This is a genomic window from Flavobacterium frigidum (assembly GCF_048286735.1).
Lineage (GTDB): Bacteria > Bacteroidota > Bacteroidia > Flavobacteriales > Flavobacteriaceae > Flavobacterium.
On sequence record NZ_JBLVPU010000004.1, the window covers coordinates 115,343 to 173,013 of the forward strand.

Below are 57,671 nucleotides of genomic sequence, written 5' to 3' on the forward strand. Positions count from 1 at the left end.
AAAATTGGACATTTTACAGCAGCTGATATTAATGATGCTATTACTATTTTGGCTGAAATAGTGCGTAAAAATAAATTAACTCCAAAAGTTTTAGTCGTACATCGTTTTACACAAGGAATGGTAAAAAACTATAAAGAAATTAAAACTGTTCCAGAAGTGCAAATTGTAATGGATATGGATGGTTTTGGAAGTAAAGTATTAAAAAAAGATTCTTATATGAGCTATATTTATAGAGAGCCCGTGCAATTTGCAGGTTTTAAATTGTTCTATAAAAATGACAACAAAAAAGACTGGAAAATGTATAGCCCAGAAGAACTGGTAAAATTTACTCCAAAACCAATTTACATTCAGTACCAATAATTTAGTTATGAAAAATATTTTTTACTGCTTTTTTACTGCTTTAATTTTAATGGTTAGCTGCCAAAAAGAAACCCGTAAAAAAACACCTGATGTTCCGGTTGCAGTTGCACCTGAAAAAAAAGTGACGTTAAAAAAAGTAGCTAATGATGCCGAAACCATTCTTTCTAAAAAAGAAGTGCCTATTTTATGCTATCATAACATCCGGGACTTCAAACCAAGTGCAAGTGGAGATGTAAAAGTTTATACCGTAAAACCACCTGCTTTTGCTGAACAAATGAAAGCCTTAGCCGATGCTGGTTATCAAACCATACTGCCCGAACAATTGTATAATTATTTGGTATTTGATGGTCCATTGCCGGCAAAACCAATCTTAATTACCTTTGATGATACTAGAGAAGAGCAGTTTAGTATTGGCGCAGCCGAAATGAAAAAATATGGTTTTAAAGGCGTATTTTTTGTCATGACGGTCTCCATTAACCGTCCCGGATACATGAGCAAAGAGCAAATTAAGGGCCTATCCGACAGTGGAAATGTTGTAGCCGCACACACTTGGGATCACCATATGGTTACCAAATATACTGGTGACGACTGGAATCTACAATTGGTAAAACCCAAAGCAAAACTAGAAGAAATCATTGGTAAACCGATTTCAGATTTTGCTTATCCATTCGGATTGTGGAATACCGCTGCGATACCTGAAATAAAAAAGAGTGCCTATAAAATGGGGTATATCTTAGCTACCAAAAGAGATACAACAGATCCAATTTACACCATCAGACGCATTATCGTTTCTGGAACTTGGTCTACTGAGGGCATGATTAAATCTATCAATTCCTCTTTCAATAAATCAGAGTAATACTGTTTCACGTTCTCCTAGTACACACTATCGACTAAAAGGTTGCGCTGTTAAATTTAAAAAAAGCCACAGATTAAATTGATTTTCAAAGATTTAACTCTAGGAATCATTTTAATCTGTAGCTAAATAAAGGTGCAGTTAAGAATTTTTATGTACAGATTATAGCGTTTTCAATGGCTTACTTCTACTTCTTTTATTGAAATTTTTCGAAAATAAATACTGGTTTATCATAATTAATTGGCACCTCAGTAGTAAAAAAAACTAGTCCCAATACACTACTCTGCACTCCTGAACCTAATAGTAATTTTTCTTCTTTCATTAACAGAGCAATTGGCTTACTTAAACCTAGACCTCCGTACGATTTGTAGTAATAAGCGCCCAACAAAGTATCACCAACTATTTTACCTCGTACATATCCCGAGTCTTTCATGGTTTCATGTCCATAAAATATTTCATATTTTCCCATAAAATAATTATCTCCTGTTGTGAGTGATAAGTAGGCTGTATCTCGTCCATTAATTGCTCTAAAAGAATGTTGTTTTTCTTCCACTTTTCTCTTGTTACAACCAATCATAAAGGTAATTAGCAGTACCATAATTAAGAGATTCCTTAACTTCACGATATTTTTTTTGGGGATTTTTATATTGAGAATATCCATTGAATTTTTCATATTAAGATTTCTTATGTGATCGAGTCTATTTACCAATAACACTTGGTTTTTTGAAAAAGTATCTGTTGAAGTATTCGTAAAACGATTGTCCTAAACGCACAAACTATTTTAAAATATCTAACTCCTAGAAATAAATATCATTTTATACAGATTGTGTTTACTATTATAATCAACTTAAAAAAAAGCACTATTACATTCCAAAGAATACGATAGTGCTTTTTTTTACGAAAATAAAACTATTACCTAGGTGACAACCAACCTTCTGGATTGATTAAAGTTGAGTTTTGAGAAATCATAAATTTCAAAATCGTTTTTCCGGAGTCTCCATTGGTTCTTACTTTACCAATACTTTGTTTGATACTGACCTTATCGCCTTTACTTACAGATACTGAACTTAAATTTTGATATACCGTAAAATAATCTCCGTGCAGTATGGTAACCGCCTTATTTACAGGTGACACAATAATAACGCTAGTTACTTCTCCACCAAAAACAGCTCTTGCAATCGCTCCTTTGTCTGTGGTAATTTCGACACCACTATTATGAATTGTAATGGTGTTAAAGAGTGGATGGGTTTGATTTCCATACCCTAATGAAATAAATCCTTTTTCAACAGGATAAGGTAATCTGCCTCTATTGGCTTTAAAATTATCTGCAATAATTTTAGCCTCTGGTGTCAATTCAATTTTAGTAGATGAAACCGCCGCTTTTGAAACGGGTGCATTTGGATTAGCTTTCGCTTTTTCTAACGCCGCTTTTCTATTGGCCGCTGCAATCGCTTCCCGAATCAACTTGTTAATTTGCCTATCAATTGTTCGGTATTCTTGTTGTCTTTTTCTAATTTCTTGGGCAATCTTATTTTTATCTTTTTTAATTGTATTAACCAGTTTTAACTGTTCCCTTTTTTCCTTTTCTAATGACAAACGTTCCTTTTCGTTTTCGGCGATCAGTTTTTGTTTGGCTGTTTTTTGTACGTTTAACTTTTGATTAAAATCAGCAAGTTTATCTGATTTGACTTTTATTTCCTCGCCTTGCATTTTTCGATACCCAGTATATTGCTTCATGTATTGTGCCCTTTTATAGGCCTGCAAAAAGTTTTCAGAGGACAATAAAAACATAGCTCTACTTTCGGCGGAACGACTTTTATATGATTTTACGATCATTTCTGCGTAATCCTCCTTAAGTTCAGCCAACTCTTTCTTGAGTTTGTTAATCTGAACTTGGTTAATATACATGTCGTTTTTAAGCAATTTCGTTTGCTTCTCTGTGGTCGTGATTAATTTCTCTTTCAGCTTAATTTTTGTACTTTGAATAACAACTACATTAACAGCTGATTTTTCTTTTTTCTTTACCGATTGTAGTAACTTTTCATTTTCACGAATTTCTTTTTGAATTTGAGCTTTGCGTTCTTCTAATTTTTCTTGTTGTGATTCTTGACTCCATAAAAATGAAGTCATACAAATAAAAATTAGGGTAAGGAGAAATTTTGGCATGTTAAAAAAATATTTTGGCTAATTTACTTAATTAAAATTCTTTTGTACCCATTTGGCACACTATAAGGAAAAGAAAGTTCTTCATTGAACGAAACCGAGTTGTATTCCAAATTGATTTCGGTGTTTCCTTTTTTCTGAAACGTATTGATTAAAACACTTGTTGGCAATATCGCCTCATTGTAGACCTTATTATCCGGATAAGCCACTTTGATCATTCGGTCTTCGGTAGTTTGTGTAATTTCTTGTTTTTCGATTAAAAAAGTATTCGAATCCAAAAAGAATGATTTTTTGGTACTGTCATTTGAAATAGCATCCAATCGATAGGTTTTTTCCAATACTGACTCTGAATATTTTCCTTTTGTCAAATCATCAATAGCTTTGCCCAAAAGCATGTTTTGGATTTTATTATAATCCAAATCTGTTCCCAGCCATCGGCTTAAACTACTGAAATCCCCTTCAAAATAACTTCCATTTATTTTTTCATAATAATTGACAGACTTGGGCGTAATCAATGCTTTTGCCATCGTGATTCCGAGAAATCGAATGCTTATCAAAATTTGTTCGTCTTTCTTAATCCTAATTTCTGCTGTGACATTCTGAGTTTGCTTGTTATCAGAATAGCGCGCACTAGACTTAATATATAATGTAGAAAACTGATTTTTATTGTTGTAATAATTTTCTATTATTTTTTTTGCTGACATTTCATTTAATGCTGCAACAGGCTCGTTACTAGCAGCTACAGCAACTGCTTTGGATTTACACGAAAGTACAAAAACAGAAAGTACAAGTACTAATGCTATTTTTTTCATTACTTTTTTTCTTTTAATAATTGATTGGCTTTGGTAAAAAACAAGTCTTTTTTCTTGAAATCTCCCAATCCGTTGTAGGTCTCTCCTAATTGAATATTGAAATTAATTTCTAATTCCCTATTCTCTACTACATAATCCATGCCCATTTCTAGAAAGTCTTTGGCTTTTTTATATTGCTTTAACTGATTGTTCGCTAATCCGGCATAGTAATAAAACTGAGCTTGGGTTGGGAAACTTTCTACCAAAAGCATAGCGTTTGTAGCAACACTTTCAAATTGTTTCAACTCTGTTTGCGCTTGCAGCAAAAGTAAATTCGTTTCTATATCATCTTGCGACCCTGTTTTCAAAGCTAGATTATAATATTTAATTGCTTTTTCCCATTGTTTTTTGACCGTAAAAAACTTCCCTATTTCTTTTGCTACTGCTACCGATTTATCAGTTTCAAAATAGCTAACGGCTTTCTCTAAATCAGCTGCGTATTGCGGATTTTTCTCCGTAAAAAGTAAAAACTCGTTTAAAATTCGGTGCTTAATTTTCGAATCAATTTTGGCACTAGCCAAAACAATATTCATCGCGTTTATTGTTTTTGGACCATCATTAGCATCCAAATATTTTTTGAATAAAGTTACCTGCGCCCATTCTGAATTTGGGATAGCCTTTTCTAATTTTTGAACAATTTCAAATGCTTTTTTCTCTTCATCATTTTTAGAATACAAAAATATCAAGCTGATATAATTAGACTCTTCTTGCGGATTTTTTTCAATCAACTGTTCCAGATTGGTAATTTCAGCGTTCTGAAATTTCCCTACAGATAGAATCTGACTTTTGTATAATTCTCTGCGATCTGTTTTTCCGGCAGTTTCATTGAGTTCTTGAATTAAAGCCAACGCTTTGTCAAACTGGTTGGTTGCCATGTAAAGCGAAGTTAAATCCTCTTTGTACTTGGGGTCGAATTCAATCAATTTATTAATGACCGTAATTCCTTGAGTGAAATTTTTAGTATCGTAACTCACATCATACATTCCCACCCAAAACCATTTATTTTTGGGATCGATTTGAGTAGCTTTTTCAAAAGAAGAATAGGCACTTTTATATTCTTTTAACGCCAAGTAATTTTTTCCTAATTCGTAATATACAGAAGCGTCATCAGGCTTGAATTTATTGGCTTTTTCTAGCGCCTCTATTGCTTTGTCATAATTTTCAATTCCCTTTTGCATTAAGGATTCGAAAAAAAGTTCTTGAAACTGATCTGCATCCAGCTTAATGTCTTCTGGTTCTGTTTGTGACCATAGCAGAGCAGAATTGCATTGCAAAGCGAGCAGTAGTCCTATAAAAAGTCTTTTTTTCATTATTCCTTTTGTTCTCCTTTCGGATGAGGATTATTCTAAAACAGAGTAATCTCCAATACTGATACTGGTAAAGTTGCCATCAAAATTAGCGTGATTTCCGATCATGGCATTATCGAGATTTGCATTTTTTATGTGCGTATGCGTTTGTATCAAACTGTTTTGTATGGTACTATTTACAACGTGACAACTGTTTCCTAAAGAAACATTTGGACCAACAGTAGCATTGATTAAAATGACATCTTTACCAATATAACAAGGCGGAATAATGGTTGCATTTTCTAATTTTACGGTATCATCTACTAAATGTATGCCGTCCTGGTGCAAGAAACCTAGCATTCGAGAATTAGTCTCTACGGTTACATTTTTATTTCCACAATCCATCCATTCATCTACCTTTCCTGGGACAAATTTCATTCCTTTGGCCATCATTTGCTTAATACCGTCATTGATTTGGTATTCGCCTCCATGGATAATATTGTTGTCTAGTACTAACTGCAATTCGTTTTTTAGTACTGCCACATCTTTAAAATAATAAATCCCAATGACAGCCAAATCTGAAACAAATGTTTCCGGTTTTTCAACCAATTCTACTATTTCATTTGCTTCGTTTAGTTTTACCACACCAAAAGCTTCTGGCTGATCTACTTGTTTGACCCAAATCACACTGTCGGCATTTTTATCTAAATCGAAATCAGCCCGAATCAACGTATCTGCATACGCAATTACTGCAGGTCCGCTCAATGAATCTTTGGCACACATAATGGCGTGACCGGTTCCTAGCGCTTCGTTTTGGTAGTATATCGTGCCTCTTGCGCCTAGTTTGTGAGCGATAGCTATTAATTCCTCCTCTACTTTACTACCAAAAGTTTCATGAATGATGAATGCTACTTCCTCAATTTCTTGATTCAATACGCCTGCAATATCCTCAACTAGGCGGTGTACAATTGGTTTTCCAGCAATAGGAATTAATGGTTTAGGAATGGTTAATGTATGCGGGCGAAGGCGAGATCCGCGTCCAGCCATAGGAACAATTATTTTCATGCTTTTTATTTTTTTTAAACGCAAAGTTCACGAAGGATTTCGCAAAGCTCGCAAAGTTTTATTTTATTTTTTTAGACACAAATTAAACGGTTTATAGCGATTTGTATGCCTTTTTATTTGAAATGTTTATTTATCAATTTTCAAAACTGATCACTGTGACTGATCGCTGAACATTGAACACTGAATACTTATTTCACTCCCGTGCTTCCAAAACCACCTTCACCTCTGGAAGTTTCAGTTAATTCCTGAACTTCTATCCATTCAGCGCGTTCATGTTTAGCGATGATGAGTTGTGCTATGCGTTCTCCGTTTTCGATTACAAACGGTTCGTTGGATAAATTTACTAAAATTACTCCTATTTCACCACGATAATCGGCATCAATAGTTCCCGGAGAATTGAGCACTGTAATCCCATTTTTTGCAGCTAGTCCGCTTCGGGGTCTTACTTGCGCTTCATAACCAATAGGCAACTCTAAGAACAAGCCTGTTTTTACAATAGTTCTTTCTAACGATTTTAATGTTATTGGTTCAGAAATATTGGCACGTAAATCCATTCCTGCTGATGCTATGGTTTCATAGTTTGGCAAGGCATGTTGTGATTTGTTGATGATGTTTATTGTCATTTTTATTTATTATTTAAGAACAAGTATCAACTTGTCTATTTACACTATTTATGTTTTGGATTCTGGGTTCTAGCCGTGATGGAAGTGAAAAGCCTTTTTTATGAAATTGTATTTTTTCATGATTTGAAAGAGCGACCGCAGGAAGCTCCTTTTAAATCGTAGAAAAAAGCAATTTCAGGAAAAAGCTTGCAACGTACAGCGCGATTGGCTCCTTAAAATTATTTTACTTTGCTTTTCTTTTGATGATTTTAAGTACCATTTCTTTTTCGTTATAATAGATGAAATATAGAAATATTCCAGATAATAGAATTCGTATTGTATAACTTTCTCTTACATAAGGAATATAAAATGAGATTGCTGAAAACAATATTGTAACTCCTAAATAAGTCATTATTTTATTGATATCATATGGGATTGGATATTTCTTTTGTCCCATTTTATAGGAAATAATCATCATACTTCCGTAAGCAGCGATAGTTGCAATGGCTGAACCATAATAACTAATTTTCGGAATTAATAAGTAATTTAAAATTAATGTAACTGCAGCCCCAATTATAGAAATGTATGCTCCAATTTTAGTCTTATCAATCAATTTATACCACACCGATAAATTAGTATAAATTCCTAAGAAAAAGTTAGCAATAACAATTAACGGCACCACTTTTATAGCATCCCAATAACTTGGATTTGGCACCAATGGTTGTTTTAATAAATCGAGAAAAGCAATAACAAAAAAACAAATGAATGATCCAAAAATTACGAAATACTTAGTAATTGTTGCATACGTTTGTTGCGCATTTTCATTGCTTGCATGGCTAAAGAAAAAAGGTTCAATTCCTAAAGTATAAGCTGTTCTAAACAAAACCATAAACATCCCAATTTTATAACATGCCGCATAAGCACCAATATCTTCCTTAGAAACATCAAGCCATTCTAATAAAATTTTATCAAAATGTTCATTGATTGCAAAGGCAATTCCAGCAACAAGAATTGGAAATCCATAACGCATCATTTTTTTCCAAAGGATCAAATCAAAACTCCATTTTACTCTGAAATAATTTGGCGAAAGCACTAAAAAGGTTACTAAACTCGCCATTAAACTAGAAACAAAAATATAACCAACCTCAAAATTCACTAAATATATTGTACTAAAAAAACTTGATGGATTTGATTTCGCAAGTTTTGGCAATAAATAAAGGAAAAACACATTCAATCCAAGATTAATCAATACGTTTCCTATTTTTATTATAGCATAGCTCATAGGTCTTTTTTCAGCACGAAGCTTAGAAAAAGGCACAATTACCAAAGCATCTAATGTTAATATCCAAATTGTGTATGTTACATATTGAACGTCAATATTTGACCAATCTGAAAGTGTTTTTCTATTGATTAATGCAATTCCCAAAAATGCAATAGACGTCCAAAAAAGTGAAATTGTAGTCGTAGAAACAACACTCTTCTTATTATCCTCACTATTGTAAAATCTAAAAAAAGCAGTCTCCATTCCGTACGATAAAATTACGTTGAAGAATACCAGCCAAGCAAAAACTATGGAAACATCTGCAAATTCCTGTTTAGGTAATTTATCAACATAAAATGGGTTAAGTAAAAAGCTAATCATACGTGGTAAAACCGTCGCTAAACCATAGATTACTGTTTGCTTAAAAAGATTTTTGTATAAACTCAAAATGATTTTTTTATGGTGTAAAAATAAGGTTTCAGATACAGATTTTCACTAATTAACACGAATTTAATACCTCACAAAATTTCATAAATTATATTATTTAATTTAAAAAGTTACTTGGTTTTGAGTTTCATTTGGCTCTGGAATATCTTGTTCTGTGAGTGTTTTTAATGTTTTTCTAGAAAATTTTTTTATTTTGATAATTCGGTTAGCATGATTTTGAACACATTTTTCAAAAATATTTCTTACTACACGAGCGTTACCAAAGCTATCGTCTTTCTTCTCGTGAAGCAATTCAAAAGTATCATTTAATTTTTCTTTTGCATCATCAGTAATTACAAAATCCGATTTCTTTGCAATTGATTCGAAAATCTGTAATAGTTCGGAAGGTGAAAAATGATCAAATTCAAAAAAACGATTAAATCTTGAACGCAAACCTGGGTTAGATTCTACAAAAATCTTCATCGGTTCAGTGTAACCTGCAACGACCAAAGCCAAATCATCACGATGGTCCTCCATACGTTTGATTAAAGTATTTACTGCTTCTGCGCCATAATCATTTCCTAGAGAATTTTGAGTTAAGGCATAAGCTTCGTCAATAAACAAAACACCACCAAGACTTTCTTCTACAACTGTATCAACTTTCAGAGCAGTTTGACCTACAAATCCGGCAATCATTCCTTCTCTGTCGGTTTCGATTAATTGTCCCTTAGAAAGAAATCCTAAATGCTTAAAAATTCTACTTAACAATCGCGCAACCGACGTTTTTCCCGTTCCTGGCGGACCAAGGAATACCGTGTGTAATGTAATTTCAGTTTTTTTTAATCCTTCGGAAGTTCGTTTCTTTTGGATTTCTAACAGGTTTATTAATTCGGAAACGTCTTTTTTTACGTTTTCCAAACCTATTAATTCGTTCAATTCTGCAAGAACTTTTTCTAAAGAATCGTCTTGTAGAAGTTGATTTTTATCTGAATGGGATTTTAAAAATTCTTTTGCAACTGCATTCTTTTCAAATGATTTATCAAATGAAAACTGTATAAATTTATAAAAATGCAACAGTACATTTTCTAATTGTGCGTTTTTATTTTCGGATAAAACGCTGATAAAATCACTTGAATTTACATTAGAAATTGTGTTTTCAACTTTCAGTTTTTCTAGGAAGTTTTTAAAATTTGGCGAAGCGACTAATTTATCAAATTCATTTAAATTTTTGACATCGGCAAAATGATTGTTGCGTAAAACATCATAATAATACGCCAAAGTAAATTGCGATATCTTAGTTTCTTTTTCGCCCAATTTTCTATAAACTGAAATACAATCAGAAAGAAAAAAATGTTCTGCTTTGAATAGTAATCCGTTTGCAGCATTTGATTTTACGAGCTCATTTATCTTTTGAATAAACGAATCATCAGCATTTAAAACTTTACAAATAGCCAAGATTGACAGCGTTTCTTGCTCTAATTGTTGGAAAAAAGATGTGGTAAAGCCCATATTGCATTGATGTTAAAAAAACCTACAAAGTCAAAAAAGACCTCGCAGGTTTTAGAATTTTATCAGTTTTTCAAATTACGAATTCATCATCTGAAGCGTAATTTCTTTGTACAGTTTATCGTGATCATCGCATTTTCCCTTCCAGCAAATTCCCATTTCACGTAAGTCGTATTTGGCAACAATACTTCCATAGGTTTGCTTTTTTCCACCAACTGTTGGATAACCAATTACGTAAATTGATTGTGCTAATTCAATAGCCAATTCAATATCGTGTGTAGAAAAAATAACAGTGTTATGATCGTGGGTGGAACTTAAAAGTTCGAATGATTTTTTTACTTCTTCAATATTTCCAATATCTAAACCTGAAAAAGGCTCGTCTAAAACTATTAATTTGTCTGATGAGAAAAGCTGTTCAATAATGGCTGTACGTTGTCGTTGTCCGCCAGAAAGTTCGTTTGGATATTTGTCTTTACACGTTTCTAATCCCCATTCTTTGATGTATTTATTGATCTTAGTTTCTTGTTCTTGTAAAGATAAAGTAGTTTTTCTTAAAGCAAATTTCAAGGTTTGAAGCACCGTTTTGTTACGAAACAAAGTATATTTTTGATCTACAAAGCCAATATCGCCTTCTCTTACAGGCTTGGCGGCATTTAGTTCACTACTTTCAAAATCTTTAATTAAAATCTTACCCGAGTTTGGATGAACCAATCCAGTTAATGCTTTGAAAAATGTAGATTTTCCGCGTCCAGACCTTCCAACAACAGCAATAACTTGTCCGGTGTTGTCATGTTTTGGTCTAACTACGTTTTTCTCAATTAAACTAACATCTTTAATAATTGTTACGCCGTCATACGCTACGCTAAGATTTTCAACGTACAAAAGTGTTTCTCTAAATTCGAATTCCATAGCGTTATATTTTTGAATATCTGAATACTGATTTTCTTAAAAAATTGATGAACCAATCTAATCCTAATCCTATCAAAAGAATGATGATCTGCAAGGCAATAATTCGACCGTGATTCATGAATTTATCAGAATTTTTAATTAAAAATCCCAAACCTCCAGAAGCAACTACAATTGATTCTACCGTTACAAGCATCATCCAAGTTATGGCTAAGTTTTGACGAATTACATCAATTACATAATCAATTCTTCCTAAAACTATTACTTGCCAAAGTACTTCCCAACGACTGCACTTTAGGGTTTTGGCATGGTCAAATTCTTCTTGCGGAATGTCTTTTATTACAGCGATTAAAGATGTAGTTAAGAATGTTGTTAAGAAAATTACCAATATCCAAACTTGCATATTTCTTGCATCATGCACCATTAATGTAATGTAGAATGATAATCCAGTGAAAGGCAAAAATCTAAATTTAGTTACAAATTCTGCTACAGGTTTCATCAACGGAATTGGCCAAGAATAAGCAAATAACAAAGCAATTATTGTTGCTATAATAATAGACAGAAAACAAAGTTTTAGCGATTGAAAAATATGAACTACCAAACCTTCTTTGTACAATTCTGAAAAACCAGTTAGCACTTGGCTTGGCGTTGGAAACAAGTGTTTGGTTCCGGCAGAACCCATAAACCAAATTGCAAATAATAATACAACCCAAGAAACTAAGATGATAGTTCGTTGCATTTTGGTTGTATTTTCAAAAGGTATAAAATATTTTAACATCAAAAAAAGAGTTAAAAAAAGCTACTTAAAATTATAAGCAGCTTTTAGTTATTGAATAAAAATTATTTTAAGAACGTAACTACAACTCGTCTGTTTTTAGCTTTTCCGCTAGCAGAATTGTTGTCAGAGACTGGTTCGTTTTGACCTTTTCCATCAATTAATTGGAAACGATTGGAAGGAATTCCTTTTTGTGTTAAATAATCCACAACCGCTTGTGCTCTATTTTTTGACAATGACACATTAGAATCTGGATTACCAACATTATCGGTATGACCCACAATTGTCAGTTTAGAATTTTCTGCCTGAATTAGCAAGTTGTAAATTCTCTCTAAATCTCTAGATGAATTACTTAAAACTTCGGCACTTCCTGAACTAAAATTAATTTGCCATTCGCCAGAAGCCATAACTTCAGTAGCTTTTGTAGAATAATCCGATTTATCAGCAGCAGAAGATTCGATGTCGTTTATGTTTTTTAAATAAAATAAATTTACTGCTTCATCATAAGAAGAAACTTTTCCAACATTTTCGTTAAATCCAAAAGGATTTAGTTCTGTTAAATACGTTCCAACTTGATTGTAAACCGCTTTATATCTGTTAACTCCGTCAGACAATCCGAAATATTGCATAGCATCGGCATAATTAAATACTTTTGATCCACCCATATTGTAAGTCAAACCATTTTTAGTTCCTTGTTGTCCTTTGAACATTTTGTACCAATATTCTGGAGTTTCAATTTTGTATGTTTCAGCGACCGCTTCGGAAGCTCTAACCTTCCAATCTTCATAATTTTTCATTTGATTAGAAGCCATCAAAGTAGACTTGAAAACATTAGAAAACACTTCTGGATTTTTAGCCGCCCATTCTTTTACACCAATAATTACGCAAGGCATTTGGTTGTTAAATTCTTTAGTAGAAACGATATCTACAAAACCGTTCAATTTATCAAAAACAGTTTTGTCACCTGGAGTCCAAGTTGCGCAACCATCGATTTTTCTGTTAACTGATTTTCCAGTTAATTTTCCGTTAGTAACTTCTTTTAAAGAAACGGTGAAACCTGCAGTTTGCGATTTGATTAATTCTTCAGCCGATTTCATGTAATCATCATTTTCTGATGGATAAATATTAACGGCATCAGCATCATAAGTTGTTGGATCTGGGTTTACTTTTAAACCGTTTGCAAAACAATAGTTTATTGTTGTAACCCAGTCACCATCACCAAGAACTGCTGAAATCACAGCTCCTTTCATCGATTTTGGATCTGATTTCCAATTTGGTGGTCCAATTAATTTATCTTCACCATAACTCATACCAATTGCTCCAAAAACTTGTAGGTGGTATTTGTCCTTTCCGTATTTTTCGTCCAATGATTTTTGAACAGAACTAATATAAAATGGTGCACCGTCACCCATAATCATTACAGCAGCAGCACTTTTATCTGAAGTTGGAAAAGCAGTACCGCCATCAAACTCTTCAATAAATTTCATTTGCATATTGCGTAATTCCGACAACCAGTCTTGTCGAATAATTTCTAGATTTACACCGTTTTTTTCCATCAACGAACCTTTAGTTGTTTTTGGTCCACCATTGGCAACGATAATTCCAGATTCGGCATTCCAAGCATAACCAGCGATTCTTAATACCGGTTTATCAGAAATTTCAGAAGAAATTTCTTTAGATGGCAATGCTATTTTTGCAGCGTTAGTAACGTTATTTACATCACTTGTGTTTAATTCTATTCCGTTTAATTGTTTAGAAACTGCGGTTTTTAAACCTGGTGAAATAAAATAAACTGCTGTTAATATTGCTCCAACTCCACCAAGAACAATTAAAAGTTCAGAAAAGGTGGTTAACTTAGTTGCTCGTAAAATTTTTCCCATTTGTATTTAAAAATTTGATTTGTTTTTGTTTTCAGTTAAAAAATATCTCCAAAACCACCACTGTTCACTTTGTCTTCTTTAGTGATTTTATAATTTGGACTTGTATATTTAGTAGAATCCGGAATAGTATTGTCACCAGTTTTAATTTGATCTGCCAATGAATCTAATCTAGAATACAGCTCGTCATTATCTACAGAATATTTAGAGGTTAACGCATCAATATCAATTAGGTTTTCTGATGTTCTAGCAATATCCAAAGCAATTGTTGATGTAACAACTTCTAGTGCATATTCTAATTCCCAATCTTTAGTGAACATCATTGCACTTTTGGCACTTTCTGTAGCTTCTTTAGCATTTTTAGCAAATTCGAATTCCTTTTTTAACATCACAACAGTTGCATCAAAATCGGCAATTTTAATATCAATTGCAGTTCCGGCAAGAGTTAATTTTCTGTCCATTTTACCAAGAACATTTGCTCTAACGCCATATTTTTGGATGAAACTTTTACTTTGCTCATATTGGTTTGAAATTCGATGCGAATCGGATAGTTTTCTAGCCAACTCACTTTGTAAAGCAACGTAATCGTCTGTATCTTTTGCCGCAGCACCATTAATTCGAACCATTTCATCCATTGCAGATTTAAGTTTCTCTGATTGACGTTGCAAACTCAAAACGTCTTCTTGAAATGATTTGGCTTCTTTTTCAGATTTTGTAGCTTCAATTTCCATTTCGTTTTTCAAACCTTTAAGCTTGGCTTTAGTATTTTTAAAAACTTCACGGTTTTTTACCATTTTCTGTTTTTGCTCTTCTAATTCATTAAACGGGTTACTTTGAATTAATGCTTTGTGCATATTTTTGGTCATAAAACGCAAACCTTTCATGATAACTGGAAACATCATCACTAAAAAAATTAGGAAAACTCCGGTTGCCGAAAGCGCGATGGCTTGACCAAGCATTGTGAATAATGGTGGAATAATGTATGTCCAGGTTAGGTAACCACCAACTCCTAAAAGTCCGAGAGCGAGAATCCAAAATATAGATTTTTCGCCTTTTTTTAATATGTTTGAACTTAATGCAATTTCACCTTTAGATTCGTCGAAGTGTTTAAGGATTGGAAGTTCTAAAAGCGTCGTTTTTTCTTGTGCAAATTTATCCATTGATTTTATAAGTATTGATTGATACCGGTTACAACTGTATTAATTGATTCTAATATTTTCTTTTTGGCTAAATCATTAGCTTCAATTTTCAAAGTAATTTCACTGAACTGTTCTTTATTTTTAAAATCTACTTTTTCTAAATCTGATTTTGCATTTTGCAAATCATTTTGAAGTTGTGCAATTCTAGTTTCTATATCAGAAATTGTTTTGGTTAAATTACTTTTTTCAGATGAAATGGCACTTTCTAAATCACGTTTTCTTGACGTTCCTGTTGCATCATATTTAGCATATACCTTTTCGATTTCGTCGGTATAATACTTGCTTTTTTCTAAAAGAAAGGATTTTGACAATTGCGGATTAATGGTTTTTCCCATAGTGAAGGCCATTTGATAGCTCTGCGGATTGGTTGCTCCAACAGAAATTACCGACTTGTACATTTCATAAAAGTCAAATCCAGTTTGATTTAATGATTCAAAACCCTTTTCATAAACTCCAAAAATTTCATTTAAGAAAGGGTTGTTGGTTGCGTTTTCGGTTGGTTGAAATGTGTTTGGACTTTCTGGAAATTTATTTACATCGGAAATTGGTGTATTTACTGTTTCTTTTTTTGAAGTATTCTCTGATTCTTCATTTACGAAAAGACTTTTCCAATTAAAATTTTCTTTTGCCATTTGGTAAGGTTTATTTTATATATGTGACGTTAAAGTTATACGAATGTAACATTAAAAAGTTACTAATTTTTGAATAAAAAATATTTGTAAGACAAATATCAAAATCAAGAAATTCCCTCTTCGTTTAATATTTTTAAGAAATGAAAACCTTTTGGCACGTATCCTTGATTGTAATAAAAACGGTGTGCAGTATAATTTCCTGTAAAAGCGTCTAAAACAATCATGGTACAACCGAGTTCTTTGGCTTTGGCATCAACATAATCCGTTAGCATTTTGCCAATTCCTTTTTTACGATGTTCTGGGTGTACAATAAAATTATCAATTTCTAAATACTTGCCAGACCAGAGTTTTGTTCCAGACCACAATCCGGAGAGTCCAACACATACATCACCTTCAAAAACAGCAATTTGCTTGTAGTTGTTTGGGATCATATCATCAAGGTAGGTATTGTATTTCTCTAAACTGAAATTGGTATACAAATATTGCATTACTGGGTATTGCGCCAGCATTTCTTGTTTAGTCGTAAGTTCTTTGAGTTGTAGTTCCATATTAGATTTTAATGGTGTAAAATTAGAAAAAAAGGAATGAGATTGCCAGTTATGATGGGGTGAATTTTTCAGAAATCTAATCGGAATTTTTGAAGTAAAAAAGTAATATATGGTGTAACATATAAAATCACAGCTTATAGCTTAAATTCATAGCTAAAATAATATTTGTTAAATATTTATTTCCAGATATTTAAAAATAAATATTCGTGGAATTCACGGAATTCCGACAACAAGTATTTGCATACACCACTATATAAAACTAGATTTACATAAATTAATTTATGAGAAAATTGGCATCTTTTTTGAACGTAAGAAAACCAATCTCACCGTTTATGAAAAAATTATTAATCTAGTGGACTTGCTGTTGTCAACTGTTGGGTTTACACAAAAATGAAAGCATAAACAAAATAACTACTTTAAGAGTTAAAATTTAAACGAAAATCGGATTGTGTCCTTGAAACCAACTCAAAGAAAATACTTAAACAAAAATAAAGATACCCTTAACTAACAATAACCTTATGAAATTTTCAGTTAAAATTTTAATCCCATTTTTCTTTATACTGTTTTTGTCTTGCGAAAAAGATGAAGAAACTAATAAGGTGGTAAAACAATCTATTGATCTTCAAATTGAGAATGAAAAATTCAAAATCGTAAATGAATCATTTGTCGTCAATGAAAATTGTAACACTATTTTCGTTTCACTCATTTATGATAAGGGAAAAAACGAACCTCATTTTATTTTTGAATTGTCGATAACAAAAAAAGGGATCCTTAGAAAAGTAAGTTATACTAGATTTGGCGAAAGTACTAGTCCATTTGGCACTCCCGATTTTAACCTTAAAGGACTATTTACTGTTGACAACTTTGTTTACGACGAGTCAAGCAAAAATCTCAGTTTTAATTTTTCTGGAGAATTAGTAAAAGTTGAGACAAATACTCCCTTGTTAGACGTTCCTCAAAAAAGAAAAGAAATTAATGGAAAAATCATGTCTAAGAAAGTAAAGGCAACAACATGTACCAGTTTTATTAGTAATTTACATTTTGAAACAAATAATCTAACTTTTGCTACTAACTTCAACGCTGGATCACATAATCCTAATTTACCAGCAAACCAGTATAATTTTTGGTTTTTTTCAGATAACGGATACCGAGTCATTATTAAATCAAAAGTAGATTTATGGAATATGGATAAAGGAACGTATACTTTTGACCAAAATACGTTAGAGAATAGAATTGATTTCGAGCAATACATTGGGATTTTTAGAGCTACTCAGTTATTAGGGATTCGTCCCCAAGATTGGAAAAAATTTCAAACATCGGGGAGTTATACCATTAAAGAACACGTTATTATTAACGGTGTAAAAGTTACTAGAGGTGAATTGGACTTGCAGGTTTATGATAATGGACAACTCTTGCATGCTGTTACTAAAGGAACTTTTGAAGTAACTGGATTCTAGCAACATTCTTCGTCTTAAAAACTTAACAAGGGTTTGACTTTATAGTTTAGCCCTTTTGTTTTTCTATAGTTTCTAAAGTTTCCATCAACTTTCAAAAAGGTATTATGGTTTCTTTTTACTAACTTTTTCAGCCAGTTGCATTGCGTTATAAGCATTTAATACTTTCCCCGATTTAGAGAGTTCAGAAAACTTAGCTTTTTTGCCTTCACCGCCAGGAATTAAAACCTCAATGTCGTAAGCCGTTCCTGATTCTAGAATAATTTGTTTCACTTCCTTAGCCGTAAGTTTAGGAAAATACGACCAAATTAAAGCCGCTGTTCCAGAAACCATAGGTGTTGCTAGTGAAGTTCCTGAATCATACGCATAGCTATTTCCAGCTGTAGTAGTATAAATTTTATCCCCAGGAGCAAATAAATCCACATTTTTTTTGCCGTAATTAGAAAAGGATGCTACTAAAGTACTGTCTAATTTTGAGGTAGTAGCTCCTACATTGATAAAGTTCTCTACAACTTCATCTGCAATTTGATAATCAACATCATTCGGATAATATGGATTTTTGTCCACATTAAAACTATTGTTTCCTGCGCTATGCACCAGTAATACATTATGTTGTTCAGCATATTTAAAAGCTTCCTTCACCCATTCTTTATTCAACGAGAATTCTTTACCAAAGGACATATTAATTACTTTTGCACCGTTGTCAACCGCATAACGAATTGCCATTGCAATATCTTTATCGTGTTCATCTCCCGATGGAGAAATACTCAAAGGCATTATTTTAACATTACTTGTTATTCCTTTAACTCCAATTCCGTTGTATCGGTTGGCTGCTATTATACCTGAAACTTTGGTGCTATGATTATCAATTGTTATACCTGATAAATTAGAACTAACATTGTTAGTACCATATAATGTGTCAAAAACGTGATCATTCAAATCAAAAAAGTACCTTTCATTGTATGATACATTTAAATTTCTATTAACAATAGAATCTATTTCTTCTTCGTTGCGCTTTATATCATCTATATTGAATTGTTTTTGCTCATAAGAAGCCATTACAATTTCAATCAATGCTCCTAAATCTTTGTCATTATCATCCCGTCTCTGCATGTAAGACTTATCATTAATTTTACGCTTTTTGTACATACTATCCAATTGTTGATAGGCGTAATTCTCTTTTGGAAAGTACTTTTTAAGACTATCTTTAGCGATTGGAAACTTTATAACATCTGCCTTTAATGATTTTAACCAGTTCTGGTAATACCTTTTTTCTTGATCTAGTTTTTTATTTGCTCTAATGTATTCTTCATAACTATTTAAATCTTTACTCGATACTTCTAATTTTTTGATTCTTTTGAATTGTTTTTCATACTCTCTTACTATGCGAACAAATTCAAAATTAGACCATACAGTACTACCTCTTTTTGTCCCTATAAAATTCCAACCATTTACATCATCAATAAATCCATTGCCATCATCGTCTATGCCGTTATTTGCAATTTCATTTGTGTTGATCCACATTTGATTTTGTAAATCTTCGTGTTTTAAATCAATTTTAGTATCAATAACTGCAACAATCATTTCATTAGTTTTTGGTATTCTTTTATTTTGTTTATACCATTTGTCTAAGGAAATACCTGGTAGGCCGTCTTGCAAGTAATCTTTCTGAAACCAATTATTTAATGAACTATCCTGCTTTATGGTGAATAAATTACTGCTTGTCGTGTTCTCTTGAGAAAAACAGCTTACAATATTTGCAATAATAACAAAACAAGTAAAATAATAAAGCGGCAATAATTTCATAATTAAGGTAATTTTAATGGTTCAAATGTATTAAAGTTGAACGATTCCTGTAAATAGAAATATAAAGTTGTTACTGGAATTCCGCGAATTACGATACCTAAAATTCTATTTACTTATTTTAAGACTGTTAACTAGCTCTAGTTTTACTCAACTCTTTGATAAAAAAGCTAGGCTTGATTTTATACTTTTTATAAAAAGCAGCCGAAAAGGCTTCTGCCGAATTAAAACCAAACTCACTTGCTAAGGAAGCTATGGTATAATTTTGCAAAACAGGTTGTGCTTGCAATTGCAAAACTGCTTCATTTACACGAAGCTCATTGATGTATTGTACAAACGTTTTTCCTTTTTGTTCATTAATAACTTTAGACAAATATTTAGTATTGGTGTTTAGTTGCAAAGCCAGTTTCTGAATAGAAATTGTGTTTTCTATAAAGCCTTTATCGTTTTCAAACACTGTTAATTTTTCCAGTAATTCAATTACAATTTCATTTGATAAGCTCTGTTGTACTTGGCTTTCTTTAGCATCAACTGTGGTTTGATGTGTTTTTAAAATAGTACTATTTTCTTCAATAGATATGGTTGGTTTCAGAATTGCTTCAAATCGATTTTGGTGTTGTTTTTTTAAGTAAAATTGGTAACCAATCAGACCAGCAACGCCCACAACTAAAACTACAATCCATATATAAGAAGCAGACTGCTTTTTTTCCATTGATTTTATTAAGGCTTCTTTCTCTGCAAATAAGTGCGGGGTATCATACTCATCACGCAAAACTTTACTCAGGTGTTTGTAATTTTTTTGCAGCACACTATCAATTTCCATGTAGGTTGTTAAGTATTTCAACTGCTTTTCTTTGTCTCCGATTTGTTTGTAGTACTCAATTAAATAGGAATAGCCTCCTACAAATTCTGGTGTGATTTTTTTTCTAATACGGTACATAGAATCCACTTTAATAAAATTTTGCACTGCACGTGATTTATAATCTAATCCTGCATACGATCTGCCCAGATAAAAATAAGATGCTAAAACATTTCCTGTATTTTTTACTTTAATTAAACCAGGTAATGCTTTATTGATACTATCTAGAGCAGCTCTAAAATTTCTTTTATCTACTTGATTGGCTCCTTCATTCAAAATAAACATCAGCTGAAATTCTTTATTTTTAGTGATCGTAGCTTCTTTGTAACCTAACTTATTATAAAAAGTAGTAGAATCTGAATGCTTTAAAGCCTTGTGGCAATCTGCTAATCCAAATATGGTATTTTGGTAATAATAAGAGTAGTAATCCCCTCGATAGTCTTTCGTTTTGTAATATTTATAGTTTTCATGGTACAATTGTAAGGCTTCCTCTACCTCTCCCATTTCCTCTGATTTTGTAGTTCCAATATAGTCACGAACCATATAATAATAATCAATATTAGTTTTCAAAGCCACTTTTTCAGCCAAGTTAAAATTAACTAGTGCTTCATCGAACTTTCTTTGCTTGACTAATAAATCTGCTTTTTCACAATAAGCTGCAGCAGGAAAAAATTTATTCGGTTCTATTTTTGAATATTTTATTACACTATCAAAATATTGAATGGCTTTGAGCGGTTGATCTTGATGATAAAGAATGGCGTATAAATAATAGCCTCTAGCTTTTCGAATTGCTTTGTTCTCTTTTGCAGCTTTAGTAATATAGACCTTAGCCCATGCTAATTGTTTTTTAACACTTCCTTCGTCTTTAAAATAATTATTATCAATAGTGTCGTACGACAATGAAGACTTATCATACACCGTTTGCGACCATAAAAAGAAAGGAAACAGCGCCGTAAGGACTATTTTTAAAAACTGCTGGTTCGTCATTGTTATTTGGTTTTATACAAAAGTACATTATGCAAATTAAAGTGCAGTAAAAAACTACATTTATAAGTTATTTGTATTGTATTGATTTTTAATATTTTAAAAATACTTGTTATCGGAATTCACGGAATTCCGATAACAAGTATTTGCACAACGTCTACCACTATCCTAGTTTTGACATCAGAAAAGAAAAGCAATAAAAATAAAAACGATAGTCAAATAATATAAGCTTTATCAAAAAAAGGGAATAATTCAGCTGGTACGTAACCCTTAAAAAAAATACAGAGCATGGAGTTTATAAAGCTACAATATCCATTAAAAAATGAGCATAAAAGTTCTCGAGAAACTTTTTTAAAAACAGGATTTTAAAAAAATTAAAAATCAATTTACAACCATTTTTAGATCAACTAAATAGTGCAAAAGTAAAAACTATAAAAGAACCGACTTTCACAGCATTTTTAATGCTTATTACTGTGGCGGCTGCGATAATTTCTGCTTGGGCCAATTTTATGGCTGGACTAATGAGAGCAATACCTAACAATCACTAACAAATGAAGCTTCCCACAAACTTTTATTTATTCTTTGGAATTTTCTTTACCTTAAACTTCATTTATTCCTTAATTGAAATCAGAGACACCTACGAATTATTCTCTTTTCCAGTAAGTATTTGGGTATACAGAGGCTATAGATTGTTTATTGCTGTAGTGTTTATAAAGCTATTTTTTAAAATGAGAGCCATCGATGTGACAAAACTAAATCAATAAATATAAGTTCTGACTTCAAGAACCTAAAACCTACAAAATTTGTTTGAAAAGTATATTTTTTCAGTTACTACTAGTATACTGAAGTTTAAAAGCCACATCTAATGAAATACTTCATTACTCAAACGTTACAAAATACAATTCTCATTGTGTACATTTTAATGATACGAAATTTTTTTAAAGATGAAAAAAACAACGACATCTACAAACTATTGGACTTAGAATGCATCTTTCTAATCCTCTTTTTTTCAGTAGCACTAGCAAGCTATGAAACATACAAAAAGAAGCGACCAGCTTCAAAAAAGGAGCTGAATCGCAAAACTTCATTTTAAGTCTATCCTAAATGAACCATACAGACTTTGTAGTTAACTTAAATTTTTTGCATTAAAATTCATACAGAAATAATTCATTTTACATATCTCACTAATCATAATAAAATGTCGTATAACTAATAATTAAAATACAGTAATAACAGAAAATAAAATCAAATTAAAATGTTTACACTGATACTTAAAATAATCACACAATACTTGGAAATAATAGTGAATTTTATTGCAGATGCTTTAGGCTGACGATAAATTTAGCTTAGTATTTACAAAACATTTAATAGTGATTTCAGTATAAAAATATGAACAAATACATGTACTTTTCGGTATGCTTTGCATTATTCTCTGCACTATCTTACGCCCAAAAAAAAGGTAAAATAGCATTACCTGAAATAGAAAAAGCAGTAAATACATGTCCCTGGAAAAAAAGCAAAACAAAACAAATATCTTGGTTAGAGGCAATAGATAAAAAACAAATTGACTCTATAATGGGAACGTACCAGATCAAAACAAGCACAAAAAAACCAATTAAAAAAAAATAGGAGTTACGAACATAAAAAAAGAGCCAACAGGTGTTGGCTCTTAGAATATATTTTGAATAAATACTATATTACCCGTTCAAAGCCTCAGCACCACCAACAATCTCTAAGATTTCGTTCGTAATCGAAGCTTGACGTGCTTTATTGTACGTTAATTTCAATTGATTTCTTAATTCTGTTGCGTTATCTGTTGCTTTATGCATAGCAGTCATACGAGCGCCGTGCTCTGATGCAAATGAATCACGAATACCTTTATACAGTTGTGTTTTTAATGATTTTGGAATCAAAGTCAACACGATTTCTTCTTTTGAAGGTTCAAAAATATAATCTCCTGTTGAAGCAGGTAAATCAGATTTTATAGGTGCCAATGGTAAAAATTGCTCCGTTTGAACGATTTGCGTTGCAGCATTTTTAAACTGGTTGTAGATCAACTCAATTTTATCATAGTCACCAGAAACGAATTTCTCCGTTAACAAATCAGCAATTTTCGCTACATTGTCAAAAGTAAGATCATCAAAAACAGTACTATGATTTGCAACTACAGACAGCGTTTTGCTTAAAACATCATTTCCTTTTTTACCTATGGCAAAAACATCTACTTGTTTTCCTGCATAAAACTCGGCACGGTTTTTAGCTTCTTTTATGGCATTTGTATTAAAAGCTCCAGCTAAACCTCTATTAGATGTTACTACAACTAATAATACCTTTTTAATGTCACGTTGTGTGGTATATTCTCCACCTGCATCACCTTCAAGGGTAGCAGAAAGATTTTGCAATAATTCCGTTAATTTTTCGGCATAAGGGCGCATTGCTGTGATCGCATCTTGTGCTTTCTTTAGCTTTGCTGCAGAAACCATTTTCATTGCCGATGTAATTTGCATCGTAGATGAAACGGAAGTAATTCTATTACGGATTTCCTTTAAATTTGCCATTTTATTCCCCTCCCCAACCCTCCCCGGAGGGGAGGGAGACCAAACGAGGGCACTTGTCTTATATTAATATTTATTTTTTACTACCTTATACACCTCCCCTTTGGGGAGGCCGGGTGGGGATTAGTTATATTTTGCTGATAATTCTTTTGCAACAGTTTCAATTACATCTGTAATTTCGTCTGTTAATTTTCCTGCTTTCAACGCATCAAGAGTAGCTCTGTGTTTGTTGTTCAAGAATTCTAAGAAATCTTTCTCAAATTCTCTAACTTTATTCACAGGAACATTTCTCAATAAGTTTTTAGAACCAGCATAGATAATTGCTACTTGATCTTCAACAGTATACGGATCATTCAAACCTTGTTTCAAGATCTCAACGTTTCTTTTTCCTTTTTCAATTACGTTTAAAGTAACGGCATCTAAATCTGAACCAAATTTAGCAAACGCTTCCAATTCACGGAATTGTGCTTGATCCAATTTCAAAGTACCTGCTACTTTTTTCATTGATTTAATTTGTGCATTTCCTCCAACACGAGATACCGAAATACCCACGTTAATCGCTGGACGAACCCCAGAGTTAAACAAATCTCCATCCAAGAAAATTTGACCATCTGTAATCGAAATTACGTTTGTTGGGATGTATGCCGAAACGTCACCAGCTTGAGTTTCAATAATTGGTAAAGCAGTCAATGAACCACCACCTTTTACAATAGATTTCAATGAATCTGGTAAATCGTTCATGTCTTTAGCAATTCCATCATCTGCAATTACTTTACAAGCACGCTCTAATAATCTACTGTGTAAGTAGAAAACGTCTCCAGGATATGCTTCACGTCCCGGTGGTCTTCTTAATAAAAGAGAAACTTCACGGTAGGCAACAGCTTGTTTAGATAAATCATCATAAACAATTAAAGCTGGACGACCTGAATCTCTAAAATATTCACCAATTGCAGCACCTGCGAAAGGAGCATATACTTGCATTGGAGCTGGATCAGAAGCATTAGCAGCAACAATAATAGTGTATGCCATTGCTCCTTTTTCTTCTAACATTTTTGCAATTCCTGCTACAGTTGACGCTTTTTGTCCAATTGCAACATATATACAGAATACTGGTTTCCCAGCATCATAAAATTCTTTTTGATTTAAGATCGTATCGATACAAACAGTTGATTTACCTGTTTGACGGTCACCAATAACTAGCTCACGTTGTCCACGACCTACTGGAATCATTGCATCTACTGCTTTGATACCTGTTTGTAATGGCTCAGTAACTGGTTGACGGAAGATAACTCCAGGAGCTTTTCTTTCTAAAGGCATCTCGTATAAATCTCCACCAATTGGCCCTTTTCCATCAATTGGAAAACCAAGAGTGTTTACTACACGACCTACCATTTGTTCTCCTACTTTAAGAGAAGCAATACGTTGTGTTCTTTTTGCAGTTGAACCTTCTTTGATTCCTGTAGATGGTCCTAAAAGTACCACACCAACATTATCTTCTTCAAGATTCAAAACAATAGCTTCTAAACCATTGTCAAACTCTACTAACTCTCCATATTGAACGTTAGAAAGCCCGTAAATACGAGCAATACCATCTCCAACTTGAAGTACGGTTCCTACTTCCTCTAGTGTAGCACCAGATTCAAAACCTTCTACTTGCTTTCTTAATATTGCTGAAATTTCAGCAGGTTTAATTTCCGCCATCTTATTTTATGATTTAAACACTTAAATGTGCAATAAACTAATTACTTAACTCTCTTTTTAATACTTGTAATCTGTTGGCTACTGAAGCATTGTATTGCTTGTCTCCTATTCTAAGGATAAATCCACCTATGATGGCTTCATCTACTATATTTTCTATTGTGATTTTTTTATCCGAAAGAGTAGCAATTTTAGCCAAAACTTGTGCTTCTAATGCTACATCCATAGGGATTGCTGTAGTAACTTGAGCTACTTCAACACCATTCATAATGTCAGATAATTTACTGTACTCTCCCGCAATTGCTTCTAGAATTTCGAATCTTTTGTTTTCGAATAACAAATGAAACAATCCTTGCGTTACGCCATTGATACCTGCAAAAACTTCTAACAGTGCTTGCTCTTTTACTTCGACTTTAGTAGTTGGATTTTGAATAAAAGTACTCAATTCCAAATTACCATTTATCGTTGAAGCTATAGTTTTCATATCGTTATTTACAACTTCGGCAACACCTTTTGAGTTTGCTAAGTCTAGAATTGCTTTTGCATAACGAATTGCTGCTCTTGTACTTGCCATAATTGTTAGTTTAACTTTACGTCACCTAACATTTTCTCAACTAATTTAGTTTGAGCTTCTTTGTTAGATAATTCGTCTTTCAATATTTTTTCTGCAATGCTTAATGATAAAGTTGAAACTTGTAATTTCAATTCTGCCATTGCTGCGTTTTTTTCGCTTTCAATTGCTGCTTTTGCCTGTTCAATCATTTTTAATCCTTGAACTTGCGCTTCATTTTTAGCATCAGCAACCATTTTTTCTTTCATTTCACGAGCTTCTTTAAGCATGTTATCACGCTCTAATCTTGCTTCTTGTAAAATACGTTGGTTGTCAGCTTGAAGATTTTGCATTTCATTTCTAGCATTTTCAGCAGAAAGTAATGCGTTTTTAATTCCTTCTTCTCTATCATTTACTGCATCAAGAATTGGTTTCCAAGCGAATTTTTTTAGTAAAAGGATTAATCCAACAAACAAAACTGTTTGCATGATAAATAAACCAAATGAAAATTGACCTAATAATTCTTCCATTATATATATTGTTTAATTTTAATTTTCAATTTAAACAATTGTTGCAACCAACCGTTGCAACAATTGTCTTTTTTAAATTATTTTACTGCGAATAACGCTGCAAAACCAATTCCTTCAATAAGTGCAGCTGCGATAAGCATTGCAGTTTGAATTTTTCCAGAAGCTTCTGGTTGACGTGCAATAGCATCCATCGCTGATCCACCAATTCTACCAATACCTAAACCAGCACCGATAACAATTAATCCAGCTCCTACAAGGTTAAGAGTTCCTTCCATAATGTATATATATTTAATTAAACATTCAATTTATCTTGCCAGCCCGTATGCTGGTCCTCACACAAAATGTCCGAAGGACATTTTTAATGATGCTCCGCTCCTTCGTGATGATGCTCTTCTTTAGCTGCGCCGAAATATAATGCAGTTAACATAGTGAAAATATAAGCTTGCAATAAAGCAACTAATATTTCTAATATTGATAACACAAAAGCCAACACAAAAGATAATGGGCTTCCGATTGGACTATTAAAAGTATACATTAATGCAATAATACTCATTAAAACTACGTGACCCGCTAACATATTAGCATACAAACGAATCATTAATGAAAATGGTTTAATAATCGTTCCTAAAAACTCAATAGGCGCCAATATAATTTTCATTGGAACTGGCACACCTGGCATCCAGAAAATGTGACCCCAATAGTTACCATTAGCAGTAAAAGTTGTTATTAAGTATGTAATAATCGCTAAAGCTGCAGTAATTGCAATATTTCCTGTAACGTTAACCCCAAGTGGCGTTAAACCGAACATATTCAAGAACCAAATAAAGAAAAATACAGTCAATAAGTGACTCATGTATTTTTTATAATGCTTTTCTCCAATATTAGGAATTGCAATTTCATCTCTAATATATAAAACTAAAGGCTCAAAAAATCTTCCAACTCCAGTAGCAATACCTCCATTTTTACCATAAGATTTACCAAGATTTCTAAAAATTACAAGCATTAATAAAGCAACGATTAAAATCATCACGATACTTTTAGTCATTGAGAAATCGATTGGTTTTGTATTTGTAGTATGATGCTTTTCATCAACATTAAAAGTTCCTTTTGCACCTGTATTATAAATCATACCGTTATGATGATTTATTGCAAAGTATTTTCCATTTGATTCAACAACTGCTTCACCGTGGTTAAATTTAGATGACATAAAGAAATGCAATCCATCTTCCCATAAGATTACTGGCAAAGGAAAACCAATATGTTTTTCATGACCTGATTCTTTTCCATAAGAAAATAAATGAAAATCATGTGAATCCAATAAGTGATGTTGTATGAATTCAGCTCTTTCTTCGGCTGCTAAATCTTCTTTAGAAACTACTTCTTTTGTTGTCGTGGCTGTTTCAGTGACAACTTTAGCTGAATCTGAAACTAAGTGAACTGATTCAGCGTGTACTTTTGTACTATCTGAAACGATATTTGCAAAACTAAATAATGGAAGACCTGCAGTTAATGCTATCAATATAAATCTAAGTGGATGCTTTGAAATTACCATATATAAAATACTATAATACTAGGTTTGTAAATTTGGTGCAAATGTACATCTTTTATTAATATTCAAAAGAATATAAAAATTTATTTTTGGCAGATTTACACCTTGAATTCGATATTTATTGCTTTTCGTTTAGTATCCGTATCGTTAAAACGGTTTCAATTGCTAAAAAGAGAATAAACATCATAAAAAAATTCTTTTTCTCTATTGCATTGTTTTCAGTGGCAATCTGCAATATAGGCTTTAAAATCAGATAACAAACAATCATTTTAATGCTTGTACTCAAAAGAAATGACATCCCTACATTATCAAAACTGCGCTCCTTGACTTTTAGCAACACCACAAATACTATGATCGACAAAACTAGAAATATTAAATAAAGTGTCTCTATCGAATAATAAAAAGTAGCATCATTAATACCTAGTAGATAAAATGCAATCCGGTGCAGCACATAAGCCAATCCTACAAGTGTAAATAATGATAAAAGCGGTTTGTAATTTTTTATATTCATTTTTATATTTTTTGCCGTAACGGCATAAAGGCGCAACATCATTTCTACTACTAAAGCATCGCAACGTTTGCAGCTGTTGTTTTGATGTTTATTAAAAGAAATTACTGCGTTTTATTCATTTCATTTACCTGACGAATCACATTGTACAAAGCCAAGGCAACGCCTACTAAAACTAAAATTTTATTGTAATATACTCTTGGATGGGGATGATTTTCATCTAACCAATTTCCGAGATAGGAAAACGCAAAGATAATGGCTCCCATCTGAATCGGAATATTAATCAGCGCTAACCATTTATTCGCTCTTTTTTTCTGGTTGTTGTCCATCGTTTAGGATGCTGTTTTTTATATTATTCATGGTACACGAAGCACTAAAATCGGCACCTGGCTCCACTGAAAGTTTGCCTACCCTAACGGTTCCTTGAATGCTGGCTTTTGATTTTATACTGAGTAACTCAGCAACCTCAATTGTTCCTTCAAATTCGCCTTCAATATCAGCGTTCTTGCACACAATATCACCCACAACACTTCCGGCTGGACCAATTACAATTTTTCCGGGTGACTGAAAATTACCAATTAATTTTCCGTCTAATCTAAAATCAGCTTGTGAAATAATATCGCCTTTTATAGTAGTTCCTTCGACAATTCTATTGGTTTTTCCCAACAAATCTGTGTAGGGTTTTTGCTTTTTATCAAACATATTTATTGGTTTTTTGAGGCTAAATAAAGATCTAAGTTTTTCTTGATCTGAATGACTTTGTAGTTCTCTCCAGATATCACAATTGCAGGATCGCTTAGTTTGTATTTTGCATTGTCTTTTAATACAAATACAATATCCTTAGCATAAACCTCTGATTTTATTCCGTGAATAGTGATAAAATTTTCTTTTTCGGAATAAATATCATAGGAATAGGATAGTATTTGAAGGTCTTGTGCTGCAATAAACAGTTTGATTTTTTCCTCTAATGCTTTTGTGTTTTTATCGTCTTTTGCTCCTACTTTGTATAAAATTTTCCATTTACTGGAGTCTGTTGTACTCAATTCCATTTTTTCTAAAAATGGAATTTGATTCGTTACAATTTCTTGTGCATTTTTCCCTTCTTCACTGTTGGGATAGGTATCAGCTACTTGTTGCAATGCGTTTTTATAAGCGGATAATCCTTTTAATTTTCCGAGAGTGTTTGCTTTAAGCAATTCGAATTTAGACACAATTTCGTCTCCTGAAAACTGAATAATCAAAGCATCTGAATTTTCTAAAACAGTAACAAATTGCTCTTGCTCGTATAATTTATACCATTTGGTGTAGGTACTTTCAGGTGTTTCAGTAAGACTAGCAGCATTTGCGGTAGTATTATTCATGATTTGTGCATAACGCGATTCAGGATATTCTGCCGATATTCTTTTTTTCATCGCTTCGGCTTTGGTTGCATCTGTAATTTGATATAATTTATACAAGTTGTACAACGCTGGGAGCACTAGTTTTTCTTCTGGTTTGTTGTTTAATAATTGTTCTAGTTTGGCAATAGCCAAGTCATTTTCCTTGAACTTTTCTTTATAAATAATCCCTAATTGGTAATATGCAAAATTGCGTTCTTTGGCTATAATGTCAAGTTCAGCTTGTGCAACTGGAAGTTGTTTCAAATAAAAATCGGTGGTGTATTGTTCTACAAATTTTTCAGTTTTTGTAGCGTCTACAAGCGTCTCTCCTCCATCGGTTAGCGAATCTGAAGCTACTGTATTTAGAGCGCTAGTTGGTATTCTCCAGTTACCTTTTGGCGATCTGTCACCCCATATTTTTTTGAATTCTAATTTTCCAAAAGCTACGGTGGTTGGATTATAAAAATAAAAAACACTACCTGCTTGTTGCGAGGAAACATTAGGGATAGCCGGCGGCATCAACGCAGCTATTTTGGCAGGTTTTCCTGGCTGCTGATTAGAAGCTGGATCAATAGAACTGATCGAACTGTTCCTTTCTATGTTTTCTTGTTTTTGTTTTTGCTTTTCCTCAAGAACTCTCTTGATTTCATCTGCGGCCTTTAATTTGACAATATATTTTTCAAAAAAGGTGATCTTGTCACTGTTATTCATGGCAACTACATTCAAAATACTGTCATTTCGTTTGGCAAGAGCCTCATACAAAATTACTTCATCGAGATTGTTTCTAATTTTTTGAATTTTATTATGCTCTCTCGATTTGTTGTCCAGCCTTACTAATGTGCTGTCGTAATATTTTGCAGCAGCAGGATAGGCAGCATTTCTAAAATACATATTTCCTAAATTTTGGTAATTTGAAGCGATCAAATAGGAATCTTTTGAATTTGTTTTTAGGGACAAATTATAAAAATCTACTGCTTTTTTCGAATCATTTTTCTGATCATAAAAAACGGCCATTTGATAAAAAATTAAATCTTTATACGGGCGGTTTTCTCTGTCTTTTATTAATTTATCAAATGTTTTTGTAAAAGAATTGAAATCACCGTTTTGATAATCAAACAATTCTGCTTTTTTAGCATGCGCCTGAATGACAAATTTTCGATCCGCTTTTCGGTTCATGTCAATCACTGATTGATAGGCAGTCACAGCGCTATCCTTGTACCCTAATTGTTGATACAATTGTCCCAAAATGAAACGATATCTCGCTCTTTCTTGATTGATCTTTGTGAAATCTATGGCCAATTTTAGTTTAGCAACGGCGCTGTCTTTTTCTTCTAAGTTTAAAAAAGACTCAGATAACAGTGCATTCGCATTTGCAAAAACCTGATTTTTTACCTCGTGATCTTCTAATAATTTACTGATGTTTTTTATCACCAAAGCATCGTTACCCAAACGCATGTTTGTTTTTTCGCGCCAAATTTTGGCTTCGTAAATTTTACTGCTGTTGGGATATTTGTACAAAATGTAGTTGAAGGCATCGAGTGCGGGAATAAATCGCTGATCGTAATACCTAGATTTACCTAACATGAGATACGCCTCGTCTATTTGAAAGTTTTTCTCTCTTCCGCCAATATTCATACTATGTTTCTGAATGGCTTTAGTCGCTTTGGCTTCGGCCAATTCAAAATTGGTGTTTTTAGGTTTAGTTGTAGTGGTGAAGTCCTCTACGATTTCCATTTTTTCTATTGGCAGTCGTTTCCAGAAATTGTCATCAGAATTTGCTTTTATTTCCTTAACGCCTTTGTCTAAACCTACTTGTCCGTTGTATAGTATGTTGTACTTTGTACTCAAAGCATGGGAATTTCGAGCCAGAAAAGTATCTTTCTTAGTAGAACAGGCTACTAAAAAAATGAAAAAAAGGAAGAAAAATAATGATTTAAGTAGGTTGACTTTCAATGGAAAACGTTTTTATCAATTAACTTTTAAATACGGTTTTTAGTATATTGACTGGTAAAAATACGTTTCTTTTTGGTATCGTGAAAATTATCGAGGTTTATTTGAGTCTTTCGAGCGCATGAGGGATGGAAGCGGCATCCTTTATTTTCTTTCTTTAAGAAAATAAAGATACAGCGTACAGCCCGACCCGAAGTTGCGAGGAGGAACGACGAAGCAATGACGCAGGGTCATGCCCAAAACAAACTTCTGGGTAGAAAATCTAAAAAGAAACCGCAAATTCACTACTTACACACTACTAAAGTTTATAATTAGCGAATTTGCGGTTGCCATATTTAATATTTAAACCGCAAAAAACAATTCTAGTTCTTTTAAAGTTTCTGGTGAAGTTTGAATATCCTTGACCACTTCGCCTTTATGCATGGCTACAATCCTGTCGCTTACCTCAACGGTGTGCTGCAAATCGTGGCTAGAAACGAGTACGGTAACCTCCGGATTATCCGCTAAATCCTTGATGATTTTTTTTAAGCGGAATTGGGTTGTTGGGTCTAAATTAGCAAACGGTTCGTCTAGAATAATAACTTCTGGATTCCCAATTAAAGTGGCGATGATACCGACTTTTTTCTGGTTTCCTTTGGACAAATCGCGTAAATATTTTTTGTTTTTTAGGATTTCTCCGTTGAAAAATTCTTCGTGCGTGGCCAATAAGGCATCAACATCGGCTTTGTTTTGACCGCGTAAATCACCTATGAAATAAAAATATTCTTCGGGTGTCAAATACCCAATCAGGAAACTTTCGTCTAGGAACGATGCGGTGAAGGGTTTCCATGCTTCGCTGGTATTTACTTGTACGCCGTTGTTGACAATGTTTCCCGTTGATGGCTGAATTAGATCCAGTAAAAGGCTGAAAAAAGTAGTTTTTCCTGCACCGTTATTGCCTACTAAGCCAAAGCTTTCGCCTTTTTTAATTTCTAAAGTATCTATTTTTAATACGGTTGTTCCGTTGTATGTTTTTGAAAGATTGTTTACTTGTATCATTTTTTGAAGTTTAATCGTTAAACTGGTTATTTGGTTATTTAAATCAAAAGCTTTTGAAAAATTGAAAATGTTTTTTTTAAACCATTAAGAGATTAAGAAAAATTAAGGTCTATTGAATCGTTCTATTTTAATCGTTTTCATTTTGAAAGTCTAAATAGGACTTAAAGCGTTTGTCTTGATGATTACTCTAAATGTTATTTATCCTTTTTGTTTGTACGCCGCAATGGTCGCGTATTTCTCTGATTTATAGATTTTTTCAATCAAGGAGAATGCTTTTTCTTTGAAGGCAAATCCAATTACTCCTATCCCTGCTACTAGCACTAAGCCTATGTTTGGGTTTCCAAATTTTGAACCCAACCAATACAGAAAAACTGGTAATCCTAATTGCGGTATGGAGATGAGCATGGTTTTTACATTAAACGCTTTTTTGTCACCAAAGGCACCTTTTCCAGAACTCAAATCGATGGGTGTTTTTGTGTACGCGCCACCTAATAAAACCAAATGAGAATTGACTCCAATGTTATAAATGGCACCCACAATGATGGTCAAATACACCTGTACCCCAAAGTAAAGATAGAAGGAAGCAATGGTTGTAGTAACAATTGTAGCGATAACCATGAGCCACCATTTTGAACTCAAGTAGCCTTTGTACGGAATATTTTGTGTCATCATGAGTTGGTAATACGAACTATCCCAACTTGGTACAAATTGTCCGAAAGTGATTAAGAATCCACCGGAAACTATAATCCCACCCAAAATTTGCATTGCAGGACTGCTGTACATAGGAATTCTATTGGTAAAGAAAAGCAAACCGTAAACAAGAAACATAACGCTAAGTCCAACCGTAGTTTTAGAACGTTTGTTTCGTTTGATTAATTTAATGTCGTTTTTCAAGAAGGTTCCTATGGTTCCAAATTGGTTCAACCAAGTCAAGTCCTCTGTTTTAGCAACATCATGTTTACTGGACAATCCCGCATCCAGATATAAATTCTTTTTGAAATACTGGAAAGTAACAATATACAAACCAACAAGTGCCATAACTGGTATTGCAAAAGCCCAATACGTATTGAAAATGGCATTGAAAAATGGCGCAGTATAATCGGTAACATTAAAAAATCCGTAATAGTGTAAGCCCGCTAAAACAGCAGCTATTGCTAGGAAAATACCAAATAAATTGTCTTTGTTACTTAAAATAATATTAATGAAGTTATTGATGTACAACAGTGAATACAAGGCTAGAAACCAAAGCACAACAGATAAAATGTCATACCCTTCGATCAGCAATACTACGCAAAATGGAATTAGAAAAAAACCATGAACGAGATTAAAGAAAGATAAAATGGTTTTTCCCAAAGAGAAATGTACAATTGTCGCTTTTTTAATTGGGAAAACTAGCATGGGACGAATGTTCAGCACCGGAATTTTTTGCAGTAGCAATCGGATGATTAAATCGATTAATACGTAATAAATCATAAATTTATTTACTGTAGCAATTGGGTCTAAATTTTCTTTCTTTAAAATGTAAAAAACACCTATTCCTAATGCTAAGAAAATCAGAATAAAATAAATGGCAACAAAACCCATCAGGATTTTTAAAGCTAAATTAGTGGCAAACGATGCCGATCTAATAAATGCTTTCCATTCGAGATAGAGGAATTTTTGAATCATAATATGGTTATTTGGTTTGCTAGTAAGTAACTCAAAGTGGGAAAACGTTACACGTTTTCTAATTTATATTCGGGATAGGTAGCTTCTAGGTATTGTGTGGCTTTGGAGGGGATTATTTTGAAAATGATGAAAAGAAATAGGCTAAATGATACTAAAAAGAAGCTCAGCCCCAATATCTCGTAATCATTTATTAGATATTCTTCGGGATGATTAAAGATATGTATCATCGTATTGAAAGGGATAGTAATAATTGCCGAAATACTTCCGTAATTGTGGATAACCTCCTCAAATAACCAAAGTTTCTCTCCGCTTTTTTTTCTGTTTTTGGTGGTTTTGTGATTTTTGTACAATTCATAAAACATAGTGATGAACAATAAAAGGTATGTTCCCATGAAAATATATTCCCTATAAACACTAAACTTTAAAACAATAAATAAAGCTAAAGTCATGGCTGTTGTCAGTACAATTTTAGGGATACTGAAAAAATCTTTGAAATACTGCCAAACAATTTTGTAGTACTTTTTGTTTAGCACCGCTCGTCGTTTTTCAAGTACGTCCATAAAACCAAAAACTCCAAACTTTTTAAACTCGATATTTAAAGCATCGTCAAAAGTAAGTTTTGGACTCAGTTCTATTTGCGCTTCAATGGCATTCGCAAGATGATCTACAAGCTCTGATTGCAAGTCGTAATATTCTACATAATGCTGTCGGGTAAAAAGGTAGAGTTGGTCTATTTGTTGGGTGGTTAATTTCATATTCTATTTTGCTATTCTTGAAAGTTATTTGTCATTTACTATTTTCCTGCTTTTTTCTCTCTATTTTGTCATGCTGAGGAACGAAGCATCTCTATATTGCTACGTAAACAAGTCGTTCAAAAAATTCAACTCCGGATTAATTGATTTTATTAGTGTAATTTTCTTGTCTTTCTTCCATCCTTTAATCTCTTTTTCTTTGGCAATTGCTAGTTTTATCGACGTAAATTTTTCGAAATACAACAAAAAATGAACGTTATATTTGGCGGTAAACGAATTCGGATTTAAGGATTCTATGTGCTGCTGTAGTCGAATTTTTAAATTATTTGTAACTCCGGTGTACAAAACGGTTTTCGCTTTATTGGTTAAAATGTAAACATAGTAAGTATGATAACCTTCTTGATATTCCATCATGTTTTTAGATTTAAAATGAAGTTCCAGTTTGTATAGATGCTTCGTTCCTCAGCATTATGAGTAATTTCAATAGCTAAATTCTTTACGAGTCTTTTATATGCGTTGGCTAAATGAATTGTGAGCAACTTGTAGAGATGCTTCGTTCCTCAGCATGAAAAATTTGTGGGTTGATAATCTGAGTTAGGTGGTTAGTTTCATAAAATTAATTCAGTTGGTATTGTTTTTTAATTTTCGCTACAATTTTAGTGTTAATATGTAAACCCGTGATACTAAATAAAATACCTAAAACCCAAAAACAAATAAATGGTATCACTAATAGATGATTCTGTTGGATTTCCTCCTTGAAATTATTGGAGAAGTCAATTCCACATTGAGGAAAAATTATCACACTAACATAAAAATTCTGACTGTTAATTGCTAAAAAACGTTTGCCATTTATTTTTTGGTTTTTTATCCAACTGTACATAAATGGAATCGATAACGCTAGAAGCAACAGATTTAAACGAAAAATAAATTCATGCGGTTCTTCGAAGTAAAAAGATACTTGATAAGCTAGAAATCCCAACAGAATGCTTCCAAAAATTTTAGGGAACTTCAAATACTCAGTTATCATTTTTCGTTGAATTCGATTGTATTCTTTTCGAAGAATCGCAATTCTTTCTTTTTCTATGGCTTTAAAACCATTCCGTCCAAAACGATTCTCAGCATACTGTTTCACTTGATGAAAGGTCAATTCTGGATCTTTCTCCCAAATTTCTTCCATACTATTTACCATGTGATCCGTAAGCTCCACTTGCAATTCATACCATTTAATATCAAAGGAGTTGACATAATTGGCGACGTATTCTATTTGTTCGACAGTTAATTTCATCTTCAAAAAATTAAAATTCTAAACTAGGTTTTGGGTTCACTAAACTCTGCATGTTTCTGATGAAATCTTCTAACTCTGAGAGTCGGTTTACGGTTTCAGTGGTTCCTTTCTCAGTGAGTTTGTAGTATTTACGCATGCGGTTGTCTACTTTCTCCATTTCTACATCCAGAATTCCTTCGGCCTCGAGTTTGTGAAGCGCAGGATACAAAGCGCCTTCGGTAATGTTAAGCTCGCCTAGCGTTATGGCTTTTACTTTTTGTGTGATTTCATAACCGTACATCTTGCCATTTTCCTCCAGCAATTTCATGATTATGGTGTTCAAACTACCCTTGTATAATTGTGAATTTTTCATTTCAATCCTATTTTGAAAAACAAATATACATAAGATTCTTATACATAACACTTCTAGGTATGTAAATTTTTCAAACGCTTTAATTTAAGAAACCTATTGACTTTGTATATTTGTAAAAAATATAATCACATGTCATCCTTTTTAAAACTTATCATAAAAGAAGTAAAACCCGAAACCAAAGACGCGGTTTCCATACTTTTTAATGTTCCTCAAGAACTAAAAGCAAACTATGCTTTTATTGCTGGACAATACTTGAACTTAAAATTAACTCTCGACGGTCAAGAAATTCGCCGTGCCTATTCTATTTGCTCATCGCCTGATAGTGGTGAATTACGTATTGCAGTAAAAGCAGTACCTAGTGGTGCTTTTTCTCAGTTTGCCAAAACAAAACTTAAAGCGGGAGATGTACTTGAAGTAGGAACGCCAGAGGGAAAATTTACCTTTGAACCTCAGGCTGAACGCCAAAAAAACTATGCGGCATTTGCAGCTGGAAGCGGAATTACACCCGTGATGTCTATCCTTAAATCCGTATTGAAAAACGAACCAAAGAGTTCCTTTGTATTGGTTTACGGGAACAAAACACCCGAAGAAACCATCTTTCACCAAGAATTACACGATTTGCAACTACAATATGTAGGACGCCTATTTGTACATTATGTTTTCAGTCAAGCCAAAGTAGAGCCTGCTTTGTTTGGTCGCATCGAAAAATCGACCGTGAATTTTGTTTTAAATAACAAACACAAAGAGCTTGACTTTGATAAGTTCTATTTGTGTGGACCCGAGGAAATGATCAATATTGTTTCCGGTGTTTTAAAAGAACATAACGTCAAGGAATCAAATATTAAATTCGAATTATTTGCTTCTTCTACCAAAGAAAACGCAATCGAAAAATCATTAGGCGGCCATTCAAAAATCACCATCATGGTAGATGACGAGGAAACAACTTTTGAAATGTCACAAAAACAAACCGTTCTTGACGCAGCCTTAAAACAAGGTATTGATGCGCCATATTCCTGCCAAGGCGGAATTTGCAGCAGCTGCCTAGCACGTGTTACTTCTGGAACAGCTGAAATGTCTAAAAATTCCATTCTTACCGATAAAGAAATTGCCGATGGTTTGATTCTGACTTGTCAAGCGCATCCAACATCAGAAAGTATTTATGTAGATTATGATGATGTTTAAACGATAAATATCTAAAACTAAAAAATTCCAAATTCCAACCTTAAAAGTTGGGATTTGGAATTTTTTAATTTTAGATATTTCTAAAATCTGGTCATTTCATTACAAAAAAGCATTCCAAAAAAACAGGTTTTTTTGTCTTTTATTCTCTTCCTTGTCTTCCCCGTACGTATACCAGTCTTTTGTTTTTTCTTCAATAAAAGTTTTTAGGCCCATTAAATCGTACGTTTTTTTGGCAATTGTCGGTTTTATTACCGCAGTGTCACTGATTTTTACATCTATTTTAGTCGCCATAAACGAAGTATACAGTCTTGGAATAGAAAGTCCTAAAATCATGCCCGGTAAGCCATTTATAGAGCATGGACCGCCAGAGATAATAATGTCATCCGTGTAAAAAGCAAATACATAGACGTCATCATAAATTTTACCTACGGCTTTGCGGCAATTGTAGCCCGCTATTTCTCGGTGTTCATTTGTTATTTTCCACTGTATATTTGGTATGCTATCTTCCACTACAAAATTAGTTCCTACAATTTGTTTTTGCATGTTCATTTTGTTCGTAGTAAAATCAAAATACCAAGCGTCTTCTTCGTCTGCCTCTTTTTGTTGTTTTGGTATTCTGGTTTTTGGACTCCATCTATCAAATTTGTAAATGCTTTTATTGTTTTCAAAGCTATAGGTGTAATAGGATATTTTCAAGTCAGACATATTGTCTTTTATCATCTCATCCCAACTGTCATTACTCATCGTTTTTTTTAGATTAGTACTAACTTCGTATTCAATTACTGCCTTGTTTACAAATTGCTGCGCAAAACTGCTGGTAGCGCACAATGTTATGGCGAAATAAAAATATAGTGTTTTCATGAGTCTTAATGTTTTTGTATATTAAATCAAATTGGATTATAGAGTGCTCTTAAAAGTAGAACCTACTTATTTTTTTTCGACACCATTTTTATTTTTAAAATTCCATGTAAAACCAATCATAGCGTAACGTTTGAGTCGATCATTACGCTCTTCGCCAATAGTATTTTCATATATAAACCTATTGATTCCTATGTTTTGATTCAAAATGTCACGCACCATCACATAAGCGGTAAATTCATCATTTTTAAAAGTACGTTGTAGCCTTGCGTTCCAAAGTTGATTGGTGAGCTGATCCTGAAAATCAACTGTTTTTTGACGAACATACAAATTATAATCTGTCGAAATTTTCCATTTTTCTCTAAAATAAACTCCAATATCTAATCCCAAATTATTGGTGTTAAAAGATTTAACTTCATTATTTTGAGAGGTACTGTTGCGACTATTAGAAAAGGTGTTGTTCAAGTTGATATCATATTTTTTTTCTTTAGACTTACTTAAATACACCGAAAAATTAGAATTCAAATTGTTCGAATTGTTGATTTGTCCATTGATACTATTTACTGATCTGTTGAAATTTGCCGATGGACTAACGTTTACATACATATCTAATTTCTTCAATTTAATGCCATAACCCATATACAAATTAGCTGAAAAATTTCCATTTGTATTTATTGGAGTGGTTACTGTTTTTGCACTTTCTGGGTCAATATCCCTATTGAAAGATATCAAATTAGAAGTCATTCTAAAAGATATACTTTGGTAAAAATTAGTTTCAGTCAATATACTATAACTATTGTTTGAGATATTAAAACTATTTGTAAAAGACTGTTTTAGATCTGGATTTCCAACTACTTGATTGAAAAAATCCTGATTGTTTCGCAACGGTTGTAACTGATCTATGGTGGGCTGTTTATTAGCTCCTTGATAATTGAATCGTAAATTACTATTACTTTTATACTTGTACGAAAAATTTGCAGACGGGAAAAAATTAGTAAAACTCCTTTTGTACTCCTTACTTTGAGTTAGATCTTGTAAATTAAACGAGGTAAAACCAAATCCACTACCAAAACTGTAATTAATTTTTTTGGCATTGTAACTCAATTTAATCACTGGTTTGTGCGTCGTAATGTTTTGTTTGAACTGGTTAGAAAGAGAATCGACTACCATATCATAACGGCCGCTACTATCTGAGAAATCATACGTAATAAAGTTACTATTGCCACTATTGTTATTAATTTGATAGGACAGTTGCAAAGCCATTTTTTTACCTAAAGGTTCGGTATAAGCGGTGTTTACCGTAAAATTTTGAGTGTTTTTTTCACCTACTTTATTTTGATCTACTTCATTTCTAAAGGCAAAAAGACCACCTTCATAGCTTTCGTTAGCTGATTTCAAGAAATTATTGGCATTCGTATTAAGCGTATTCCAGCTACTGTTTATAGATAATGTTCTGCGGGGTTTAACAAATTTATGTTTAAACAAAACGCTGGCCGAAAGCGCTGCTTTATCTGAATTAGTAGTAAACAAACGCTCTTGTTTGTTTCGCAACAAGCCATCGCTGCCAATGGTACTGCCCGTAGTAAACTCATCACTGTCAGCAGTGTAAAAATTTGTTTTGGTAGTTATTTTTAGAGTGTTTACAGTATCAATTTTCACATCATAAACGGCATTCAGTTTAAAATTATCTCTATTAACATGGCTTACAGTAGCACTGTTTTGATTCAATTGTGTATCCCCGACTTGTGTTTGCGTACTTCTGCTGCTATTGTTTTGATAGTTTTGTCTGTTGTATTTAGGAGACAAATTCAAAGTATGCTTGTCGTTCCATTTATTACTATACTGCACGCCTGCATTGGTGTTTTTTATAAATCCATTTTGTGCATCTACATTTGGCTCTTCGTCATTGTTGCCGCCAGTCCATTCGTAATTTACATTTCCATCATCATCCATGCTCATACTCACATTACCATCACCACCACCAAACTTATCATTGTCTTGCCAGCTCAATCCATCTTGCCCAGTGTTTCCATTTAATAAAAATGCAGACAGTTTTCTTTTTCCTTTAAAACTACTGAGTAAAACATTATTATTGTATCGCGGATCCGATTCTGCAGTTGGCTGACTGGCGCCATCAATTTTACCAAAATAACCTTTCTTTTTATCTTCTTTTAGACGCAGATTGATTGTTTTTTTTGTTTCACCATCGTCAATTCCGGTGAACTCAGCTTGGTCGCTCTTTTTATTAAAAACTTGTACTTCCTTGATGGCATCGGCACGTAAATTTTTTACTGCCATCCCGGGATCATCACCAAAAAATTCTTCACCATCAACCAATACCTTCGTTACGGTTTCACCCATGGCTTTGATTGTACCATTTTTATCAACCTGAATTCCAGGAAGTTTTTTCAACAATTCCTCTACGTTAGCGTTAGCATCTACTTGAAAATCACTAGCTCTGTAACTTGTGGTGTCTCCTTTTATTTTGATAGAACCCGTTTTTATCACGACCTCTCGCAACAACTCCATTTTGCTCAACAAGTTGATATTTCCTAAATTTTTATCAGCATCAGTGACAGTTATATCTTCTAAATAATCTGCATATTGATTGTGAGACGTCATAAAAATATAACTGCCTGGTTTTATCTTTTTCAACAAAAATTTCCCATCTTTATCCGAACGTGTAAACTGGTATAATACAGAATCTACCGGTGTTAGTAAAGCCACAACGGAATTATAAATTGGCGTTTTTTCACTTCCGGCGGTTAAAACTCCTGAGAGCTTATTTTTTTGTGAAAAAGCAGAAAAAGAAAATAAGAACAAAAATGCAAATGATACTGTAATTTTTGACATAAAGCGTTGCTCGATTTGGTTATGCAGCTGGTTAAACATTAATTCTAAAAATAAACAGCTAATTCCAAGTCAAGAATTACATACCGTTGCATTTATTAAAATGAAATATAAAACCGTCAAAAATAGTATTATTCTCACTATACCCTAATGTCCAATTGTTATTAATGTGTTAAAGTTAGCATTTTCGTACCAATAAGCATGGGCTAAATAACGTATTCTAAACACAATTAATTGATTTAAAACACAGTAGCATTTACTATCGCCTCAATGGGAATGGTTCGCATAGGCTCTTGATAACCTGCCACTTTTTTATTCCCATATACCGAAGTTGGTATTTTTGGAAAATGATTTCTATCAGAAACCAACGCATTTTACATTGGTTGATTAAAGGGTGAAAACCCAGCATACGGATGTGTGGCTCCCCAAAGCGTGATGACTTTTTCACCAAGCATGGCCGCAATATGCGCGTTCCCGGAATCAATAGACACATTACGTCTAGGTTACTACTTAGCTGTTATTCTTGTTACAATTTGAGTTTTCCCGCAATATTGATGACGTTTTTTCTATTAGAAGCAAGAGCATCCAACATCAGAAAGCATTTATGTAGATTATGATGATGTGTAAGAACAGTTTATAAGACAATTAAAACTTCTCTGAAAAGGGAGGTTTTTTTACCTTAGTGAAGTTGGGGTTTTTAGTATATTAGTACAATAATGGTATATTAAAAATCTAAGCTTTAAAAATCCTGAAAGGTAAGATCGTATATTTATTACCTTGATTATCTTACATTAAAAACATGAAAATTAATACTATTGAAATTGAACAACTGGTTACTAAAAATTTAATACTTAAACCTTTTACAATTCCATTTTGTCAAAACATTTTAAACAATGATTTTAGTGATTTAGAGAAATGGAACTATCAAAAAGGGAAAAGTTGGCCAGACATGGATGTTTTAGAGACGTTACCTAGAATTATTAATAATTTAACCAAAGTAGGTTATCCAACAGGTTTTGAATCTTGGATGATAATCAAAAAAGACACAAAGGAAATAATTGGAGATTTAGGATTTAAAGGATTTAACGATAAAGACGAAAATATTGATATTGGATATGGCATCATCAAGGAAGAAAGACGAAAAGGTTTTGCAGAAGAAGCAGTACGAGAAATAATAAAATGGGCTTTCTCCAACGAAAAAATAAAAGAAATTACAGCAAATTGTTTGTTTTCAAATAGTAGTTCAATAAATCTTCTAAAAAAATTTAATTTTACCAAGATATCCGTTGAAAATGAGATGATATATTGGAATTTGGTCAACAAAGATTATAAAAAATCAAACTAAAAGTACTTCAGACGACAGTTTTACTTTGTTTTATTTTAGGCTTACTTTTAAGTTATCTTATCCTTAAATATCGAATAACCGACAAAATTTAGCATCAACTTTTACTAAGTCGCTAAAAACTTAGAAAAATAAATTTAAAATCGAAACAGTTCAAATTTCAATAATTTTTTTAAAAAAATATTGAAAAAAATTACTTCAGATTAGAACATTGATACATACAGTTCATAAAACGTAAATATCTTAATGGTTCAAACAGTATTTTGTTATGAATTTTTGAACCATTAAGAAAGTTCACTTTAATTAAGTCTAAGAGATTCTTAATGGTTCCAATAAGCATATAGTCTTAGCTGAATTGAATTTTTTATATTATTGATTTTTGCTAAGAACTCTTTACTTTATTTTGTCGTTTTTTTGATGTACTAATTTGCGACTCTTTAAAATATTTCGATGGTACAATCAACATTCCAAAAACTTCCCCATGTTCTTTTCCTAAATGCTTGTGGTGAATTTTATGTGCTTTTCGTAATGCTAATAAATAAAAATTATTGCTGTTTCTAAACCATTTAAAGCGTTGGTGTATAAAAACGTCGTGCATCAAAAAATAAAAAAGACCATAAACAGCAATGCCAATACCTATACAAACTACAAAATAATATGCATTCATAAGTCCCAACATTATACATAACCAACTTGGAATAGCAAAAATTAGAAAAAAAATGTCGTTTTTTTCAAAAAAACCAGGTTCATGTTGATGGTGATCTTTATGAAAGTACCACATTATCCCATGCATAATAAATTTGTGCGTAAACCAAGCCATAAATTCCATAAAAAAGAAAGTGGCAATAACTGTCAAAAAATAAAAAACTATTTCCATATCATAAAATTGAAGATTCCAAAAAATATAAACTGTAAAATTAATAAATAAGGCGCTAAATTATTTTTCGATTCGCCTTTATAATAGGCAATTGCATAACAAAAAATAAAAGAAATAATAAACCATGCTATATAGTTTTTGATAGGAACTATGGTTTCGTTCCAGCTCCAGAAATTATATTGTATGGCCACTGGTTCTATTAAAATATCTAGAAGTACTAACAAACATGCTGATGCAAAAGCTATTCCTAGATTACTTTTTATTTTATTTTCAATACTGTAAACAACTGAACAAGTGAGTAATATCCAATTGACGCCAATAATAAGCGGTGTTTCAAGAAATTTCCATCCTAAAGTTGTTTTGTATACATAGTTGCCAAAAATGAGTCCGGTATTTACCCCTATTGCTTCTATAAAAAATCCAGCAATTGCAATAATCAAAAAAACTATAGCCTGTTTATTAGTTCCGTTTTGATGATTTAAAAATAGTAACGCAACATTAATCACTAAATTTAGCGGTGTCAATGATAGAAAATCTATTGTTTGATTATTGGTTAATATTCCTATTAAACCCGAAATATAAAATGCGATCAATATAATAATCGATACTTTAAGTTTTAATGTGGCATAATTATTAAACATGATTAGTGGCGATTTTGGCACTCATTAAACAAAGCGGAATTCCGCCTCCAGGGTGAACACTTCCACCTACAAAATATAATCCTTTGATTTTATTTTTAAAATTTGGATGTCTTAAAAACGCGGCAAATTTAGAGTTACTCGATGTGCCGTACAGAGAACCCTGGAAGGAAGATGTATTGGCTTCAATAGATCGAGGATCTAGAATTTCTTCGTTCTCTATTAGGTCTTCTAATTTAATATTAAGTTGTTTATTAATTTTTGAAATAAGGTTTTGTTTTGTTTTGCTAACTAATTCATCCCAGTTTTGTCCATTATTAGCTGGAGCGTTTACCATTACAAACCAGTTTTCGGAACCAATTGGGGCATCGTCTTTTGCTAATTTTGACGAAATATTAATATATACCGTTGGATCAGCAAATATTGTTTTTTTATCAAAAATACATTCAAATTCTTCCTTATAATTATCTGCAAAAAATATGTTGTGTAAATCTAATTCCGGGAATTGTTTTTTTATACCCCAATAAAAAATGATAGCTGAACTTGAACGCTCTTGTGATAAAGTTTTTTTTGGTGCTTTTATTTTTGGTAATAATTTATTGTACGTAAAATAGACGTCCATATTACTAAATACCAAATCAGCATCTATAGTTTTATTGTTTACTTTGACTCCCGTAACTTTTTTTTGTAAAGTATCAACAAGTATTTCTTCAACTGGACTGTTGTAAACAAAATTAACTCCAATATCTTCTGCTAATTTTACTAAAGATGTGGTAATACTGTTCATACCTTCTGTTGGAAAAAAGGTTCCAACATTATATTCGTAATGAGGGATAATCCCCATAATCCCCGGAGTTTTATATGGATTTGAACCGTTATATGTTGCATATCTGTCAAAAAGCTGAACTAATTTTGGATGTTTTAAATCTTTTAAATTAGCTTGATGCAACGATTTGTTTATGTCTAATCTATTGATTTTAAAAATTGCTTTTAGTGTTTTTAGATTAAGAAAGTTCTTTAATTGGTGCAAACTTTGCTCCAAAAATAAGTCTCCTATCGTTTCATTTATAAACCGTGCTTTAGTTAATTTTTTTTTAATAACTACTGTTGAAACATTAAAGGTATCGCTTACTTTTTTAGAAAAATTTTCGATATCACTGTCAGCTTCTAGCCTGGTTCCATCATCCCAAAAATAATTACATGAATTATCGTGCTTGATATATTTAAAATAATTTCTAGGATCTTTTCCAGCTAATTGAAATAATTCATCAACAAAATTTGGCATTGTAAATAGTGACGGTCCTGCATCAAAACGATAATTTCCTAATTTAAATGTAGAAAGTTTACCACCTGGATAGTGATTTTTTTCATAAACCGTAACGTTAAAGCCCTTTTGTTGCAAACGAATAGCACTTGCAATTCCAGCAATCCCAGAACCAACAACTATGGCATTTAAATTATTGCTTATTGATTTCACTTATTGTTTAATTTATTTGCAAATATATTAAACAAATTTAGATTTATGTGCCATACATCCTATTTTTATAATATACTTTTAATGGCTAAATTTAATAATTTTTTCAAAAAAAATGATGTTTTCTGCCGCTGCTTGTTTTCAATACTGTTTATTTTTTTTAACTTTAATTCAAACAGATATCATCGATTCCTATTACTAATTTAGTAAAATTCAGCAGCATCTTTGCCATCCCATTTCCCTTCAAATTTATAAGGCACAAATCGAGCAAACATTTCTTCTTTATACCAATTCAGTTTTCTAGTAAGCATAACAACTTCTCGATGTTTTGGATTTTTATAGGCATAATCAAGCATTTCTTTTTGTGTTTTCCAAATGCTTATGGTTGCCTGCTGTATCAATGGCCATTCACCTACGCCAATCGATAAAACCAGTCCATCATAGCCTTCTAAACTTTGACTTACTGATCCTACTTTGCTCCAAAAAGACCACAGTTTTCTTAATCTTATACTAGCTCTAGTCAATACAATTACGGGTTTATCTGGGTCTAAATTTACATTTTTATGAAAAGGTTGTATTCCGTCCCACAAACCATGGGCTTCTGCAGAATTAAGGTAAACTGTAAACTGTTCGCTGCTTCGTTTTTTGTACGCTAAAAAGAAAGGGTGTTGCTTAAAAAAGTTTTCAGCGCTACTCTCCGAGTCCCAGATACAAAAAAGTACATAAGTCCCAAAATTAGGAACTGCGCTAAAACCATTTTTTGCACCTGAGCCCAATAGTTTATAAAAAGTGAGACCTGTAACGTTTTTTAACTTATTATGTCCAAGTTGCATTTGTGTAAAAGCCCACCATTTATTCGAAAATGTATCCACCTTAAAAAAGGTACTTGTAGTTATTTGACTCACGAAATGAAATATTAATTGAATTTTATTTTTTTGAAAACATTACTTTTTTTCAAGAATTATAGTTTGTATTCCCATTGGAATAACTTTTTCGAATAGAAAAAAAGGAAAACTGATAATTTTTAAAAACACTAAGTGCCAAAATCTACCTTCCATTGAACTAGACCAATCTATATTCTTTTTCTCCATTTTTCCAAGCCACCATAGTGTAAACGCATCTAAAGTACCATATCTTATATGTTTAACAATAGACCATTTATCTGGTGTGAAAAGTTGACGAAACCCTTCTTTTGAAAAAAGTGTAAGATGTCTGGGACTATGCCAGCCCTGCCAAAATTGCTTTTGTCTTTTAGCTAAAATAGTATTATAATCGGGTACTTCTATTATTAATCTACCCCTAGGGTTTAAGCAACAAAATAATTTTTCAATGGTTTCTTGTAAATTATAATCATGTTCTAGATAGTGCCAAAGCGTAATAACATCAAATTTCTGGTTTGGATTAAAATTAGCTATTGAACTTTTAAAAAGACTTAAGTTTTCAAAATTATTATCTTTCCATCCATTATCAGAAAAATCTATTCCAGTACAATCAGCATATAAATTTTTTTGGATGGCATTTAAAAAACTTGGATTGCCACAACCCACATCCAGAATAGAAAATGATTTTTTATTTTTTGTGTTATTTGCAACAATTTTTACTCTTTTTAAATCTAAATTTTGTTGACTTTTTGTAACAAATAACTTGTATTTCCCCCAAGCTGCAGCACCTTTGTAAGGAAGATAATTATTTGTATAATAGTTTTTTAAATCACTTTCTTGGACGGGGTTTGATAAGAAAACACTTTGGCACAATACGCATTTTTTAAATTCATAGCGCTCATTATTTAGTTCATGCATTAATGCATTAGTCGTTATATAACTTACATTGTTTTTACTGTTACAAACGGGACAATTAACTATTTTAATTTCATTCATTAATCAACAGGATATTTTTTTTGTTGGGGATACAAAAAGCAAAAAAAAAACAACTTCAAGCTGCATTTTATTTTTATTGAACACAAAGCTACGTTTTATAAATTCCCTACTGCAATTTGGTATTCCCTTTTTTGAATAATTACAAATCAAAATATTAATACCCGACAAAAATATAAAATAGAAAAAATCCTCTTGTCTAGCTGTTTTTTCTCGATTTTCTTTTATTGTTCAGCACCCATCTCTTGAATTTTTAGATTAGTTCAATTGTCATGGTTATTGTTTGATGTATTTATTTGTGTGTTTTTATGTTGCCCCTAAAAACAGGACCAGTTTTAAGACTAATATCAATAGGAATAAAAATCTTATGTTAACATTAATAGGTCAAGAGCAAAAAGAACCTTCGTAAAAAATTATGCATTAGTTAAATCTGATCTTTTTGGATATAAAAACAATCATCTGATTTTTTTTATAATTATTTCGGTCAGACAAATAGAACTAATAAGAATACATTTCGAAAAAAAGGGTTTAAAATTAAAGCCTTAAATTTAAATCGAGACTAACAAAAAGGATAGATTCTTTCCTCGCAAAGATTACAAAATACGACGGACTATATCTTTCACAGCAATAGTTCGCATAGCCTCTTGATAACCTGCAACTTTTTTATTCCCATATACCGAAGTGGGTATTTTTGGAAATTGATTTCTATCAGAAACCAACGCATTTTCCATTGGTTGATTAAAGGGTGAAAACCCAGCATACGGATGTGTGGCTCCCCAAAGCGTGATGACTTTTACACCTAGCATGGCCGCAATATGTGCATTCCCAGAATCCATCGAAAGCATCACATCTAGATTACTGATGAGCTGTAATTCTTGTTGCAATTTGAGTTTTCCAGCCATATTGATGACGTTTTTTTTATTAGCAGTAAGCGAATCCAGAATTTCAATTTCTTTTGTTCCACCGCCAAAAAGCAGAATGGTGTGGGTTGTAACTAAAGCCAATTGATCGATCACTTCCTGCATTAGATCTAAAGGATACACTTTAGCATCGTATTGTGCAAAAGGTGCGATTCCTATTAATTTCTGATTTTTTTCTCCAATTACCGCTAGAATTTCTGGGTTCAAAATTGCTTTTTCAGGGAAATCTGGCTGAAACAAATCAACTGTAAAACCCAGCTCTTTAAACACTTTGATATGCCGTTCAAACATGGTGGGAAGTTGCTTGAACACTTTATTTTCGGGTTGGGTCAATGCTTTTTTTGCTGCTCTTCCTTTATCCACTGTGGCATTTTTTTTTCCGCTCAAGGCAAAAAGCGTTCGAACAACCTTAGAACGCAACACATTGTGCAAATCGGCGAAAGCATCAATTTCTAATTCTTTCAAATCCTGAAATAGACGCAACAATCCAAGAAAACCTTTGTGCCGTTCTTTTTCATCTAAAGCAAAAAAAGTAAGATTGGGAATTACGTCAAAAAATGGTTTGAAAAAAGGTCTCGAAATGACCGTGATTTTAACCTCTGGATATTGACTGACAAACGCGCGTAAAACAGGAACCGTCATAGCGACATCTCCCATTGCAGAAAGTCTCATGACGGCTATATGTTGGATAGTAGTTGACAATTAATTTTTGTTTAAAACCATTAAGGTATTAAGATTCATTAAGTTTTCTTAATTTTCTTAATACCTTAATGGTTCAAAATATCTTATTTACTTCTTGTTCTGATACAAAACAGGATTTAATTCATCATCGTTGTACATTTTCATTTGTTTGTACACTTTCATGAATTTATCTCCGTTTGCAATGTCTGTAAGCAAATCGTCAATAGCTGTAGACAGGTCTGTTCTTTGCTCTAATAAAATATTCAACTTTACTTGGCATTTATCTCTGTGCTCTTGTGAGGCCTCAGCACGATTAGCTTCTTCTTGCATGTGATAAATTTTCAAAGCAAGAATTGACAATCGGTCAAAAGCCCAAGCCGGACTTTCTGAATTAATTTTTGCGTTGTCTTTTACCACTACATGGCTGTATTTTTGTAAAAAATAACTATCGGTATACTCTACCATATCCGTACGTTCTTGGTTAGAAGCATCTATTCTTCTTTTCAAGGTTAAGGCCGCAACAGGGTCAATATTTGGATCCCTAATAATGTCCTCAAAATGCCATTGAACGGTATCAATCCAGTTTTTGTGGTATAACAAATGTTCGAATTTATCCTTTGGGAAAGGATTATTTATGGGCTGATCTACGTTATCAAACTGATGATAATCTTTGATGCTTTGCTCAAATACAGAGTAGGCTAATTTTGAAAACATATCTTTATATATTAAAAGACAAAGATACTTTTTATACTTTTATACCATAAAAAAATACTCAGAAGTTTAATTACAAAAATAAAATCATGCACATTCATTATTTATCAGAGGAGAACAGCGTCTTAAATCATTTTTTAGGACAAATACGAAATGTTGATGTTCACACTGACAGCATGCGTTTCCGAAGAAATATTGAACGTATCGGTGAAATAATGGCGTATGAATTGAGTAAAAAGTTACACTACAAAAATGTCGAAATACAAACACCATTAGGAATAAAAAAAACAACTGAAATACAAGATCAATTGCTTTTGTGTTCCATTTTGCGTGCCGGTTTACCGTTGCACATGGGCTTTTTAAATTATTTTGACAATGCCGAAAATGGTTTTGTTTCGGCTTACAGGCACCATCCTAATAATGATGATTACTTTGATATTTTAGTTCAATACCAAGCCATTGCAGATTTAAATGGAAAAAATTTATTAATCGTAGATCCCATGCTTGCCACGGGACAATCTATTGTGGCAGTATACAATAAATTGATGGAGAGAGGCATGCCAAAAGAAATTCATATTGCGGTGGTAATTGCTGCTCCAGAAGGTATTGCTTATCTCGAACAGCACTTACCTGCACACTGCCATCTTTGGGTAGCTTCCCTAGATGATAAACTAAATGAACACAGCTATATTGTACCTGGCTTAGGCGACGCGGGCGATTTAGCCTACGGCCAAAAATTATAATTGAGAGAAATAAGCAAAAAGACTACAGGCAATAAGCACAAAAAGTACCATCTCCTGTTTTAATTTTTCTTGAGGGATTTCTATATGACTTGTAGCCATCATTGCTAAAGGCGCAACAGTAAAAAGCAGCAAGTCATTGCTTTTATTGGCCGAAATTAAAAAAACTGCTGCCCCAATAAAGAAAAAAGCAATGATTTTTTTGAATGAAGTATGCAGTATTTGCGGTCTATTCGACAATGTTGCAAACATAGACACTAAAAAAAACAACGCGATTGTTGCGTAAATGGACAAAGCTCCGTTTTGATAATTATTAGTAAAATAATCGATATTCAAATTGATTTGTACGCTATTTACAATGTAATCGACAAAATCAAGTTTAAAAACAGTTGCAAACAACATAAAAAGAATTCCCGCAACGAAAAAAGCAATAAACGGTAGAATCCAATTTCTATAATCTCTTGAAACATGGAAAATTATGGATATAAAAACTAAAAAAATAAAAATTATACTCCAAAAATGAAACAAAGTAGCTAGAAAAATCCACAATGAAGCATCAAATATTTTTTCTTTGGAGGCTTTTAAAGATTGTAATGAAATCAGTCTGCGGAGCGCTAATAAAACAAAGAAATTAGACAACAACAGGTTTAAATTATCTAACACCGACGGAAAAAATATCAGGAACAACAAGTAAAATAAAATAGTGTAACTGCTGTCTTTACTTAATCCGTTTTTCTTGACAATAAAATTTGTGATAAAAACGGAGGCTATTATTACGCAAAACAAAATACCCTTTTTCGACAGTAGTAAAAAGGAATTCTGCCAAGATAAATCTTGAAAATGGTATATAGAAAAGAAAACCAGTATTAAAATTACGACCAATGAAAAATTTAATGGTGTAGATTTTCTAAAAACACTTGTTATCATACGGATATTTTATACTTTTGTGATCGTAAATATAATACTTGTTTAAAAAGGAAACCTTGCAAGTTGTAAAACTTTCTTTTAAAACTTTTTTACAACTTCAATTTTCTCAAAAAACGATTAATTAAATTAATTTTACACATTATGAAAGCATTTTTCGAAGGAATTCAATACTTATTTGTAAATATTTTATTCGCTCCACTAGACTTTTTACGTTCATTAGAGTTGTCATCTTGGGTTGCTGCCAATACTGTCAATTGGATTTTCATGATTATTTGTGCTTTGGCAATGGTATATTGGATCAAGCAATTGAAAATTTTTGAAGATGCTGGGACTGAAAAACAAGATACTACTGCTCACTCTTTTTTTAAATAAGATCTGCTAAAACCTGTGGGAATTGATTGCTTTATTTAAGATCGTTTCCTATGTCTTTTCTAAAATACATCTTATCAAAATGTAGCTTGTCTATGTTTTGGTAAGATTTTTTTATGGCTTCTTCAAAATCATTCCCATACGATGTTACTGCTAAAACTCGTCCGCCATTTGAGACTACGTTTCCGTTATCTAATTTAGTTCCAGCATGAAAAACAATCGAATCTTTAACGGTTTCTAATCCTGAAATTACCTTCTCTTTTTCAAAATCCTCCGGATATCCTCCTGATACAACCATAATTGTAGTCGCACTTCTTTCGTCAATTTCCAAATTAATTTCGTCGAGTTTTTCATTGGCTACAGCCAAAAACAATTCGACTAAATCTGTTTTCAATCTTGGGATCACCACTTCGGTCTCTGGATCGCCCATTCGAACATTATATTCAATTACAATTGGTTCGTTATTGACATTGATCAATCCTATAAAAACAAAACCTTTGTATGGAATTCCGTCTTTCTGGAAACCATCAATAGTAGGTTTCACAATACGAGTCTCTATTTTTTCCATCAAAACCGCATCTACATAAGGAACTGGTGAAACCGCACCCATTCCGCCTGTATTTAATCCTGTGTCTCCATCGCCAATGCGTTTGTAATCTTTAGCAGTTGGTAATATTTTGTAGTTTTTACCATCCGTAAGTACAAAACAACTTAATTCAATTCCGTCTAGAAATTCCTCAATAACCACTTTTGAACTGGCTTCTCCAAATTTTTGATGTACGAGCATGTTTCTCAATTCTTCTTTGGCTGCTGCCAAATCTTGAATAATCAATACACCTTTTCCAGCGGCTAACCCGTCTGCTTTCAATACATAAGGTGGCTGCAGTGTTTCCAAGAATTTACATCCGTTTTCTACAGTTTCTGCTGTGAAACTATCATAAGCCGCCGTAGGGATGTTGTGTTTAATTAAAAATTCTTTAGCAAATTCCTTACTCCCTTCTAGTTGCGCACCCATTTTTGACGGACCAATAACTGGAATATCAGATAATGCGACATCGTTTAAAAAGAAGTCATAAATACCCTTTACCAAAGGGTCTTCTGGACCTACAACCACCATAGTTACTTTTTCCTGAATAACAAATGCTTTTATAGCTTCAAAATCGGTTACGCTCATAGGAACATTAGTCGCTATGGCAGCGGTACCAGCATTTCCTGGTGCTACAAAAAGAGTATCACAAAGCGGACTCTGAATCATTTTCCAAGCAAAAGCGTGTTCTCTCCCTCCTGAACCCAATAGTAAAATAGTCATGTGTAGTTGTGTTTAGTTGTGTAGCCGCCTAATGGAGGATGGTGCAAAAATAATTGCTTTTGGACTCATAAAATAATTAAATGTCAAAAAATTGCCAGTTCACCATTATTAGTGGGGAGTAAATATTATTTTTGGTAAAATATGCTTTCACAATGTTTCTACTTTTTGACGTATCGCTTCATCTAAACGGATTCCCAATTCAGGAAGCTAAAGCTGAATTGCGGAAAATAGTAGCCTTTACCGAAAGTGAGCACACTGCGTTTATAAATCATAAAAAAAAAGAAATTGTTGATTTTCATTTGCAAAATAATCCTTTTTACAAAGAATTAGTTGGTAGAACCGTAAACTTAAATTGGGAGGATTTACCCGTTTTGACAAAAAGTAATTTGCAAAAACCATTGTTAGAACGGTTATCTAAAGGCTATAGCGCATCAAATTCTTATGTCAATAAAACATCTGGTTCAAGTGGCACTCCTTTCATTTTTGCCAAAGACAAATACTGTCATGCGCTAACCTGGGCGTCTAATAAATATCGATTTGGTTGGTATGGAATTGATTTTAACTCCTCTTATCAAGCGCGTTTTTATGGTATTCCGATGGATTTTATCGGAAACAAAAAAGAACGCTTCAAGGATTTTTTGAGCCATCGGTATCGATTTTCGATTTTCGATTTATCAGATGCTATTCTAGAAAAGATGCTGAAAAAATTTCAGTATAAAAAGTTTGATTACATTAATGGTTATACCAGCTCTATTGTTTTATTTGCAAAATTTTTACAAAAGAGAAATATTGTTCTAACAACTATTTGCCCTACTTTAAAAGTTTGTATGGTGACATCTGAAATGCTTTTTGATGACGATAAAATGCTTTTAGAAAAACAGTTTGGCGTTCCTGTTGTAAATGAATACGGAGCTTCGGAACTAGACTTGATTGCATTTCAGAATAAGGAAGGAGAATGGCAAGTAAACTCTGAAACGTTGTTTGTAGAAATTTTGGATGAGGATAATAAAGCGGTTCTAAATGGCTCTTCGGGCCGCATCGTTATTACTTCCTTATACAACAAAGCACATCCATTTATACGATACGACATTGGCGATACTGGGATTCTAGATGAAAAAAGCACACTACAAAAACCGATTCTCAAAAAATTAATAGGACGAACCAATGATATTGCCATTTTACCCAGCGGAAAAACTGCTCTTGGATTGACCTTTTATTATGTGACAAAAAGCATCATCGAAGATGATGGAAACATAAAAGAGTTCACTATAAAACAAACAAAAATTGATACTTTTGAAATTGAATATGTGAGCGAAACCGAATTAAATTTGGCACAAATTAAAAAAATTGAAGCGGCGATTGAATTGTATTTGGAACCTAATTTACTATTTAATTTCATTAGAAAAAAAACATTGGAACGCAGCAATCGCGGGAAATTAAAACAGTTTACATCTTTAATTTGATTTTTTGATATACCACGGCTTTATGAGTATTTGCGTGAATAAAAAAACCGCCATGCAGAATAATGAGAGAATCCAATTATGACCATGAAACGTTCTGTAAACGGCAAAATTATGTTGTAATAAAGCCATTTTACCAGCCGAAATAGAGTTGTTCCTTACTCTATAAAACGCCAAACTTTCTGGTACGGGGCGTATCATTTTTATAGGTTTAAGTATTGTAAGCCACATCATCCAGTCTTGTCTTTTTCTAGAATGAGAAATAGGAATTTTTCCGTAGAAAGAAACATCATAAATCCCGGTGAGATTGCCAATATAGTTACAAAAAAATAGTTGCCTATACGTAAGTTGCAGTGGTGCCTCCACGCGTTTATTGAGCGGCTTTCCTCCTGCATTTATACATTCGTAAAACGAAAAAGTACACGGCAATTGATGCTCTTTTAGGAACTGTAATTGAACTTGCAATTTATGAGGTTTCCATACATCATCTGCATCCAGGAAAGCAATGTAATTGCCTGCAGCTTGTGTTAAAGCTGTATTTCTAGCAATTCCTGTTCCTGAGTTTACTGGGAGTTTAAAAATACGTATTCGGTTGTCTTGAATTGCAATTGATGTAGCAATAGATACGGTATTATCAGTTGAACAATCATCAACTAGAATCAATTCCCAATGGCTGTGCGTTTGTTGCTGAACTGATGCTATAGCCTCAAGAATATAGTTCTCAGCATTAAAACAAGGCATTAGTATTGATACCAGACTGTTTTTCATATCAATATGCTTTTTTATCGCCCCGAATAGTGTTGTAAATTGTCAAAAAAATGATTTTAATATCTAATAAAATCGACCAATTTTCCATGTAAAAGATATCATATTTTACTCTGTTGATAATGTCCTTATCGGTCTCAACTTCACCTCTAAAACCTTTTGTTTGAGCAAGTCCTGTTATGCCTGGTTTTATAAAATGACGCACCATAAATTTGTCTACAGTAAGCGCATATTTATGGGTGTGACTCACCATGTGCGGTCTAGGTCCTACAACTGACATTTCGCCTAGTAAAACATTAAAAAATTGCGGCAACTCATCAATACTTGTTTTTCTTATAAACCGCCCTACCCTAGTTATTCTACTGTCATTTTTAGAAACCTGATTCAAGTGAGCTTCCGCATTAAGTTCCATAGATCTGAACTTGTAACAAATAAATTCTTTGTAATTTAATCCATTTCTTTTTTGGATAAAAAACAGCGGTCCTTTTGACTCCAATTTAATAAATACGACCAGAATGGGTGTCAACCACGATAGCACTCCTAAAATGATAATTAATGAAAAAACAATGTCAAAAACACGCTTAATAACCTTGTTTAAGGTGTCATCAAGAAGAATATTTCGCAGTGAGATTACAGGTATGTAATTGTAGTATTCAAATGAAAAATTGCGAGAAATAATTTGTTTTTCGCTGGGAATAAACTTCAGTGTTTTTAAATTATTATCTGCAAAAAAAACAATCTCATTAATTTGGTTTTGATTTAAGTCACTCATAGAGCAATACAATTCATCTATTTGATGCTCTAGTACGTAGTCAAAACTTTCCTTTAAAGTTTTAGACTTATTTTTTTCTAGTTCAAAAACACGCTCAAGTTTGTACCCATAATCTGGATTCTCTGTAAAAAAATGTTGTAAAGGATCAGTACTTTTTACATTGCCTATCAGAATTACTTTTCTAAAGTTCCCACCATATAATAACCTGTATTTTCTTAGAAAATAATAAATAGACAGCTTAGCGATTAAAATTAAGAATAGTGCTACAAATGTATAAAAACCAATACTTTGAAAACTTGAATTATCTGATTTGTAAAAAGCTAAGGTAAGACAAAAAAGAGTAAATAATATCCATTGTTTTAAGGCGCAGTTTAGTATAGAAATGACTTTAGTATACCTGTAGACTTCATAAAAACCCAAGTTTGCCGCAATTATAAACCAGCATAAACTTATTATTACAGGATAAAAAGGTGTTTTTACAGGAAAATCAGTCATGTACCACAACAAGACATTGATTATGAACAAATCAATAGCAAATGAAAATGGACGAATGTAACCAGAATATCTTCCTGTTTTTGTTTTCAATAGGATACAAATTAAAATAGCATGTAAGAACCTAAAACTGTTTCGAATTTTAAAAAAAATTGTTTAAGAGCACTTCTTTCATTTGGTTACAAATAAAAGAGGAGAGTAAACTA

At 32.7% G+C, this 57,671-nt stretch carries 56 protein-coding genes and 1 pseudogene (2 of these 57 running past the window's edge); 10 read left to right on the top strand and 47 right to left on the bottom strand.

The window, feature by feature from the left end; genetic code table 11:
* Both ACNQGO_RS03940 and ACNQGO_RS03945 read left to right on the top strand, forming a co-directional pair.
* Positions 1-360: the 3' portion of a hypothetical protein gene (locus tag ACNQGO_RS03940; RefSeq protein ID WP_417984283.1), read on the top strand. The gene continues 666 nt to the left of window position 1, outside the view; 360 of the gene's 1,026 nt are visible here — the last part of the coding sequence; its start codon lies off the left edge, out of view; its stop codon occupies positions 358-360.
* 7 nt (positions 361-367) lie between these two features.
* The gene (locus tag ACNQGO_RS03945; protein ID WP_417984285.1) at positions 368-1,216 is read left to right on the top strand and encodes a polysaccharide deacetylase family protein; all 849 of its coding nucleotides are present in this window, start codon (positions 368-370) and stop codon (positions 1,214-1,216) included.
* Positions 1,217-1,409: 193 nt separating this feature from the next.
* On the opposite strand, the gene ACNQGO_RS03950 is transcribed toward ACNQGO_RS03945, so the two are convergent.
* From ACNQGO_RS03950 to ACNQGO_RS04015, 14 genes are all read right to left on the bottom strand, one after another.
* The gene (locus ACNQGO_RS03950; protein WP_417984287.1) at positions 1,410-1,811 is read right to left on the bottom strand and encodes a hypothetical protein; all 402 of its coding nucleotides are present in this window, start codon (positions 1,809-1,811) and stop codon (positions 1,410-1,412) included.
* Between the two features lie 314 nt (positions 1,812-2,125).
* On the bottom strand, positions 2,126-3,343 hold the full coding sequence (locus ACNQGO_RS03955) for a murein hydrolase activator EnvC family protein (protein WP_417984289.1): 1,218 nt from the start codon (positions 3,341-3,343) through the stop codon (positions 2,126-2,128).
* Between the two features lie 59 nt (positions 3,344-3,402).
* Complete coding sequence (lolB1, locus tag ACNQGO_RS03960; RefSeq protein WP_417984291.1) at positions 3,403-4,188, bottom strand: lipoprotein insertase outer membrane protein LolB1; 786 nt, start codon at positions 4,186-4,188, stop codon at positions 3,403-3,405.
* Positions 4,188-5,537, bottom strand: coding sequence for a tetratricopeptide repeat protein (locus ACNQGO_RS03965; protein WP_417984293.1), 1,350 nt, complete (start codon positions 5,535-5,537; stop codon positions 4,188-4,190). Before ACNQGO_RS03965 ends, lolB1 begins: the two co-directional genes overlap by 1 nt.
* A gap of 30 nt (positions 5,538-5,567) precedes the next feature.
* A complete protein-coding gene (locus ACNQGO_RS03970) occupies positions 5,568-6,578 on the bottom strand; it encodes a sugar phosphate nucleotidyltransferase (RefSeq protein ID WP_417984295.1) in 1,011 nt (336 codons plus the stop codon).
* Positions 6,579-6,766: 188 nt separating this feature from the next.
* Entirely contained in the window at positions 6,767-7,201 is a 435-nt protein-coding gene (dut, locus tag ACNQGO_RS03975) for a dUTP diphosphatase (protein WP_417984297.1), read from the bottom strand.
* A gap of 223 nt (positions 7,202-7,424) precedes the next feature.
* Entirely contained in the window at positions 7,425-8,888 is a 1,464-nt protein-coding gene (locus tag ACNQGO_RS03980; protein ID WP_417984298.1) for a lipopolysaccharide biosynthesis protein, read from the bottom strand.
* A 102-nt stretch (positions 8,889-8,990) separates the two neighbouring features.
* Positions 8,991-10,376, bottom strand: a complete 1,386-nt coding sequence (locus ACNQGO_RS03985; RefSeq protein ID WP_417984300.1) for an AAA family ATPase — start codon at positions 10,374-10,376, stop codon at positions 8,991-8,993.
* A 75-nt stretch (positions 10,377-10,451) separates the two neighbouring features.
* Entirely contained in the window at positions 10,452-11,282 is an 831-nt protein-coding gene (locus tag ACNQGO_RS03990) for an ATP-binding cassette domain-containing protein (RefSeq protein ID WP_417984302.1), read from the bottom strand.
* A 4-nt stretch (positions 11,283-11,286) separates the two neighbouring features.
* Positions 11,287-12,057 carry an ABC transporter permease gene (locus ACNQGO_RS03995; RefSeq protein WP_417984304.1) on the bottom strand — a complete coding sequence of 257 codons (771 nt, stop codon included), beginning with the start codon at positions 12,055-12,057 and terminating at the stop codon, positions 11,287-11,289.
* 62 nt (positions 12,058-12,119) lie between these two features.
* Positions 12,120-13,934 carry an OmpA family protein gene (locus ACNQGO_RS04000; protein ID WP_417984306.1) on the bottom strand — a complete coding sequence of 605 codons (1,815 nt, stop codon included), beginning with the start codon at positions 13,932-13,934 and terminating at the stop codon, positions 12,120-12,122.
* Between the two features lie 35 nt (positions 13,935-13,969).
* On the bottom strand, positions 13,970-15,091 hold the full coding sequence (locus ACNQGO_RS04005; protein ID WP_417984308.1) for a hypothetical protein: 1,122 nt from the start codon (positions 15,089-15,091) through the stop codon (positions 13,970-13,972).
* A gap of 5 nt (positions 15,092-15,096) precedes the next feature.
* Positions 15,097-15,762, bottom strand: a complete 666-nt coding sequence (locus tag ACNQGO_RS04010; protein ID WP_417984310.1) for a hypothetical protein — start codon at positions 15,760-15,762, stop codon at positions 15,097-15,099.
* Positions 15,763-15,866: 104 nt separating this feature from the next.
* Positions 15,867-16,310 (bottom strand): GNAT family N-acetyltransferase, encoded by a 444-nt coding sequence (locus ACNQGO_RS04015; RefSeq protein ID WP_417945579.1) that lies wholly within the window; start codon positions 16,308-16,310, stop codon positions 15,867-15,869.
* A 518-nt stretch (positions 16,311-16,828) separates the two neighbouring features.
* Here ACNQGO_RS04015 and ACNQGO_RS04020 point away from each other — a divergent pair.
* Complete coding sequence (locus ACNQGO_RS04020) at positions 16,829-17,767, top strand: hypothetical protein (RefSeq protein WP_417984312.1); 939 nt, start codon at positions 16,829-16,831, stop codon at positions 17,765-17,767.
* A 102-nt stretch (positions 17,768-17,869) separates the two neighbouring features.
* Here the strand turns inward: ACNQGO_RS04020 and ACNQGO_RS04025 are convergent, their stop codons facing one another.
* The gene (locus tag ACNQGO_RS04025) at positions 17,870-19,570 is read right to left on the bottom strand and encodes a S8 family peptidase (protein ID WP_417945575.1); all 1,701 of its coding nucleotides are present in this window, start codon (positions 19,568-19,570) and stop codon (positions 17,870-17,872) included.
* Between the two features lie 127 nt (positions 19,571-19,697).
* The gene (locus tag ACNQGO_RS04030; RefSeq protein WP_417972141.1) at positions 19,698-21,413 is read right to left on the bottom strand and encodes a helix-turn-helix domain-containing protein; all 1,716 of its coding nucleotides are present in this window, start codon (positions 21,411-21,413) and stop codon (positions 19,698-19,700) included.
* A 548-nt stretch (positions 21,414-21,961) separates the two neighbouring features.
* On the opposite strand from ACNQGO_RS04030, the gene ACNQGO_RS04035 reads away from it, so the two are divergent.
* Both ACNQGO_RS04035 and ACNQGO_RS04040 read left to right on the top strand, forming a co-directional pair.
* Positions 21,962-22,174, top strand: a complete 213-nt coding sequence (locus tag ACNQGO_RS04035; protein WP_417945571.1) for a hypothetical protein — start codon at positions 21,962-21,964, stop codon at positions 22,172-22,174.
* 625 nt (positions 22,175-22,799) lie between these two features.
* On the top strand, positions 22,800-23,039 hold the full coding sequence (locus ACNQGO_RS04040; protein WP_417945569.1) for a hypothetical protein: 240 nt from the start codon (positions 22,800-22,802) through the stop codon (positions 23,037-23,039).
* A 68-nt stretch (positions 23,040-23,107) separates the two neighbouring features.
* Here the strand turns inward: ACNQGO_RS04040 and atpG are convergent, their stop codons facing one another.
* From atpG to ACNQGO_RS04120, 16 genes are all read right to left on the bottom strand, one after another.
* Positions 23,108-23,968: an ATP synthase F1 subunit gamma gene (gene atpG / locus ACNQGO_RS04045; RefSeq protein WP_417945567.1), complete on the bottom strand. Its 861-nt coding sequence runs from the start codon at positions 23,966-23,968 to the stop codon at positions 23,108-23,110.
* 120 nt (positions 23,969-24,088) lie between these two features.
* Entirely contained in the window at positions 24,089-25,666 is a 1,578-nt protein-coding gene (atpA, locus tag ACNQGO_RS04050) for a F0F1 ATP synthase subunit alpha (protein ID WP_114753732.1), read from the bottom strand.
* Positions 25,667-25,703: 37 nt separating this feature from the next.
* Complete coding sequence (gene atpH / locus ACNQGO_RS04055; RefSeq protein WP_417984314.1) at positions 25,704-26,237, bottom strand: ATP synthase F1 subunit delta; 534 nt, start codon at positions 26,235-26,237, stop codon at positions 25,704-25,706.
* Positions 26,238-26,242: 5 nt separating this feature from the next.
* Complete coding sequence (locus ACNQGO_RS04060) at positions 26,243-26,743, bottom strand: F0F1 ATP synthase subunit B (protein WP_309756698.1); 501 nt, start codon at positions 26,741-26,743, stop codon at positions 26,243-26,245.
* A 77-nt stretch (positions 26,744-26,820) separates the two neighbouring features.
* Positions 26,821-27,018, bottom strand: coding sequence for an ATP synthase F0 subunit C (gene atpE / locus ACNQGO_RS04065; RefSeq protein ID WP_291242009.1), 198 nt, complete (start codon positions 27,016-27,018; stop codon positions 26,821-26,823).
* Positions 27,019-27,101: 83 nt separating this feature from the next.
* Positions 27,102-28,295, bottom strand: coding sequence for a F0F1 ATP synthase subunit A (gene atpB / locus ACNQGO_RS04070; protein ID WP_417947782.1), 1,194 nt, complete (start codon positions 28,293-28,295; stop codon positions 27,102-27,104).
* Between the two features lie 115 nt (positions 28,296-28,410).
* Positions 28,411-28,803: a hypothetical protein gene (locus ACNQGO_RS04075; protein WP_417972149.1), complete on the bottom strand. Its 393-nt coding sequence runs from the start codon at positions 28,801-28,803 to the stop codon at positions 28,411-28,413.
* 101 nt (positions 28,804-28,904) lie between these two features.
* On the bottom strand, positions 28,905-29,129 hold the full coding sequence (locus ACNQGO_RS04080; protein ID WP_417948306.1) for an AtpZ/AtpI family protein: 225 nt from the start codon (positions 29,127-29,129) through the stop codon (positions 28,905-28,907).
* Positions 29,098-29,502: a bactofilin family protein gene (locus ACNQGO_RS04085; RefSeq protein WP_417984316.1), complete on the bottom strand. Its 405-nt coding sequence runs from the start codon at positions 29,500-29,502 to the stop codon at positions 29,098-29,100. The genes ACNQGO_RS04080 and ACNQGO_RS04085 overlap by 32 nt, the downstream gene beginning before the upstream one ends.
* 2 nt (positions 29,503-29,504) lie before the next feature.
* Positions 29,505-32,132, bottom strand: coding sequence for a type IX secretion system periplasmic lipoprotein PorW/SprE (porW, locus tag ACNQGO_RS04090; RefSeq protein ID WP_417984318.1), 2,628 nt, complete (start codon positions 32,130-32,132; stop codon positions 29,505-29,507).
* A gap of 339 nt (positions 32,133-32,471) precedes the next feature.
* Entirely contained in the window at positions 32,472-33,167 is a 696-nt protein-coding gene (locus tag ACNQGO_RS04095) for an ABC transporter ATP-binding protein (protein WP_417947922.1), read from the bottom strand.
* A 198-nt stretch (positions 33,168-33,365) separates the two neighbouring features.
* Positions 33,366-34,835, bottom strand: a complete 1,470-nt coding sequence (locus ACNQGO_RS04100) for a DUF5687 family protein (protein WP_417984320.1) — start codon at positions 34,833-34,835, stop codon at positions 33,366-33,368.
* Between the two features lie 47 nt (positions 34,836-34,882).
* Positions 34,883-35,590 (bottom strand): hypothetical protein, encoded by a 708-nt coding sequence (locus ACNQGO_RS04105; protein ID WP_417984322.1) that lies wholly within the window; start codon positions 35,588-35,590, stop codon positions 34,883-34,885.
* 99 nt (positions 35,591-35,689) lie between these two features.
* The gene (locus tag ACNQGO_RS04110; RefSeq protein WP_417984324.1) at positions 35,690-36,001 is read right to left on the bottom strand and encodes a GIY-YIG nuclease family protein; all 312 of its coding nucleotides are present in this window, start codon (positions 35,999-36,001) and stop codon (positions 35,690-35,692) included.
* A 202-nt stretch (positions 36,002-36,203) separates the two neighbouring features.
* Positions 36,204-36,872 carry a hypothetical protein gene (locus ACNQGO_RS04115; protein WP_417984326.1) on the bottom strand — a complete coding sequence of 223 codons (669 nt, stop codon included), beginning with the start codon at positions 36,870-36,872 and terminating at the stop codon, positions 36,204-36,206.
* Positions 36,873-36,882: 10 nt separating this feature from the next.
* Positions 36,883-37,224, bottom strand: coding sequence for a PadR family transcriptional regulator (locus tag ACNQGO_RS04120; RefSeq protein WP_417945541.1), 342 nt, complete (start codon positions 37,222-37,224; stop codon positions 36,883-36,885).
* 129 nt (positions 37,225-37,353) lie between these two features.
* Between ACNQGO_RS04120 and ACNQGO_RS04125 the strand changes: the two genes are divergently transcribed.
* On the top strand, positions 37,354-38,406 hold the full coding sequence (locus ACNQGO_RS04125) for a 2Fe-2S iron-sulfur cluster-binding protein (RefSeq protein ID WP_417945538.1): 1,053 nt from the start codon (positions 37,354-37,356) through the stop codon (positions 38,404-38,406).
* Positions 38,407-38,505: 99 nt separating this feature from the next.
* On the opposite strand, the gene ACNQGO_RS04130 is transcribed toward ACNQGO_RS04125, so the two are convergent.
* The 3 genes and pseudogenes from ACNQGO_RS04130 to ACNQGO_RS04140 form a co-directional block, all read right to left on the bottom strand.
* Positions 38,506-39,267: a GLPGLI family protein gene (locus ACNQGO_RS04130; protein WP_417984328.1), complete on the bottom strand. Its 762-nt coding sequence runs from the start codon at positions 39,265-39,267 to the stop codon at positions 38,506-38,508.
* A 66-nt stretch (positions 39,268-39,333) separates the two neighbouring features.
* Entirely contained in the window at positions 39,334-42,117 is a 2,784-nt protein-coding gene (locus tag ACNQGO_RS04135) for an outer membrane beta-barrel protein (RefSeq protein ID WP_417984330.1), read from the bottom strand.
* Between the two features lie 236 nt (positions 42,118-42,353).
* Positions 42,354-42,703 (bottom strand): annotated as a pseudogene (locus ACNQGO_RS04140) (glycosyltransferase family 9 protein); the annotation flags it as partial.
* A gap of 210 nt (positions 42,704-42,913) precedes the next feature.
* Here ACNQGO_RS04140 and ACNQGO_RS04145 point away from each other — a divergent pair.
* Positions 42,914-43,459, top strand: a complete 546-nt coding sequence (locus ACNQGO_RS04145) for a GNAT family N-acetyltransferase (protein ID WP_417945532.1) — start codon at positions 42,914-42,916, stop codon at positions 43,457-43,459.
* A gap of 379 nt (positions 43,460-43,838) precedes the next feature.
* On the opposite strand, the gene ACNQGO_RS04150 is transcribed toward ACNQGO_RS04145, so the two are convergent.
* The 7 genes from ACNQGO_RS04150 to ACNQGO_RS04180 form a co-directional block, all read right to left on the bottom strand.
* Positions 43,839-44,333, bottom strand: coding sequence for a sterol desaturase family protein (locus ACNQGO_RS04150; protein WP_417945530.1), 495 nt, complete (start codon positions 44,331-44,333; stop codon positions 43,839-43,841).
* Complete coding sequence (locus tag ACNQGO_RS04155) at positions 44,324-44,974, bottom strand: carotenoid biosynthesis protein (protein WP_417976066.1); 651 nt, start codon at positions 44,972-44,974, stop codon at positions 44,324-44,326. Before ACNQGO_RS04155 ends, ACNQGO_RS04150 begins: the two co-directional genes overlap by 10 nt.
* Positions 44,967-46,448: a 1-hydroxycarotenoid 3,4-desaturase CrtD gene (crtD, locus tag ACNQGO_RS04160; RefSeq protein ID WP_417984332.1), complete on the bottom strand. Its 1,482-nt coding sequence runs from the start codon at positions 46,446-46,448 to the stop codon at positions 44,967-44,969. The genes ACNQGO_RS04155 and crtD overlap by 8 nt, the downstream gene beginning before the upstream one ends.
* Positions 46,449-46,648: 200 nt before the next feature.
* Positions 46,649-47,350: a DUF3291 domain-containing protein gene (locus tag ACNQGO_RS04165; RefSeq protein ID WP_417984334.1), complete on the bottom strand. Its 702-nt coding sequence runs from the start codon at positions 47,348-47,350 to the stop codon at positions 46,649-46,651.
* A 39-nt stretch (positions 47,351-47,389) separates the two neighbouring features.
* On the bottom strand, positions 47,390-48,322 hold the full coding sequence (locus tag ACNQGO_RS04170; protein ID WP_417984335.1) for a class I SAM-dependent methyltransferase: 933 nt from the start codon (positions 48,320-48,322) through the stop codon (positions 47,390-47,392).
* Positions 48,323-48,912: 590 nt separating this feature from the next.
* On the bottom strand, positions 48,913-49,911 hold the full coding sequence (locus ACNQGO_RS04175; protein ID WP_417971749.1) for a glycosyltransferase family 9 protein: 999 nt from the start codon (positions 49,909-49,911) through the stop codon (positions 48,913-48,915).
* Between the two features lie 117 nt (positions 49,912-50,028).
* Positions 50,029-50,634: a DUF4254 domain-containing protein gene (locus tag ACNQGO_RS04180; protein ID WP_309758185.1), complete on the bottom strand. Its 606-nt coding sequence runs from the start codon at positions 50,632-50,634 to the stop codon at positions 50,029-50,031.
* 86 nt (positions 50,635-50,720) lie between these two features.
* Here ACNQGO_RS04180 and upp point away from each other — a divergent pair, with 86 nt between their 5' ends.
* Entirely contained in the window at positions 50,721-51,374 is a 654-nt protein-coding gene (gene upp / locus ACNQGO_RS04185; RefSeq protein ID WP_417971747.1) for a uracil phosphoribosyltransferase, read from the top strand.
* Here the strand turns inward: upp and ACNQGO_RS04190 are convergent.
* On the bottom strand, positions 51,369-52,298 hold the full coding sequence (locus ACNQGO_RS04190) for a DUF6427 family protein (RefSeq protein ID WP_417971745.1): 930 nt from the start codon (positions 52,296-52,298) through the stop codon (positions 51,369-51,371). The genes upp and ACNQGO_RS04190 overlap by 6 nt on opposite strands.
* A 141-nt stretch (positions 52,299-52,439) precedes the next feature.
* Here ACNQGO_RS04190 and ACNQGO_RS04195 point away from each other — a divergent pair, with 141 nt between their 5' ends.
* Positions 52,440-52,670: a DUF6341 family protein gene (locus tag ACNQGO_RS04195; protein WP_417984337.1), complete on the top strand. Its 231-nt coding sequence runs from the start codon at positions 52,440-52,442 to the stop codon at positions 52,668-52,670.
* A 31-nt stretch (positions 52,671-52,701) separates the two neighbouring features.
* On the opposite strand, the gene purD is transcribed toward ACNQGO_RS04195, so the two are convergent.
* Positions 52,702-53,976: a phosphoribosylamine--glycine ligase gene (gene purD, locus ACNQGO_RS04200; RefSeq protein ID WP_417984339.1), complete on the bottom strand. Its 1,275-nt coding sequence runs from the start codon at positions 53,974-53,976 to the stop codon at positions 52,702-52,704.
* Between the two features lie 152 nt (positions 53,977-54,128).
* On the opposite strand from purD, the gene ACNQGO_RS04205 reads away from it, so the two are divergent.
* Positions 54,129-55,439: a phenylacetate--CoA ligase family protein gene (locus ACNQGO_RS04205; protein ID WP_417947841.1), complete on the top strand. Its 1,311-nt coding sequence runs from the start codon at positions 54,129-54,131 to the stop codon at positions 55,437-55,439.
* Here the strand turns inward: ACNQGO_RS04205 and ACNQGO_RS04210 are convergent.
* The 3 genes from ACNQGO_RS04210 to ACNQGO_RS04220 all read right to left on the bottom strand — a co-directional run.
* Positions 55,431-56,204, bottom strand: a complete 774-nt coding sequence (locus ACNQGO_RS04210) for a glycosyltransferase family 2 protein (protein ID WP_417984341.1) — start codon at positions 56,202-56,204, stop codon at positions 55,431-55,433. The two genes, ACNQGO_RS04205 and ACNQGO_RS04210, sit on opposite strands and share 9 nt — an antisense overlap.
* Position 56,205: 1 nt before the next feature.
* Complete coding sequence (locus ACNQGO_RS04215) at positions 56,206-57,558, bottom strand: exopolysaccharide biosynthesis polyprenyl glycosylphosphotransferase (RefSeq protein ID WP_417984343.1); 1,353 nt, start codon at positions 57,556-57,558, stop codon at positions 56,206-56,208.
* A 110-nt stretch (positions 57,559-57,668) separates the two neighbouring features.
* A protein-coding gene (locus ACNQGO_RS04220; RefSeq protein ID WP_417971733.1) for a UDP-glucuronic acid decarboxylase family protein crosses the window boundary here: on the bottom strand, positions 57,669-57,671 show its 3' portion. Its footprint extends 981 nt past the window's final position; 3 of the gene's 984 nt are visible here — the last part of the coding sequence; its start codon lies beyond the right edge, outside the window — the gene reads right to left on this strand; its stop codon occupies positions 57,669-57,671.

Coding starts and splice junctions, on each gene's coding strand:
- ACNQGO_RS03945 (WP_417984285.1), top strand. CDS start 368: ATGAAAAATATTTTTTACTGCTTTTTTACTGCTTTAATTTTAATGGTT.
- ACNQGO_RS03950 (WP_417984287.1), bottom strand. CDS start 1,811: ATGGTACTGCTAATTACCTTTATGATTGGTTGTAACAAGAGAAAAGTG.
- ACNQGO_RS03955 (WP_417984289.1), bottom strand. CDS start 3,343: ATGACTTCATTTTTATGGAGTCAAGAATCACAACAAGAAAAATTAGAA.
- lolB1 (WP_417984291.1), bottom strand. CDS start 4,188: ATGAAAAAAATAGCATTAGTACTTGTACTTTCTGTTTTTGTACTTTCG.
- ACNQGO_RS03965 (WP_417984293.1), bottom strand. CDS start 5,537: ATGAAAAAAAGACTTTTTATAGGACTACTGCTCGCTTTGCAATGCAAT.
- ACNQGO_RS03970 (WP_417984295.1), bottom strand. CDS start 6,578: ATGAAAATAATTGTTCCTATGGCTGGACGCGGATCTCGCCTTCGCCCG.
- dut (WP_417984297.1), bottom strand. CDS start 7,201: ATGACAATAAACATCATCAACAAATCACAACATGCCTTGCCAAACTAT.
- ACNQGO_RS03985 (WP_417984300.1), bottom strand. CDS start 10,376: ATGGGCTTTACCACATCTTTTTTCCAACAATTAGAGCAAGAAACGCTG.
- ACNQGO_RS03990 (WP_417984302.1), bottom strand. CDS start 11,282: ATGGAATTCGAATTTAGAGAAACACTTTTGTACGTTGAAAATCTTAGC.
- ACNQGO_RS03995 (WP_417984304.1), bottom strand. CDS start 12,057: ATGTTAAAATATTTTATACCTTTTGAAAATACAACCAAAATGCAACGA.
- ACNQGO_RS04000 (WP_417984306.1), bottom strand. CDS start 13,934: ATGGGAAAAATTTTACGAGCAACTAAGTTAACCACCTTTTCTGAACTT.
- ACNQGO_RS04005 (WP_417984308.1), bottom strand. CDS start 15,091: ATGGATAAATTTGCACAAGAAAAAACGACGCTTTTAGAACTTCCAATC.
- ACNQGO_RS04010 (WP_417984310.1), bottom strand. CDS start 15,762: ATGGCAAAAGAAAATTTTAATTGGAAAAGTCTTTTCGTAAATGAAGAA.
- ACNQGO_RS04015 (WP_417945579.1), bottom strand. CDS start 16,310: ATGGAACTACAACTCAAAGAACTTACGACTAAACAAGAAATGCTGGCG.
- ACNQGO_RS04020 (WP_417984312.1), top strand. CDS start 16,829: ATGAAATTTTCAGTTAAAATTTTAATCCCATTTTTCTTTATACTGTTT.
- ACNQGO_RS04025 (WP_417945575.1), bottom strand. CDS start 19,570: ATGAAATTATTGCCGCTTTATTATTTTACTTGTTTTGTTATTATTGCA.
- ACNQGO_RS04030 (WP_417972141.1), bottom strand. CDS start 21,413: ATGACGAACCAGCAGTTTTTAAAAATAGTCCTTACGGCGCTGTTTCCT.
- ACNQGO_RS04035 (WP_417945571.1), top strand. CDS start 21,962: ATGAAGCTTCCCACAAACTTTTATTTATTCTTTGGAATTTTCTTTACC.
- ACNQGO_RS04040 (WP_417945569.1), top strand. CDS start 22,800: ATGAACAAATACATGTACTTTTCGGTATGCTTTGCATTATTCTCTGCA.
- atpG (WP_417945567.1), bottom strand. CDS start 23,968: ATGGCAAATTTAAAGGAAATCCGTAATAGAATTACTTCCGTTTCATCT.
- atpA (WP_114753732.1), bottom strand. CDS start 25,666: ATGGCGGAAATTAAACCTGCTGAAATTTCAGCAATATTAAGAAAGCAA.
- atpH (WP_417984314.1), bottom strand. CDS start 26,237: ATGGCAAGTACAAGAGCAGCAATTCGTTATGCAAAAGCAATTCTAGAC.
- ACNQGO_RS04060 (WP_309756698.1), bottom strand. CDS start 26,743: ATGGAAGAATTATTAGGTCAATTTTCATTTGGTTTATTTATCATGCAA.
- atpE (WP_291242009.1), bottom strand. CDS start 27,018: ATGGAAGGAACTCTTAACCTTGTAGGAGCTGGATTAATTGTTATCGGT.
- atpB (WP_417947782.1), bottom strand. CDS start 28,295: ATGGTAATTTCAAAGCATCCACTTAGATTTATATTGATAGCATTAACT.
- ACNQGO_RS04075 (WP_417972149.1), bottom strand. CDS start 28,803: ATGAATATAAAAAATTACAAACCGCTTTTATCATTATTTACACTTGTA.
- ACNQGO_RS04080 (WP_417948306.1), bottom strand. CDS start 29,129: ATGGACAACAACCAGAAAAAAAGAGCGAATAAATGGTTAGCGCTGATT.
- ACNQGO_RS04085 (WP_417984316.1), bottom strand. CDS start 29,502: ATGTTTGATAAAAAGCAAAAACCCTACACAGATTTGTTGGGAAAAACC.
- ACNQGO_RS04095 (WP_417947922.1), bottom strand. CDS start 33,167: ATGATACAAGTAAACAATCTTTCAAAAACATACAACGGAACAACCGTA.
- ACNQGO_RS04100 (WP_417984320.1), bottom strand. CDS start 34,835: ATGATTCAAAAATTCCTCTATCTCGAATGGAAAGCATTTATTAGATCG.
- ACNQGO_RS04105 (WP_417984322.1), bottom strand. CDS start 35,590: ATGAAATTAACCACCCAACAAATAGACCAACTCTACCTTTTTACCCGA.
- ACNQGO_RS04110 (WP_417984324.1), bottom strand. CDS start 36,001: ATGATGGAATATCAAGAAGGTTATCATACTTACTATGTTTACATTTTA.
- ACNQGO_RS04115 (WP_417984326.1), bottom strand. CDS start 36,872: ATGAAATTAACTGTCGAACAAATAGAATACGTCGCCAATTATGTCAAC.
- ACNQGO_RS04120 (WP_417945541.1), bottom strand. CDS start 37,224: ATGAAAAATTCACAATTATACAAGGGTAGTTTGAACACCATAATCATG.
- ACNQGO_RS04125 (WP_417945538.1), top strand. CDS start 37,354: ATGTCATCCTTTTTAAAACTTATCATAAAAGAAGTAAAACCCGAAACC.
- ACNQGO_RS04130 (WP_417984328.1), bottom strand. CDS start 39,267: ATGAAAACACTATATTTTTATTTCGCCATAACATTGTGCGCTACCAGC.
- ACNQGO_RS04135 (WP_417984330.1), bottom strand. CDS start 42,117: ATGTCAAAAATTACAGTATCATTTGCATTTTTGTTCTTATTTTCTTTT.
- ACNQGO_RS04145 (WP_417945532.1), top strand. CDS start 42,914: ATGAAAATTAATACTATTGAAATTGAACAACTGGTTACTAAAAATTTA.
- ACNQGO_RS04150 (WP_417945530.1), bottom strand. CDS start 44,333: ATGGAAATAGTTTTTTATTTTTTGACAGTTATTGCCACTTTCTTTTTT.
- ACNQGO_RS04155 (WP_417976066.1), bottom strand. CDS start 44,974: ATGTTTAATAATTATGCCACATTAAAACTTAAAGTATCGATTATTATA.
- ACNQGO_RS04170 (WP_417984335.1), bottom strand. CDS start 48,322: ATGAATGAAATTAAAATAGTTAATTGTCCCGTTTGTAACAGTAAAAAC.
- ACNQGO_RS04175 (WP_417971749.1), bottom strand. CDS start 49,911: ATGAGACTTTCTGCAATGGGAGATGTCGCTATGACGGTTCCTGTTTTA.
- ACNQGO_RS04180 (WP_309758185.1), bottom strand. CDS start 50,634: ATGTTTTCAAAATTAGCCTACTCTGTATTTGAGCAAAGCATCAAAGAT.
- upp (WP_417971747.1), top strand. CDS start 50,721: ATGCACATTCATTATTTATCAGAGGAGAACAGCGTCTTAAATCATTTT.
- ACNQGO_RS04190 (WP_417971745.1), bottom strand. CDS start 52,298: ATGATAACAAGTGTTTTTAGAAAATCTACACCATTAAATTTTTCATTG.
- ACNQGO_RS04195 (WP_417984337.1), top strand. CDS start 52,440: ATGAAAGCATTTTTCGAAGGAATTCAATACTTATTTGTAAATATTTTA.
- purD (WP_417984339.1), bottom strand. CDS start 53,976: ATGACTATTTTACTATTGGGTTCAGGAGGGAGAGAACACGCTTTTGCT.
- ACNQGO_RS04205 (WP_417947841.1), top strand. CDS start 54,129: ATGTTTCTACTTTTTGACGTATCGCTTCATCTAAACGGATTCCCAATT.
- ACNQGO_RS04210 (WP_417984341.1), bottom strand. CDS start 56,204: ATGAAAAACAGTCTGGTATCAATACTAATGCCTTGTTTTAATGCTGAG.